Below are 56823 nucleotides of genomic sequence, written 5' to 3' on the forward strand. Positions count from 1 at the left end.
ATTAAAGATTTCATCAGAAAGTTATAAGAGATGTTTACGATTTCTTTCACTATTTTACGTTTTATGATAGAATAATTATAATAAAATGAGAAATAGTGAAAAGGGAGTAGGCAGAAGAGATGGAAGGTTTTTTGATCAAGCTTTTGGGGCGACCGGAGTACGCGCGAATCCTGATGGAAAGCAAACTTGCGTTGATGTTGATGCTAGCGCTGCTTTTTTTGAGTGGAGCACTTTTGGTGCGAGGTTTTAAGCGTCTGCATACTGATATTTTGGCTGGTACAGCTTGCCTTTCCGGTGGTCTCGTTCTAATTATTGTTTTGTTCTATGGGATGATCTTTATCTCAGTATTTGGAATCAATCTTCCTTAACAAATGAGAGCATTGACATCAAAATGATAAAAAACACGGTAGAAACTGGTTTGTATCCGTTTCTACCGTGTTTTTTTGTTTTTCCAAGCTAACTACGATGCATAGGTAATGACGACTTCCTCAGAAAGCTGAAAAAATTAGGTCGTTACCGCCGAAAAGATTAAGTCCGTACAAGAATAAAAGGATACCATTTAGAATAAAAGATAAAACGATGATTCCATAGCGAATGGTGAAGTAAGAGTAACCTTCTGGCTGAAAATTACTGTGTCGCGGTCCGCGATAGCGAAACATCAGCCACAATAAGCCAATGGTCAAGGCTGACTGGATAAGGATGCCAATCAGTTCCAAGCCCTTATTAGGAAAAAAATACAGCTGCACAAAATAACTTCCGGCGGCCAAGAGATCCAAAAGAAGCGCAACAAACGGCATAACTGCCACCTCATTTCTAGTTTGGGAAGATGATAGCACATCTGTGCCACAGCTGTAAAATAGCGGCTATCATCTAGGCTGCATTAATAAAAAAGCGACTACTTAGGAAATCCGAAATAGTCGCTTACATATTTTGAACTTATTTTTTATCGTCTTTGCCTTTGATATCGTCGATGAGTTCGTTGGCTTTAGCAGCAACATCATCAGCGGCATCTTTCGCTTTGTCTTTGAGTTTGCCGAATTCTTGTTGGATCTTACCCTTCAATTCTTCAGAGTCATCCCCGGTAACCTTGCCTTTGACTTCAGTTGTTTTGCCCTTGACTTCGTCTTTGTCCACCATGTGTGAAGACCTCCTTTGATTTGTGGTACTGGGCGGAATTTGAATTGCCCTAAATCCAGTCTATCATTCGAGATGTTTTGCGGCAATTAACTTGCTTTTGTCCGTGGCTGTGGTGGCGGGTTTTGCTTCTTAGAGAGGCTACTGTAAACGTGAGGGACAGGCTCGTATCGATACTAAAACAACCGGTAACCGCAAAAAATCGCAGTCGCCGGTTGTCTGGAGCCTTCTGAAGTTGTGTAGCCGTCAAATCTGTAAAAAAAGCTATCAGCCAAACTCAGAGTTTTCGTTCAAAAGGATCACTAGAGATACCTTGAGCGAGCACTTGTTTGGCATACTCCTGTGCGGAAAAGAGGGAGTGATCCCGATAGTTGCCGCATTCTTTAGCAGAAACTGCCGGAACAAAATCGGCAGCAACTACGTGATTTTCCAACACGGTTTTCAGGGCATCCCGGACTTCTGTGGTGGAATGTTCGCCCCATAAAATCAAATAGTAGCCGGTGCGACAGCCCATCGGCGACAAGTCAATGACGCCTTCTAGATGATCTCGTAGATTGACTGCCAACAAGTGTTCCAAAGTGTGCAGAGCTGCAGTTGGCAAAGCTGCTTCATTTGGTTGTAAAAAACGCAGGTCGTATTTTTCGATATGTGCACCGTTATGGTCTTCTGATCCCGCCAGTCGTACGTACGGGGCCTTCACCAGGTTGTGATCCAATTCAAAACTTTCTACTCGTGCCATCGAGATTCCTCCAAATCATGATTGATAATCCACTGCCCTAAGAGTAAGAGCTGTCGTCGATTCAAGTTGGGGCAATGATACCAGAGAATCCGTGGGGGGACAAGTAGATTTTTTATAGAAGAAAAAAGATACGGATAGGTTCTAAGACTAAAGACTGATTTTTCGTAAAGAGCTAAAAAAATCAGCTTATTTACTTCACCTGTCGTAGTAAACATGCTATGATTACTTTGACAGATGGAGTACTTTTGAAAAGCTCTAGTAATTACAGCAAAGACCGCAAGAGAGTTTGATACTGGCAGTCGACTGATTGAGGTGACTGCAAAAAGAGAAGACTCCATCCGAAAAGATACCAAGGGTTGACCTAAAAGGAGGCGAGGCGATGATTTCCAGTGATGGCATCCGGGGGTACAATGACGCAATTATCCTAACGCTTTTGGCAGAAGGCGATTCTTATGGCTATGAAATTTCCAGGGAAATCAAAAGCCGGACCGATGAAGGTTACGTAATTAAAGAAACCACTTTGTATTCGGCCTTTACACGACTGGGTAAGCAGGGCTTTATCGAGGCATATCCTGGTGAAGTGACTCACGGGAAAAAGCGCACCTATTACCGAATTACCAGCTCCGGTCGCGAGTTTTTACAGGGAAAAATTGAGGAGTGGCAGCTGACCAAGCAGGTGGTAGATCGTTTTTTATCGACAATCCCCCCAGAGAAAGCCGCTAACGCCAGAGCAAATACGGAAAAAATGACAGAAGCAGGACTCTTGCCGACAACCGACGAATTAGGTTGAAGCAGGATAGCTTGATAGAAAGGGTTGGCTGAAAATGGAAACTATCACAAATTATCTGGAGACATTGTTCTTGACGCTACCCAAGACCCCTCAGACCCAGCAGGCGAAGGCGGACCTCTTGGCGGCGATGGAAGACCATTACCATGCATTGATTGAAGAAGGAAAAAGCGAACATGAAGCGATTGGCGCCGTAATTTCGGAATTTGGTTCCATTGATGAATTGAAAGAAGAACTGGAGTTGGAGTCTAGTGAATCAGTGAACCTGCAACAGGACAAGGAAAGTGATACCTCTAGAAAGTCTGTAAGCGAGTCAGCTGCCTTCGATGATGACTTTGGGAGTAACGCCACCGCGGATGCTTGGCCTAAAGACAAGACTTTCAATGGAAATGAGCAGACAGACCATAGCCAGGACACTCATCATACTCAGAGTGCGCGTCACCATCACGACCATAGTCATCGACAAGATCGCACCAATCTTAGTAGCGGCGAGGCCTATACTCCGGCAGGACCAGCGATTGAGCTAGAGGAAGCTGAAACATTTTGGCAATTGATCCGCCGATTTGCCCTCAAAATCTCAGGCGGCGTCTTGATTGCAATTTTGGGAGTGGCCGCAGTTATCTTCTTTGGCAGTCGTGGGGCAGACTTTCTCGGTTTGTCGGGGATGTTCATTTTTGCGGCAATTGCAGTTGGTCTCTTTATTACCGGTGGCATGAGCTATAGCGACGCCGCCAAACGTCTCGATGATCGTCCAATTGCAAAAGAGGTCCACGATGCGGCTAACCATCACACTGCACAATATAGTAAAAGTTTCCGCTTTTCATTAGTGTTGGGGATCATGACCTGTATTTTTGCTTTTGTGCCGCTGTTTTATTTTGGTTCTTATGGCTACAATGAAGCCTTCGGTGTGGCGTTATTTCTGGGAATCGTGGGCCTGGGATCATTTTTGATTATCTATGGCAGCATTGTCTACTCCTACTATAAAAAATTTGCCGACCAAGTAATCTTTATCTCTGACGAAGATGCCCCTGGTCCCAATGCCCGCCGGCAACGTGGCGAAGAAATCAGTCCAGTATTTGAAGCAATTGAAAAGGTGTACTGGCCGTTGGTGATGGTATTTTACTTCTGGTGGTCCTTTCATACCGGCAACTGGGCGTGGAGCTGGGTGATTTTCATGATCGCCGGTCCCGTATTCGCGGCTATCAAAAGTCTCTTTCGAATTAAAGAGTGATCCGGAGATAAGCAAAAAATAGACAACCGCCAACAGCCGATGAAATAGACGACTGCTGGCGGTTGTTTTCGTAGTGTTTAGGCGCAATGAATTCTTTGTGATCAAACTAAAAAGTGGCGCCCCCTGGTAGAAGGGGCGCCACTTTATTCTAGCCCACGACTGCCAGTTGAAGTCAGGCAGTTAGCGCAGGCTCAATCTTAAATTGTTCGGCCACGTATCTTGCGTAGGTCTCGTGGCTTTGCACCAGCTGATCGTGTTTGCCGGAGCCTGTAATGTGGCCTTTTTCGATAAAGTAAATCTTGTCAGAATCAACAATTGTCGCCAAGCGGTGGGCAATAACCAAAGTAGTTCGGCCCTTCATCAAGTTGCTGAGGGCTTGTTGGACTTTGGCTTCGGACTCGGAATCAAGGCTGGCGGTAGCTTCGTCCAACATCAGCACTTTTGGATCTCGCAGAAAGGCCCGTGCAATCGCCAGTCGTTGTCGTTGACCGCCGGAGATTTTGGCGCCCCGTTCGCCAACTTCAGTATCGAGACCTTTAGGCATTGCTTCAACAAACTGCCGTGCATAAGCGAGGTCCAACACTTGCCAGAGTTCTTGATCCGTGTACTCTTTTTCCAAACCATAAGTCAAATTGTAGCGAATTGTGCCGGCCATGATTGCCGAATCCTGAGAGACATAGCCAATTTGACGACGATAATCCGCCAATTGAATTTGCTCCACTGGTGTTGCTCCAAAGGTGATTGTGCCGGCTGTGGGTTCGTAGAAACGTTCCAACAGGCTGAAAGTCGTGGATTTTCCACCACCAGAGGGTCCGGCAAAAGCAATGATTTCGTTGGGCTTCGCTTCAAAGGAGATATCCGTGAGAATAGGGTCTGTTGGTGCATCCTCGTAGGCAAAATCTACATGAGAAACCCGCAATGTCTGGTGAGCGAGATCGACTTTTTGGCCACTGACAAAGTCTTCTGGTTCTTCATTCAATAGTTCGCGAACCCGGCGAGTTGAGCCGGCTGCTTTGGCGATTTCAGAAAACAAAGTGGCAATGATTGGCATTGCGCCAATGAGATTGAAGAGGTACATAAGAAAACTCATCAACACGCCGATGGACATCGCGCCGATTGCAATCCGATGCATACCGTAGGCCAACAGTCCAAAAACCATACTCATGAAAACCATCATCATGATTGGCTGCATTGCAGCATCGAAGACCGCTTCTTTTTTACCTACTTGATACAAACGATCCACTTCATCAGCGGCCCGTACTTGTGCTTGTTTTTCAGCGCCGGAAGTTTTGACCAAGCGGATTTCAGACAGCGTTTCAGTGGCAATTCCGTTGAAATGGCTCATGGCATCTTGTCGGATATGGCTAACCTTGGAGCCAAATGCCATCACTGGAAACATCAATAGAATCACGACCGGAACAGCAATGACCATTGCCAATGACATCCGCCAATCCATTTTGATCATCATATAAACGGTGCCGGCTACAGTAATCATGCTGGCGACAGTTTGTGGGAAAGTGACTGCCAACAGTTGCTTAACCTGGGAGGTGTCATTGGTCAAGCGACTGGACATCTCACCAGCCTTGACGGAATCAAAGTAAGAAACTTTCAACGTGGTTAACTTGGTCCATAAACGTTTGCGCATGTTTTGGATTACGTTTTCGCCGAAGATTCCCAACACAGTACCACCAATGGCCGAAACGACTGCCGACAAGATAAACAGACCGACAACTCTGATTAACAAGCTGTAGTCGATTCCTTTTTGAAAGTCGTTGACTAAATCTGCCGCCAATTTGGGAACATAGACTTGAACCGCTGATGAGCCAGCCAACAAAACCATGCCGATACCTAGTAGGCTGTATTTTGGTTGGGTCTGTTTGATGAGACCCATGAATTCCTTGAATGAAAATTTTGTTCCGTCACTGCGCACATTATCTGCGCCGGGACGACCGCCTCCACCTTGTGCCATCAGTTGCGTCCTCCTTTGTTATCGTCAAATCCACGACGGCCATCATGACCGTCCGGGCCACCACCAAAACTATGATTGCGATCGAATCTACCGCCGTTACGTTCACCGTGACCGCCACCAAATCCTGGTCGGCCACCATCAAATCCCGGGCGTCCGCCGCCAAACCCACCAAACCCACCAAAGCCGTTGAAGCCGCTTCGATTGATCAACTGTTCTCGGGCACGTCCAAAGTGAGCACTCATAGTGTTGAAGCGATCCCAACGTTCGTCATCTCCAAAGACTTCAACCAATTTTTCTTGGAAGGCAGGGCTGTTAAGATTGTCGTTCATGCGTTTTAGATAAGTGTTCAATTCGGTCAGTTCGGTTTCGCTGAACTCGGCGAACAAGACGTCTCGCAAAGTAGTAGCGATGGCACCGTGTTCTTGCAGACTTTCGCGGCCTTTGTCGGTGATTTTTACCAATGTTACTCGCGAATCGGTAGGGGATTTTTCCCGGACAGCGGTACCGGCTTCCACCAGCTTTTTGATAATCTGGGTGACGCTGGAAGGTTTGATATCTAAAACCTCTGCCAAACGTCCGGCAGTGACATTTTCTTCAGTTGCTAAGATGTTCAAAGTTTCAAAGGCATTGTCGGTCTTTTCTTCCACATCATAGGCAAAGCGCAAAAATGGCTGTTGTGCAACTTGCAGTAAATTCTCCAAAATCGTGTTCTTATTCATGATAGCCCTCCTGTTGGATAAATAGTTAGTTTCGTTTGTTGTCAACGAAATAAATTATAATCCGTTTATTTTGTTTGTCAACAAATAAACTAACTATTTTTCGAAATAGCCTTGCAAAGTTAAAAAAATCGAAATAACGAGCAAAGGAAAACACCGACTGCAAAGGAGCAATCGGTGTTTTTCGGTTTAAGTAGTCAATCCGGGTCGTTTTCCTTGGGCTTTCCAGCGGCTAATTGCTGCTCCCGGTATTGGATTGGCGGGATGCCAATTTTCTTGCGAAACAGTCGGCTAAAATAATGAGGATCGTCGTAACCGACTTTACCGGCGATTTCAGCGATTGGATAATGCAGGTTTGTCTGGCTCAAAAGTTCCTTGGCTTTTTGCAAGCGGCAGCGAATCAAAAGCTCCGAAAAAGTTTGTTGGTAGTCTTTTTTCAGGAGCTTATTCAGCTGAGAGGTACTGATGAACAAGGCCTGGGCAGTCTGTTGTAAGGAGATCGAACGGTCGAAATAATTGTTTTCGATATAGTCGTAGGCCATCTGAGAAAGAGGCTGGACCGCGGCTATAGCTGGTTGCGCTGGGACAGGAGCGGTTTGCAGTTGTTGTTCCAATTCGGTCAGCAGGTTTTTCAGATCAGACAGTGGGATTGGTTTCAACAGGTAATCATGGACTTTCAGAGTCAGGGCCTTGCGCACAAATTCGAAGTCGTCGTAACCGCTGATAACCACCAAAAGTGTCTCAGGATAGCGCTTGTTCAAGAGTGCAATTAAATCCAGGCCGTTGAAATCTCCCAGATTGATATCAATAAGGGCAGCGGCGATGGGCTGGGTTTCAAAACAGGCCAATGCGGCGGTGCCACTTTTGGCAGTGAGTACTTGAGAAAAGAAGCTGGTGGTGCGGCGAATATAGCCGGCGAGCCCTTCTCGTAACGCTTTTTCGTCGTCAACGATTAGCAGGTTTGTCATAGATGTGGGCCTCCTCGTCAGAAATGAAGGGTACTTGGATGCAAAATTCCGTAGCTGTTTCAGAACTGGTGATGGTCAAAGAAGCCCTATCTCCATATATCAGCTGCAATCGACGCCGAATATTGTACAGGCCAAAGCCGGTCTTCTCATCTTGCAAGTCCGCTTGATTCAGCCGTCTCAGTTGTTGAAGAGGAATCGGTGTGCCATTGTTGCCTACGACTAGCGCCAGCCCGGTATCTGTTTGGGAAACGGTGATCCACAGGCGAGACGGACGCACTGTCATGGTACGGATGCCGTGGTCAATCGCATTTTCCACTAGCGGCTGCAATAGAAAATGCAAGAGCCATTCTTTAGCAAGTGCCGATGGTAAGGTAATGGCGACTTCCGACAGTGCTTCGTGGCGGACCTGTTGGATAGCCAAGTAACTACGGACGTGAGCAATCTCATCGGCAACGGTACTCAATTCCCCACCTTGATTGAGACCTTTGCGAAAGAACGTGCTGAGATTTTCCAACATGGTTACCGCACTGTCGGTGTCGCCGCCCAGCACTTGCCATTGAATCGTGTTCAACGTGTTGTATAGAAAATGTGGTTGAATCTGTTCTTGCAAGACGCGCAAGGTTGCGGCGCGGTACTTGCTCTCGTTTTCGTAAACTTTGTCTAATGTCTGATTGAAGGCAATCGCTAGTTGAGCAATCTCTGCCGGCCCGTGGGTGTCAGCGCGAACAGTTTTATTGCCGGCCTGCACCTGCTGCATTGTTGCATCCAGTGCGAGGATGGGCTGCAGAATCTTTTTGAACAAGAGCAACAAGGAAAGACCCAATAAGACCAACAGGACTACTAAAACCAGCTGCACCACATGCAGCAGTGTTTCCGTACTGCCGCCGAGGCTCTTTTTGTTAACGATGTAATTCACTTGCCAATCTGGCAAATAATCAATGTCAGCAGTCAGCAACAATTGCCGTTTGTGGTCGATCACGGGTTGCGGCGTGCCGGAACCCAAGAGAATCCCCGTGCCGTCATAAAGATTTAAATCTTTTGCCAAAGACATGACTTTTTCTAAGGGAATCGCTGCCGCTAAATAGGTGATGTCGTCTGTCAAGGGTTGTTTGAGGCGATACAAGATTACCACGGCTTCATGATGGTCTTCTTTTGAAATCAATTGATCACTGACAGTATAGGTCAATTGCGGATTGGCCGCCATTTCCTGATAGTAGGGGCGATTACGTACTGAAAATCCGGGAATGATGGGATCAGCAGAATAGGAGGTGCCGTTTTTTGAGACTAAACGAATAGAGAGGTAATTGTCCGGCTCCGTTTGCACCAAATTTTCTGTCTCGGCAAAAAAATGTTGTCGGTCATAGGTTCGCGTATTGGGCAGTGCAGCCAATAACCGCAGTTCCGCCAACCGTTCGCCAAACCAACTATTGATCTGGCTCGTCCGGTTGTTGACAAATTTTTGTGTGATGGAACGGTTCAAGGGAATTGTGTTGCGGGTCAATTCGTAGTGGAAGACCCCTGTCAAAGCAGCCGTCAATCCGAAGAAGGCCGCCAGAAAAATTAGAATCGTTGTCTTTTTGATGGATGTCACAGCTTGTCATTCTTTCTTGTGCTTATTTTCACAATTCGAGCAGAAAGTCCACCTGTATCGCAGATTGTCCAACTCTTTTTGGCACCCCTCCTATTATACTGGTCTTGCGAGAAAAAAATAGCCATGGAGGAAAAGAACCTATGAAAAAGATGTTTAGCAAAATCGGTCTTTGTCTGGCGACATTGGCCTTATTGACGGCTTGTGGCAGTGGGTCAGCTGATAGCAGCCAAGCCAAAACAGTGGAAGGTGTCGGCAGCGGCAAGCACGGCGATATCAAAGTCAGCGTGACCTTCAAAGACGATAAAATTCAAGACATCACTGTCAAAGAGCAAAAAGAAAACGAAGTGCTGGCAGAGCCGGTTTACACGGAATTAAAAGAAACTATTATGTCTCAAAATACAGCGGATGTGGATGTCGTCAGCGGCTCCACTGCCACCAGTGAAGGCTACTTGGCGGCGGTTAAAGATGCTATTGAAAAATCTGGTTTGACACTGGCTGCAGTCAAAGCTGCTCAAAAACAGACAGACAAACTGGCTGACCAACAAACTTATGACGTCGTAGTGGTAGGTTCTGGTGGGGCAGGCTTCAGTACTGCCATTGAAGCAGCGGAAGCAGGCAAGAAAGTAGTTCTGATTGAAAAGATGCCGGCAGTCGGTGGGAACACATTGATCTCTGGTGGTGAAATGAACGCACCAGGCAATTGGGTTCAAAAGAAGCTGGGAATTACCGGCGACTCAGTGGAAAGCTACTATGAAGATACCATGAAAGGCGGCGACAATCTCGGTGATCCTAAGATGGTGCGAATCATGGCGGAAAATGCCTTGGCTTCGGCAGAATGGCTGAAAGACGATGTGAAGGTTGAATTTCTTGACGATCAACTGTTCCAATTCGGCGGCCACAGCTACAAACGGGCCTTGATTCCAGTAGGACATACTGGTCAAGAAGTGATTACCAAACTGAAGAAAAAAGCAGAGACTCTCGGCGTGAAGATCCTCGTAGATACCAAAGCCGATGAACTGATCCAAGATAAAAGTGGCAAAGTTACCGGCGTTAAAGCGACTTATAAAGAAAAACAAGCTGTGACTTTCAATGCAGAAGATGCCGTAGTGCTCACCACTGGCGGTTTTGGTTCCAACATTGAAATGCGTAAAAAATATAATCCAGAATATGATGAACGCTACCTTTCCACCGATACCGAAGGAACTACTGGCGACGGGATTGTAATGGCACAAAAAGCTGGTGCCGCCCTCACCAACATGGAAAGTATCCAAACCTATCCAGTGGCCAATCCGAAAACCGGCGTCATTTCTTTGTTGGCAGATACTCGTTTTGACGGGGCAATTTTGATCAACCAAGAAGGCAATCGTTTCGTAGAAGAGTTGGAACGTCGGGACGTCATCTCAAAAGCGATTCTCTCTCAAACAGGTAGCTACACGTATCAACTTTGGAACGACGGCATCGACGCAATCTCCAAAACCAAAGAAGCCCATGAGGACGAATACAATGAACTCATCGAACAAAAATTGCTGGTGAAAGCCGATACCTTAGAAGAAGCGGCTGCTTTCTTTGACATCGACTACAACAACTTGAAAAAGACTGTGGAAAAAGTCAACGAATACGCCAAAACCGGTAAAGACAAAGACTTTAATCATCGAGGCGGTCTGGTTTCCCTGGCTAAAGGACCTTATTATATCGAAAAAGCAATCCCTTCAGTTCACCACACGATGGGCGGTCTGGTAATCAACGAAAAAACCGAAGTCTTGGACGAAAAAGGGCAACAAATTCCCGGCCTTTATGCGGCAGGTGAATTGACTGGTGTCATTCAAGGATCCAATCGACTGGGAGGCAATGCCATCACCGACATCATCACTTTTGGTCGAATCGCAGGTCAAACGGTAGGTAAATTATAAAACACAGCAGTCCGTAATTTTCCCGGATAGTATAGGGAATAGGACAATCGTTGAGTCACCCTCCTGTGAAGCGAACAATACCAAACGTGAGCCACAAGCAAAAGAGAAGTCACTTCCATTAAAAGTAGTGGAAGTGACTTCTCTTTTTATTGTTAAAAAGTTCAAAGGTTGACTTCTCTTGACACGTATGCAATGTTCCCTCTTCGGACTAAGACATCAAGAAGGTCACAAATCTTTTCCATCCCTATCCTTTTTATTAATTGGGGTTAAACATCCGTTGTTTAGCACTTGGAAATTACTTAGGTCACATTTTCTTTTCTTGCAAAAAAAGAGCCCCAGCAAAGGGACTCTGATTAGCTTCTATGTGCATTTTCTAGGAAAATAAGGTGCAAGCCAGAAATTATCATGGCGCAATATGTCAAAAGGTTTATTGAGGAGGCACTACTTCCCAGATTTTTTCTTCAAAAAAATCAAACATAGTTGTCAGCCCCTTTATTTGTTTTGTGCTTATAGTGTACAATCTCGAAAGGAAGATAAGACAAAAATGTACGCATTTTCGTCAGAAAAAAAGGGTGAATTGCATGGAACACCAATCGCTAATCAAAAAGCTTAGAACAGATAGAGGGATTTCTCAGGAGAAACTGGCTCAAGGAATCTCACGACGCAGTACTCTAGCTTCGTTTGAGAGACAGGCTACCAAAATCTCCTATGACATGCTCGTTCAATACTTGGATCGCATGAATATTACTTTGGAAGAGTACCAATTTTTGCTGGACGATGGCAATCTCAGCGAAAAACGTGGAATTTCTGTGCTTTTCTATCAAAAGTTAACCAAAGAATACGATGCTGCTTTTTCCGACATGCTTTTTCAGAAGTACAATGAAACCGGGGAAAGCTATTATCAGCTCTTGCGTTCGGAATACTTATTGGTCATGAAAAAGGATAATCGTGATCTAGTAATTGACGAAGCAAAAGAAAAGCAGGTCCTCTCAGTATATCTGGATGCCATTGAGGATTGGGGCCGGTTTGAGCTGGCAATTTTTATCAATACACTGTTTTGTTTTGACGATGACTATATCCTGATGCATTTCAAACGATCCGTGAAAAAGATGAAAGGTTATATCGATAATCTCTATTATAGTCGGGACATTTTGGCCTTTTTAATCAACGGTGTGGTTCTAGGCTTCGAACGTAAGTCAAAACAGCTGTTTGATGTATTCTTTCCCGAACTGCGCTTTTTTGCCGACGAGTTAAAAAGTATGGAAGCAGATATTACCTGGCGGGTCTTCCAGTTTTTATCCACCGACGACATCTACAGTAATAAAAAGAAGTACGAGTTGTTCTTTATTCTAGAGTATCTGGGAAAAGAGGAGTACATCTCTTACATTGAAAAAAATTTACCAACATCAGATTGAATAACACAAACAAACTTATGACGAAAAACCGTACAAAATTAACTGCCGGTGTATCCAGTTTCTATCATAGAGGCAGAAGCTCTCTGATTAAGTAATATCTAGTCGGTTTAGAACAGCTTCTGGGGACCATCTGGATTGATTGGATTAAATAGACAGGAGACACACATGAGAAAAATGAAATTGAATAGTAAATTGCTCCTGGTTGAGTTATTGGTGATTTTTGGCTTTATTGCCTGTCACCTGACTCCGGTGATTGCAGTAAGAACCTCTCTTGTATTCTCGGGATATTTTAAAAGCGGGCTTACCAGTGGTATCACTTTTGAAAAAAAGACAGATACCGGCCACTCGGTATACAAAGTTGAAGATGCGCCGATTGAAAAGGCAACTGGAGGTCGTCTAGATTATATGGAGGTGCGACGATATGCTGGTATCTTCTACTTTGCCGAATATTTAGGACAAGGATAACTTGGGGGTAAAAAATTGTTATGTAAAAAGAAGCTGCAGTGCACTTTGATCGTCAGTTGAGCTACTCTATGTAGAATCTAGACATTTTTGGGGGGAATTAAAATTATCTTACTCTATCTGGCAGTCTATCTGGTACTCTTGATTTTTCTAGTCATTTTATATTTTTTGAGTAAAACGGAAAAAACAAAAGCTAGTCTAAAAAAGTTTTTTCTCTTCTGTGCACTTGCCATTGGACTTTGGAGTGGCTATCTTTATTACGACAATTATGCGAAACAAACGCTTATCGCAGAAAGTGTGTCACCTACCAAAGAGACTACGCTTAAAGTGATTCAACTGGGTAGACCGACGTTATTAAAAGGAACAAGGCTGCGAGTAGTAAGCCCGCAAAATCAGGTCACACATAGTTTTTCCTATCAAAAAGAACCTTATTTTTCTAGCTGTGATATTGTCGTAACCTGGGAAAATGACGAAAAAGCGACGATTGATTTTTTTCAGGAAACCTCTCTTCAAAAAGATAAAACAGTGCCGTACCGGTCCCTTCACTATGTTAAAGGAAAAGGCGTGTCCTACTAATGCTGTTTTTCGGGAGAAGTCAGCTAAACTATGATGCGATATGAAGACAACCACCCAAGAAGTGATTTTGTACTTCTTGGGTGGTTTTTTGTCTAAGGGAATTCTATCAGTGGATTCTTAACTGGAACTGTCAGGTCATGGCAAGGAGATACCAACATGAAAAAATAACGGATCACAATTCAGCTGAAATCCAGGTTGTCAATAAAATAGTCTAAAACGCATACAGGTCCATATAGACGCAATACCGACGAAGGGTTACTATGAAGATAACAGATGGTTGGTTAAACAATTGAATTATTTACGATCCTCATCGGAGAGTGATTCCTTCTCTTTTTCCAATTGTTAGCTATCACGGATCCGTCATTAGAGAGTAAAAAGCTTCATTGGATTCTAACGTTATTTTTGAAAGTCCAAGCGGATGCTTTCTTTTGATAATTGATCATATTTGATTGGATGTAGTAATAGTATGTTTTCACAGGGAATATTGTTGATTGGATACACTGGAGCGATAGAAAGGAAGAAAATCATGTCATTCAAAAGTACGAAAGTCATAGTTTTAATGCTGAGTTTGGTGTTGGTTCTAGTAGGCTGCTCTTCAAAAGATGAACAACGAAACTTAACTAAAATTCCTGAGTCACAAAATTTACTAGTTACAGGAAATCGTCCGCTGGGCAAAGATCAGATTGGCAAAAAGCTTGGCGAAGTAAAAAAAGCAGTCAATCCAGATGCAGGTGCTGACCTGGCAGATTGGGATTCTACCAACTTACCAGTCGGCACAGAAATCTATCAGGTTCTCGGGGAGATAGACAATGCCAAAGGAGATTATTTTGCCTATAAAAAAGATGGGAAGTTTTACTTGTTTTATGAATTTTTCGAACGAAAATAAGAGCATCACAAGCTGCTTTTTGAAGAGTATTAAGTCGATAACAAAATTAATAGCTGTTAAAGACAACCGGTCCTATTGCTAGAGGAGCCGGTTTTTTTGTAGCTTATCAAACCGCTTCAGTGTGCTTTTTACTTATAAAGTTTTTGAAATAGACAGATTGCTACGGGTAAAGACCAGTTGTTACTTACTTTGCCTTGCGTTTTTTTCTACGGGTTATTCCCGCATTCGCCACTGACTAGGCGAGATGCCGTTTTTCTGGCGAAAGAGGGTGGAGAAGTAGTGCTCGTCAGCGAAGCCTAAGCGGTCGGCAATCTCTTGGATGCTCAGGAGTGTCTCTTTAAGGAGTAATTGCGCCAGCTCCAGTTTTTTGTCCAGATAATAATCATAAGGAGTCTGTTGCAAGTATTTTTTAAACTGGCGGGTCAACTGGGAGGAGGAGAGATTGACGGCAACAGCAGCCTGTGCCACAGTGATCCGGCTATCCTGTAGGTGGTTTTCTAAGAAAATTTTGGCCTGTAAAACAGCCTCTGGGATCAATCGTGGACGTGCCGGTTGTTGCGCCGCCAAGTCGAAAATCAGCTGATGAAACAGCAGTGAACTGCTGCGGCTGCGTTCAGCAGGAGAAAGCTCTTTTTCGCAAAGGGCTAGTAGCCTATCAAAATCGGTAAACAGGTCAGTAGCCGGAAAAAGGATACGATCTTGGAGTTGATAGCTCTGTAATAGGTGATCTACCAAGGTCCCAGTCACATTGACCCAGATTTTATGCAGTGGCTCTTCGGCAGCAGACCAGTAGTGATGATCGTGTCCTGCCGGCAAAAGATAACAGTCTCCGCCTTGAACAGAAAAGGCAGTGTCATCGATCACCAAGGTACCCTGTCCAGAGAGAACATACTCGAGACTCCAAATGGCCGAAGACCGACGCTCCACTCGATAACTTTCAAAAGGAAAGGTGATTCCAGCTAGCTCAATGCGAAAAATTTCGGGAGCAGCAAATTGTTCGGGTAAAAAGCTCAAAATATATTCTTTGATCATGCGTGGATTCCTCACTTCAATGGCGTTATCCCGGATGGAATTTCAATTCTATGGTTGTATACTATACCTGACAAGAAAAAACGTCAACGGAGGAAAGACTATGACATCACAAGCCAATCAACAAGCTAAAACTGTCGCAATACCACGACCAGAGCATCCTCAGCCGCAATTTCAGCGGGAAAACTGGCATAACTTAAACGGAACTTGGCGCTTTGCCTTTGACTTTGGTCGCAGCGGCCAAGATCGCAAATGGTATGCCGTTTCTGCGGCGCAAACTTTTTCACCAGCAGAAAAGCAAGCCCTCGAGGAGCCTATTTTTGAAAACTGGCAGACGGCTCCCAACAACGATCCTTTTGACAAAAAAATCCAAGTTCCTTTTTGTCCAGAATCTGTTCTCAGCGAAATCGGCTATAAGGATTTTATTCCTGCTTGTTGGTATCAACGAGAGATTACTATCAGTGAGGAGGAGTTAACAGGTGCACAAGGAACGGGGGACGTTGTCCGCTTACATTTTGGTGCGGTGGATTATTTCTGCGAAGTCTATGTAAACGGGATTTCTGTGGGCACGCATCGAGGCGGCTATGCCTCTTTTTATTTCGATATCCAAGAGCAGCTAATTGTAGGAACAAATACCATCACCGTTTACGTGGAAGATGAGCCTCGCAGTTTTCATCAGCCTGTTGGCAAACAGAGTCGCTTCTTTTATTCTCGTGGCTGTGACTACACACGAACCACCGGAATCTGGCAGACGGTCTGGCTGGAATTTCTACCTGTCGCGGCCTTACAGGAGGTACGCTACTTCCCTAATGTTGCCGATAGTCAAGTCACGATGTCCCTTAAAACCAGTGGAATTGGCGGTAGCTGTCAGATTACTGTCAGCTATGAAGGACGCTCGATGGGCAGTGCCACAGTCCAATTGACCGGTAACTTTGCGACGGTTACGATTCCTCTGCTAGAGACCCATTTATGGGAACTGGGAGCTGGTCGTTTGTATGACGTGACACTGCGCTATGAAAATGATTTGGTACACAGCTATTTCGGGTTACGGGAAGTTGCTTTGGATGGGTACCGTTTTTTGCTAAATGGTCGCTCTGTTTTTCAGCGGACGGTCTTAGATCAAGGGTTTTATCCTGACGGAATCTATACGGCACCCACTGATGCAGCCTTACAACAAGACATTCAATTGGCGCTGGATTGTGGTTTTAACGGCGCTCGTCTGCATGAAAAGGCCTTTGAACCACGCTTTTTGTACCATGCGGATCGGGCTGGATACTTGGTGTGGGGAGAGATGGCTAACTGGGGAATTGATCTGTCAGATTTTGCAGCAATCAGCGATTTTCTGCCAGAGTGGCAACAATTGTTGGCACGGGATTTCAACCATCCCGCTATCGTGACCTGGTGTCCCATGAATGAAACGTGGGATGTAGCACACCGTCCGCAGAAAGACGAGATTGTGGAGCTGATTTACCGCACCACCAAGCAATACGACCCTACGAGACCAGTCGTAGATACCAGTGGCAATTACCATGTAGTGAGCGACTTTTACGATTTACACGATTATTGTCAAGACCCGGTCCTCTTTAAAGAGCATTTTACCGGCGGGCTACAAAAAAATGGCGAATTTTGGGACGAGCACGATGCCCGCCAAACCTACACTTCGGGACAGGCTTTTTGTGTCAGTGAGTACGGTGGTATCAAATGGGACCCCACCAGCAATCCCGACAGTGCTTGGGGGTATGGGGATGCTCCTGAAAATGAGGAGGCCTTCATTCAGCGTTATCAGGGCTTGACAGATGTTTTATTGGATCATCCGAAAATTTTTGGCTTTTGTTACACTCAGCTTTACGATGTGGAACAAGAGAGAAACGGATTGTATTATTACAACCGTACACCGAAGTTTGATCCGGCTATTTTTAAAGCCATTAATCGTCGCAAAGCTGCGATTGAAGATTGAAAATCAAACACCTCACGAGAAGTGCCGTGGGGTGTTTTTGAGGTGTTGTTTCGACGACAGAAAGAAAAATGATACCGCTGATATTACGGTCTGACAGAGGGGGCGGGTTATTGCAGGCGAATTGTCGGCTGTAGTTATTTGTCTGTTATAATCAATTTAACAACACTCAAGGAGGAGATCTAAATGCATATCGAGCATTTGGCTGTGTGGGTCAATGACCTGGAAAACATGAAGGATTTTTACCATGATTTTTTTGAGACGGAGAGTTCAGAGCTCTATTACAATGAAAAAACCGGTTTTCGTTCGTATTTTTTGACTTTTAGCTCAGGGGCGCGTTTGGAGCTAACCAATAAACGCTTTTTGGCTGGGCGTAGCCACGAAGCATTTGGTTATGCCCATCTGGCTATCGCGGTAGGTAGCAAGGCGGATGTCAATCGTTTTGCGCAGCGCTTTGTTGCAGCAGGTTTGCCATTGCTAAACGGTCCGCGTACCACCGGCGACGGCTATTATGAAGCAGTGGTACAAGATCCTGAGGGCAATTTGATTGAGCTGACCACTGGCTGACAGCAGCCTACAAAAACGACCACAAGACTAAGTGTCAAGGCGTTGCTTGATAGCTGTGGAATCAGTCGGAGCCATAGCTTTGATGGCAAGGGGTAAATCAAAACGCTATCGACGGATTTTTATGCATTCATTCGGAGTTTTCTGACAATTTATGAAAAGCAGCTGTTTTTTTACAGTAAATGTGGTAAAATGGCACAAATATGAATAGGGGTGTTGTGAATGACTGGGTATAATGTAGCGGTCGTCGGAGCCACGGGCGCTGTCGGCACGAGAATGATTGAAATGTTGGAACAATCCACCTTGCCCTTGGCACAGGTGAAGTTATTAGCGTCAGCCCGTTCGGCCGGCCAAACCCGCAATTTCAAAGGCGATGAGCTGGTTATTGAAGAATTGGTGCCGGAATCCTTTGAAGGCGTGGATATTGCGTTATTTTCAGCTGGGGGCGGGATTTCTAAAAAATTTGCGCCGGAAGCTGTCAAACGTGGTGCGGTAGTGGTAGACAATACCAGCGCCTTTCGAATGGATAAGGACGTGCCACTAGTTGTGCCTGAAGTCAACGCCGATGCATTGAAAGACCATCAAGGCATCATCGCCAATCCTAACTGCTCCACCATTCAGATGATGGTCGCTTTGGAGCCTATCCGTCAGGCAGCTGGTTTGAAGCGAATCATCGTGTCCACTTACCAAGCGGTGTCAGGGGCTGGTGCCAAGGCTATGGAAGAATTGCGGCGGGAAAGTGCAGCTTATTTAGCGGGTACGCCAGTGGATGAATTGAATCCTGAAATCCTGCCGGCAGGTGGCGACAAGAAACATTACCCTATCGCTTTCAATGCGCTGCCTCAAATTGATGTGTTTGCCGAAGACGACTACACTTATGAAGAGTGGAAAATGATCAATGAAACGCGTAAAATCATGGCGGACGATACCATCAAAATCGCAGCAACTTGTGTGCGAATTCCGGTGTTTGCCGGTCATTCGGAATCTGTCTATATCGAAACTGAAGATGTTATTGATGTAGCTGCGGTCAAAGCACTGTTGGCAAAAGCACCAGGTGTCGTTTTAGAAGATGACCCTAGCCAACAAAGCTATCCCCAAGCACTGAACGCCGTCGGAAAGAAAGAAACCTTTGTCGGTCGCTTGCGTCGGGACTTGGATGTTGAAAACGGCCTGCACATGTGGGTAGTTTCTGACAACCTTTTGAAGGGCGCTGCGTGGAATTCAGTCCAAATCGCTGAAACGCTCCATGCAATGGATCTTGTCAGAGTAAACTAGTTGAAATAGAGAACTAGAGATGTGATCTTTCGGTAGAAAAATGGAGTGATGTTACTCCTTTACTTCTTAACAGCTAATAAAAATAAGAGACACCAAAAAACCGTAGGAAGCATTTTTCCTGCGGTTTTTTTCTATAAAAGTAGCAGCGAAGCAACAAAGGCCTTCGCAGCGTAAAAGCTAAATTTGTGGTGTACAGATTTTTTGAGGCTTCTTGTGGAAAAACTAGGGAAGCTTACTGGAAGCGGATATCTTTATCTAAAAAGGCTCACGATTTAGCTAAGATAAAAACGAACACTGCTCTCAGCTGCCGGTGTGAATTAGCGAAAAGCCGCAGATTTATAACCGGAAGCGAGAAAGCAGTGTTTTTTTGTTGGGTACGGAGAGCTACAGTTGCCATAGGTTCTGGCGCAGTTATTTTAGCTGCGCCAGAACCTTATCGGGAACTTTATTTTGTGCAACTTCATTTGGCCCTTCGATGACACGTTTTTGGCTGATTTCAGCTTTGACGATAGCTCCTGGCCGTAATGGTGTTGGATCAGAGTTAGACAATTCATAGTTCATTTGCTGGGTGCTGCCGTCAGCTTTAACGAAGGTCAGCTGGTATTTATAGCTGGACCAACCAGCAATTTTTTCGCCGCTATCATCAACGGTTTGAACCTTTTCAGGAACTGTTTCCGGCACCAACGCGTAGGCGGTCACCCCCTGATAGGTTTCTTGATAATACTGCCAGCCTTTGAAACCCACGACACCTAAGAGAACCACAACAACGAGGGCGATAATTTTTTTCATAAGATAAAAACTCCTTTGTGTAAAATCGCAGTCTTGCAATACAGCGATTATCAGCAATGACCTGCGGAATCTGTGCAACTTGCAACGATAGGGTATCACGGCTTTCGAAAATTTTCATGATAAAAGCCTTCGATTTCACGAACACTTTTGTCACTTGTTGTAAATTATTATTTTTCGACACTTTTTCTAGGACAAATCATTGATAGGACAGCTTTGTTTGGAAAAGATTAGGAATGATATCGGCATTTCTAGATGTTCAAAAAACTGACTTTTTTCGGAAATATAGGAGAAGTTGTTTTCGGAGATAATTGAGAGGAAATACGACTATCCAGACTATCAATAAGGACTCTTCAGTCATCATTTTTTGATAGAGCCCTTTGTGAAAGGCTTGTTTACCTGCTGGCAAAGCCAGTCGACACCAAAAAGGCGAATCCGCTAAATGACAGGTGGCTTTGGGAAGTCACGCTAGAGGCGGTCGCCTGATTATTGGGTCGCAGATTTTTTTAAGTTTAAAGAGATGGGTGTGGCGACGAAGAAAAGCTGGGAAAACCATCAAACAAAAAGGAGATACGCTAATCTATGAAAAATAGTTACAAAAAATAGTTACAAGTTAGCGTGCTTATTCTTATTAAACCACGGCTAAAGATAAAAAGCGTCGCCTGGAGTCAATCATGAAAGTACTTGTCTAAGGCAGCTAAAACGCCATTTTTGGCAATAACGCCTGAAAATGCGATGGTAATTGGCAGAATAGCTATTGCCGAAATATTGGTAAATCTCAGGACACCAAATATCAGCAAAAAATACAATGCAGTAAAAAGTAGTCGTTTCATCCAAATCATGACCGTCACTTCTTTCTTTTGAGGGAAATGCCCGATGCTATTTTTGTGGTGTTTGGCGCGTCTTTTGACAGCATATGCTTGTATCTATTATAGTAGAAACAAATGCGTTTTGATAGCGCTGTCAATAAAGAAAAAAGCGAACAAATTCGCTTAAAAACGCTCCTGCTTTTCATGTGGAAATAAGCAGCAGATTTTAGTGACATCTTTTAAGAAAATGATGATTTGCGTGATTGGCTAGCAAATCGGTATCAAATTGCTCATATTTCAACAATAATTTCCTTGAAAAATGGTCTGGAACAAAAGCTTCATGGCTGTGAAAGCTAAAATGAGGAGCGTCAGCAGAGGAAAGAGTGGCGCTGTTTTTTGCAAGACTACAAAATGAGGAGAAGTTTTTATGTGGTAGACTGGTGGTAGATAAGTTAGGAATTGCTGATGACCGGAGTACTTCATTTTTGAAAGAAATTGGAGGCATAAGATAATGATGAAGCAAAAAATCATGCTTGGAAGTGTCGTGGTACTCTTTTTGTTGTGGTATATCCTGCTGCAACGAGAAGTAATTTCTTGGCGCTTGTGGCTGTTGGGCAGTGGTAGCGGTTTGCTTGTTTTGGCAGCACTAATAGTCACAAGACAACAGTATTTTTGGGCGAGTCTTGTTGGAAGGCGTGATTCATACACTGAAGATGAAAAGCGGCTGGCGCATTTTTCCGGCTGGGTTACAGGATTTCTAGGACTTGTGTTGATAGTTTTGGGAGTGGTGGCAAAAAGCTAAAGGCAATAAGGAACGGTCAATCCGTTTTTCGCTTGAAGTTTGAGGAGGTTACGATGTCAGAAAATGATTATGTGAACAGTCAAAATGCGCTGTTTGAAGGAAATTTTGAAGAGTTGGGACGATTACTGACCGCCTGGCAAGCCCAGCCAGAAGATCCCCATTATTTTGACTACCTGAATTACAGTGGCTATTTGGCAACTCAAAAGCTCCAATGGCAAGAAGCAGAAGAGCTCTACGATGAATATCTACGACTAGCTCGGGCATTGCAGGACACGGAAAAAATGCATGTAGGTTTACATCAGCTTGCGATGGTCAAACGAGAACAGGGGCTGTTGCCAGAAGCACAACAGCTGATTCAACAAGAAGCGACTATTTTGGAAGTATTTTTTCCCGATGACAGCTATCGTAAAGCAGTCAACCGCTATGAAGCAGGCTATTTGGCACTGCTGTTGGGAAATTTCCCGGAGGCACACGAAATTCTTACCGAGTCATTGACTTTAGCTGAACAAAATGACGACCCCATTTTATTGGGGTGCAGCTGGCGAGGTTTAGGGGAATTACGCGTCGCTGAAGGGAAAAAAGCAGAAGCTAAAAAGGCACTCCAGACTGCATTACGCTTTTTCGAGGCGGGAGAAGATCAAGTAGGCGCTGCTGATATCCGCAAGAAGTTAGTAGCTATCAAGGTATTTGAAATTGACGAGCGTCAAATACTAGCCGAGGATATAAAAGAAGAGTCGTCAGGCCAAAAAACAGCTATTTCTACAACACTTGATACTAAGAAACAAGCGGTATCAAGTGATCCGCCCCAACCGCCTCCACCAGAAGATTTTCAAGAAGCGATGATTCAGATGGGGCTGCAAGGAGCAGGACCAGTAAAGCTAATCGTCAAAGGAAGTATGACCGAGGTTCCACGGAATGCTAAGGAAAAAGCTGAGATGGATGAAGTACCCTTGCCAAGGGCACATTCAGAAAAAATCGCGGTTATCTCCGTTGTTTTTGTGACAATGGATCCATCTGCAGCAGAAAAACAGTTGCGGTTCTTATTAGCAGCTGACCCAAATAGTTACTACATGGTGTACAGCTGTCCCTGGGATACCGATTTAGAGAAACTCTCTCACTACCCATCAGTAGCGATTACAGCAGAAGATTTCACCGCATAAATAAATGACAAAAGAAAAGAACCCGCCACGAAGGCTCCTTCAGTTTTTCATGATCCAAGCTACCAATAAAAAACTGACAGCAAGCGTCGTGACGGGGATTTTTAACTGGCTTTTGACCACTTTATTTTCTCTGAAAACAGTGAATTCAGCCAATCGTTAGTTATAAAACCCAGTACCTTATTTTATGGCTAGCTTCAGTATAACCAGTGTCATAGATGAGTTGGAAGGCCAGCTGATACGCTGTGGCAAAAAGCGGCAGCTTACTACTTGTCTGGAAGAGTTTTTGAGAGTTGGTACAGGCGCAATTTTCTGAACAGAAAATCAGCTATGCTATAATTTAAGTAAGTCTGATACTGAAGGAAGTGAGAAAAATCAAAACAGTCAATATGTTGAAAGAGGTGTTTGTTTCTTCGTTACCATTGGGGGTAATCATTCTGGTGGTATGTGGTTTTGTAGCACCGTTAAACAGCACAGAAGAATATAGTAAACTACTGGTAGCCTATCTCAGTGTTGTCGTGGGGCAAACGCTGTTTCTGGTGGGTTTGGATAGCAGTATTTTACCGATTGGCAAGATCGTTGGCCGGTCATTGATTAAGTTACGCAAAGTCTCTTTAATCGTTTTTTGTGGTTTTCTATTTGGACTTTTGGTAACGGTTGCAGAACCGGCGCTGGAAGTGTTGGCACGTCAGACTAACATGATTATGCCAGAGGTCAGCATCCGGATCTTTGTTTGGATAGCCAGTTTAGGAATTGGCTTATCGGTAGGTTTCGCACTGCTTCGAGTTATGAAAAATTGGCCGCTGAAAAAAGTTTTTGCCTGGCTATATGGGCTTATCTTTCTCCTTGTAATCTTTGTGCCGGGAGATTTTGTCGGCTTGGCTTTTGATGCTAGTGGCGCGACGACCGGGGATGTGTCGGTTCCTTTCATCTTGGCCTTGGGAATTGGTGTCTCAAAGACGATGTCCAAACATCGGACCAATGAGGATACTTTTGGAGTGATTGGCATTTCTTCAGTTGGTCCAATCCTTGCAGTATTTATTTACGGACTGATTTTGAAACACCATCCCTCCATCACCTTATCAGATGCCCAATTCTATGATCCCAGTGTTTCTCAAACCTTTCGTCAAATACTGATAGGTAATTTTAAAGATGTGGCCTTTGCTCTGGTTCCTATAGTCGTGGCCTTTATTCCCTTTCAATTTATGATAAAACTCTCCAAAAGCGAGCTGACTCGAATCTTGCTGGGTCTCGTCCCTGTGTATGTAGGACTGCTGATTTTTTTAACTGGTATCGATTATGGTTTTGCCTTTGCAGGAAAATACATTGGCGAGATTTTTCTTGAATCCGGTCGGTGGGGCTGGCTGCTAGTAGTGGGATTTGGTTTAGGAATCGCGATCACGCTGTCTGAACCAGCAGTGACAGTATTAGGTGATCAGTTGGAAGAGCTGACAAATGGTCATATAAAAAAGCAGACGATTCGGTTAACTTTAGCCTTGGGAATCGGGTTTGCGACGGTTCTTGCTATTTTGAAGATTATCACTCAAATCAATATTCTATGGTTCTTAGCGCCGCTTTACTTGGTGGCTTTGATTATGATGAGGTATACATCAAACCTGTTTGTAGGTTTAGCATTTGATTCTGGAGGAGTGACTGGTGGTGCATTGACTTCGGCATTTTTGACGCCGTTGACATTAGGTGTGGCTCAAGCTGTAGCTGATACTAGCTCGCAACCCCAATCGATTTTGATGAACGGCTTTGGTGTAATCGCTTTTATTTCTGTGACGCCGCTGATTGCTGTTCAGGTGTTGGGACTTCTTTATGAGCGGCGCGCTGCTCTAAGCAGAGCTTCTGATGAGCTGGAACTGGATAGTCTTGAAGGCCTGTTTGAAGAGGAGAGGGGGAAAGCAGATCATGAAGGATAGATGTGAGGAAGCCCTGCGTCAGCTAACTATCATTGTCGGTAGAAAAAAAGCCGAGCTACTGCTAAAAGCATTAGTGGCTAACGGTGCTCAACTGATTATGACCACCTATGGGGAAGGGACAATGGACCCTAACTATCTGCTGAAGGTATTGGGATTGACAGCGGAAAAAAAGAAAGCAGTGATTACCTGTTTGATTAGAAAAAGTGACCAGGAACAGATTATGGATCTACTGTTGAAGGATTTTCAGTTTGATCAACCGAATACCGGAATTGCCTACACAACACCGGTAGGGGAAGTCTCATTTTGAAAGGAGCTTATACGATGGAGCAATCTCTAGAGAAAGACATTCGAGCGCTACATATTATCACAAATGCAGGGTTTGCCGATGAAGTTGTCGCCATTGCCCGTGAGGCGGGAGCATCAGGGGCAACTATCATGTCTGGGCGAGGTGAAGGGCCACGTTATGAGGTGTTTATGGGTATCACGTTAGACTCTGAAAAAGACCTTGTTCTGTGTATCACAGAAAAAGCGGTCGCTCAAAAGGCGATGCAGGCAATCAACGAAAAGGCTGGAAGAAAAACACCAGCCCACAGCATCTGTTATACGACACCGATTGACCAAATGATTGGCGTCTCCTTTACCCCGAGATAGTAGTGTAGTGCCCATTTTGGATGATAGCGCTAAAAAAAGGTGATACAAAGCTGAGATTCTCAGCTTTGTATCACCTTTTTGGACTGGCTGTAAGTTTTGGGGTGCCTGATTATGATCGACAGCTAGGTAAACCAGACTAGCTGTAATACAAGCATTCACAAGAAGTTTTCCTCCGGCTGAGAGGTAATTTTTTTTGGTTTTTCGTTTTTAAGGAGAATTGCTGTGGCGTTAAAGATAGTGATACCAATACTATCATGATGAAAGAGCAACTACTTAATGAATGTGGAAAAACCAGTTTCCGGATTTTAGAGGTATCAGCTACTCGATTTTTGGGCAGCAGCTAAGCTATTTCTATTCGAAAAAAAGAAGTTTTATTTTTACAATAAAGTAAATAGCACTGAGTATAAAATAACAGAGTTGAACAGAGTTGTGGGCTGATTGTGCCATTTGTCAATGGTTATCGAGATGAAACAACGGTTTGACATGCTGCTAAAAATTAAAAATATAAGCTGTGTATTTATTTTAAAAAAGCTGTAGAAAATCGTCAGAATGACCGTACTTAGCTGTTATGAAAAATAGTTAAAGCGACATTGTTGAGTAGTCTCCGAAATTGATGAATTTTCGTTTAATTTGTATGAAAAAGCTACATAAAACAAATGGAAACGGATTTTTAAATCAAAATAATTGTATTTAATTGTGTAATATGAATAAAATTTTGCTGGTTTGAATTAGTTCCTATATAATCTGTCTATAGAAACATTTGTAATTCCAGTTATATTATTGTGCGGAAAAAGGCAGGGGAACTTTCGGCAGGAAAACTGCTTGATGAGAAAGTGGAAATGGAACTCACTTAAAGTTAAGCGGTCCCGTCAATTAAAGAATTACGAATGGAACAGGGGGATTTTTGGATGAAGAAACAGAGGCAGAATCGATTTTGGAAAAAGGGAGCATCTGTACTGGCTACTGTAACGTTGCTTTCTTTGTTGGGGGGAGCACAATCCAAATACGCGGCTGAAAATGCAGGACAAGTGACCACTGCTAATAAGACCTTTATCGTCAATAAGAAAGTCAACATGGCTAATATTCAATCAAGCAATAATTTATTTTCTACGACGATTGCCATCCCATCGCCGGGGACAAGTACGGTGGATGGGGACAAGTACACGGCAACTTATACGTTTACGAAAAAGGCTGATCCAAATTATCGGCTGCTGAAGGTCATTCCGTATATTGAAGCCCCTAACTTCACGATAACTAACTGGGGCGGACCGGTTGTTGCCAAGGGTAATTATATCTATGACGAGAGTATTCAGGCGTGGCGCATACCGGATCCAATGGTGGCTGTCGACGGTTCTGAAGTGCCGGCAACAACAGCTGTCAATGGGACGCAGGGAATCAAACTTTATCTTGCCGGTGAGAAGACTGGTATGGAAGCATTGAGTTACCTGACAAATGATGGTTCTAAAGTTGGAACGCGACCGGTTATTCTGTTAGGGGATGTCCGGACGATGCCGGCAAACGTGCCACAAGCGACTTCTTTCACCATTTTTCAAGAGCGGACATATGAAGGTGCAGAAGGGATGTGGCACGCCTTTTCCTATCGGCCATCCGCTTATGTCGAGTATGAGTTTGATGCAACAGTAACAGGAACAAATCCTGACGATCAGCTGAATTTGACTATTGGCGACAATGCACACTTTGATTCTGTAATCACCTTACAATCGCCTCAAAAAGTTACTGCCGATATTGTGTGGCAGGAAAGTACCAATGATGGGGCAACTTTTACTGATATTGAGGGAACCTCTTCAAACAGCAACGGTCAGCAAAGTATGACAAAGTCTTTGGATGTTACTGCTACAAAAGACAATGATGGCAATTTGTATCGTGTGAAAATCACCCCCAATGAAACAGATGAAGCACCAGTTTACACAGAACCTGCCCGGCTGACCTTGAAAAAAACTTCTGCAAGTATTGAAGCGGCTAAAGTTTTAGAAGGTGCTGATCTCGATGCCAATCAGTTTGAGTTTATTCTACGGGATGCTAATGGGGTAGAACTGGCCCGTGCAAAAAACACAGCAGCAGGCAGTATTCCATTCACTCCGCTTTGGTACACGGCACCGGGAGAATATACCTATACCATCGAGGAAGTCGATGACGGACAGAAAAATATCACTTATGACTCAACGGTGTTGGAGGCACACGTTCTGGTGAAAGCAACTGGCGAAGCGTTAACAAGTGAAGTCAGCTTTATTGAAGGAAGAAAGACGTTCACGAATACCTTTACACCTGCACAGACCAGTGATACCGACAGTAGCCAAACGACTGAGCCAAGCAGTGAAAATTCATCAGAGTCCAGCGAATCAAATTCCAGCTCAGCCAAATCCAGTGACTCTGAAGTGATTTCGGAAACTTCCAGTGAAGCTGCGGGAAATCCAAGCCCGAAAGCAACGACAAAATCAAGCCACTCACTAAAGGAGACAACACCGAACAGCAGCAATAAAGCCAAAGAAAATAAGAAGTTGCCTAAAGCTGGTGCTGAAAAGAATGGCTTTGCTTTTCTAGGTTTATTATTTTTAGCAATTAGTGTTTTATTGTTTATGAAGAAACAACATAAACAGTACCGATGATATAGGCACAGGCTGAATTATGAGCTGTAGTGAATCATAGAGCTTAGTCATTGACTGAGAGGTACTTGTTAGCTTTGATATTCTATCTGGTGAGTAAGTCAAATGCTACAGCAGAAGATTTCACCGCGTAAATAAATGACAAAAGAAAAGCCCCGCCACGAAGGCTCTTTCAGTTTTTCATGATCCAAGCGACCAATGAAAAACTGACACAAGCGTCGTGACGGGGAATTTTTTATTGCTTTTTGATCACTTTGGGTTCTTCTGGTAAATCAATAGCCATGCCGCTAATGGTGACAATCGTCGGTTCTGATGACTTTTGTTGCAACTCATCTTTTTTAAGAACCAGTGTGGTATCTTTGTCGGTGGTGAGTGGGGCATCTGGCAGCGGCGGTGGCGGGGTCAGCCAATCGTTAGTCATGAAACTCAGCTCCTTGTCTTATCATTGCCTTCAGTATAGCACTTTAATCACCCGAACAATCCAGAGAAAGAAAGTTCGTTGCGCGAAATAACAGGGTATATAACCACAAAGCAATCGAAGCAATGATTACGATCAGCCATATTGCTTTTACCAGTGGCGTATCAGGATTGACAGAAACTCCAATTCCAGAAAGTTTTGGGACCCAAACGGCAGAAGCGTCATTTTTAGAGTGACTGTAGTTAGATCTATATAAAAAATAACTGACCACCTCTAAAACAATACAAAGTGACAAAAGGCCTAAGCCAAGCTATTTGCTGTTTATCTGGTTTAATAAAAGACCGGAGATAAGCAGTGCAAGTAAAAGAACAATTGCAACAAAAAATAGGAGAGCGCCTATTTTTTTGATTTTTTTGCTGTCCTTTAGTCTCCTCAGAATTGTTAGGCAATTGTAACAGTTTTACCAACTCCTTCAGCTAGCTTTTTAAAAAGTTTACCGCGAAATTCTTAAATTGTCAGAAATAATACTTCGCTACTCCTTTGAGCAACTATCGGCAAGTTTTGCAGGCAGGGGAGTATACTTAATCTGAAAGTAGCAGGCAGTTAGCTTGGAAATTGCGACAAAAATCGTGTCAAGGATGGTAAGAAAAGAGGTCTCCCTATGAAAAATTATCCAATTCATGAACGGCTGCTGGTGGGTTCTTTATTGGCGATGGCAGCGGGTGGGCTGGACGCATACACGTATCTGGAACATGGAGAGGTTTTTGCGGGGCTGCAGACGGGGAACTTCATCCTTTTGGGAATTCACCTGACTAAAGATGACCTTAGTCGCAGTCTTCATTATTTGGTGCCTATCGCAGCATTTGCATTAGGTACGATTTTGATTCGGATTTTACAACAGCGTTTTGAGAAAAATGAGTCCCTGAAAAATCGACAATTGTTTGTTTTGGGGTGGGAAATTCTCTTGATTTGGTTAACGGCGTTAGTTGCGCCGGTGGTTCCAGACATGTTGGCCAGTGCCATGGTTTCATTGGCTGCTGCGGCCCAACTGCAAGAATTTCGTAAACTAAAAGGTGGTCCCTTCACCTCTTTGATGATGACTGGCAACCTGCGGACGTTGGCGGAGAGTTACTGGAATGCTCTGTCTGGCGGAAATCGAGGGGCTTTGAAAAAGGGCAATGATACGTTAGCCATCGTGGTCGCTTTTGTTTTTGGGGCTGCTTTAACCGGTAATCTGGCGGAGCGCTTTGGGGAACGAACAGTGCTTGTCAGCTCAGTGTTTTTGCTGATAGCAGCAGTGATTATTTTTCAAGACCAGCGCAAGCAAATTATCACAAAATGAAGTACCAAAAACAGCCGGCGAAACCGGAGAAGTCATTGAAGGGCTTCCGATTTTGTCGGCTGTTTTTTGAACTCATGTACAAGAAACGTGTGACTTTGTCAAAGCTGAGATACGTGGTCTTTCCCGGCTTCCCACAACTCTTTTGAAGTCAGGCTCTTTTTGCCGTTGATCGTTACGGTACCGTCTTCGGCGATAGCAATCTCGGTGCCAATCCACATGTTAGCGCCAATACCTAGAAGGCTGACGCGCTTTCCTTCGCCAGCTTTTCCCGGTGTAAGCGCAGCTAGCATGTCTTGGACCCATTCAGCCTTGAGGAATTTCACAGCGCCATTGTCAAACTCAATTCGAAAAATATTAGCCAAATTTTCCATTTTGGTGACTTTTGGAGTCGTTTCAGTCATTTTTTTCATCCTTTCTTTTTTTTGCGTAGTTGTAACAATCAAAACATGCCTCCGATTCCATACAGTCCCCAGCTGGTAACGATGCGAATCTCTGTTTCGGGAATCTGCAGCATCTCTTGAATTGCCGCTTTGATGTCGTCTTCACTCATCAGGCTTTTCAGCTGATAAATGTAGGTGGTAGTACCGTCTTTTTTCTGCTGATTAATCAGTCGCCAAGTACCGATATAAGTCAGTTTCTCCATCAACGGTACTTGTCTTTGAGAGTGTAAAGTGACGGTCAACGTCGGCAGCCAGGAGGATTGGTAATCACTGTTCTGACTTTTCAGTTGCCGTAAACGGCGTCTAGCAGAAGTGGTAGCGATAAATGGTGCGAGCCAGACCAGCGGAATCAGTAATAACGGCGCGAGTAAAAAGAAAACAGCCAATGTTTCGGAGAGGCCTGGAATAAGGGACAGCCCCCAGCAACAGGCCAATAAAAAAGCGAAACCGGTCTGGACAAAGCGCCGTTTGTCCACTTGCCGCTGACGATAGGCTCTTTCAATGGCAAAATCGCCACTGATATCAGAAAAGCCGTCGTCATTATTCGCCTTAGCCTTTTCATCAGATAGCGCTAGTGGGTAAGAGTAAACGAGATAATAGGCTTGGCCGGGTCCTGGCAGGCGTCGTTGCGTGATTGCTACTAATCCTAATTCAATGAGGGCTGTTTTGTTTTCTTGATCAATAGGCTGGTCAGAAAATTCACGTATCAACTGGTACTGTTGCGGAACAGAAATGACTTTGAACTGGTAAAATCCGCGGCTCGTACTTTCCAGTACATAACCTTCGCTCAACATTTTAGTCAGATAGCGGCCTTCTCTGCGGGAACCGGCCACCTGCCATTTGATTTTTCTCATCAGATTTCCCCCCGTCGTTCATCAGCAATTTTATTGAGGAGCCGCAAAAACTTTCGCTGCTCTTCCAAAAGCGACCGCCCTTTTTCGGTGATGACATATTCTTTTTTTGTCCCCTCAGTGGGCAATTGAAAAATCAGTCCTTGAGCGATGAAATCAGCAATGCTGCGATACATAGTCGCCGGCCCAATAGTGACCATGCCGTCGCTGCGCTCCTCTACATATTTCATGATTTCATAGCCGTGGGAAGGCTGTTGCAGGCACAAGAGGATCAGCGTCGCAGTATTCGATAGGGGAATCGTCAAGCCGCCGTCACTTTTTTTCATGGAATTCCTTCTTTCTTTATACTTTTATCTTATATCCATTTTGGATATATGTCAAATGGATATATATTCGATTTGGATATAAGCAGCAGATGATTTTCGGAAAATGGCAAGCTAGATTGACAGCTTTGTTAAAAGTGCTATGATAAATGTGGAATCGCTTTCTTTTTTGCGAGGGTCATTGAAATTCTGTTTGCAGTACCAGGCTGCAATTTGTAGACGATTCGATGACTGACAAATCAATAGGAGATGAAGCCATGCGTTTTTCAGAGAAAATGACTCAATTGGTAGATACAGTCTATCGTCGAGGGTACCGAATTGATTTTACAGACCCACAGCAGCTGTCTGATTACCCCAACTTAGCGCCTGTCGGAATTTGGACGGTAAAAAATGGTTACAATTGGACGATAATAGTAGAAAATGATTCTCCTTATTTTCATCAGGAGAATTTCGAGCATCTGTTGGCAGAAGAGCTACCAGCAAATTGTTCGTATGAGATTACGGTCCTTTCAGCACCTTTTGGACCGTTGAGCTCTGATTGAATAGGACCATTTTTTTGCCTAAGCACTTTGACGGTAAAAAGTAGGAGAGGTGAAAAAAGTTGTCTGGAGGTATCAGAATAGGCACCGATTTATGTTTAGCTCCATATAAAGACCTGCGACCAGAAGCCTTAGAATGGTACAAAGATCCCCAACTACAACGACTGGTGAATGGGACGCAAGAACCTTACAGCCTAACTCAGATCAAGAAAATGTACGACTATCAGCAGCAGCACGGGGAGTTATACTACATTTTGATTAGTACAAAAAAAACTGAAGGGAATGCTGTTGTCACTTGGAAGACGATTGGGGATGTTTGGCTGGCAGCTGATGATTTTGCAATTTTATTGGATCCGACCTATCAAAAACAAGGTATCGCCACCTGCATTCTTCGCTATTTTTTACAGCGATTGAAAGACGAGGGGACTAAGACATTTCAAGTTCGAGAAGTCTATGACTACAATCAAGGTTCACAGCGCCTGTTTGAGAGTCTCGGTTTTCAAAGACAGGAGCGGGATGGAAAAACTGGTTATTGCTATTTTTTTGAAGAGAGTGGTTGAATCGAGGGAGTATATGGAAAAGAAGTCTTTAGGGGCGTTGCTGCTTTCAGTGGCAGCAGTAGTCATTTGGTGGTTTTTTGGTTTGCCCGTGGGAAATCTGTTCTCGGTGTTCTGCATTTTCTGTTGGATGGTGCTTTACTTGCAAGATTTGTCGGGACGTCTGGCGGAATTGAGTCGCTGGGAAAAAATTGCTTCTGGTTCATTGGTTTTAGTGATGATTACGGGCATGATTTCCATCGCCACTGGATTATTCCACTGAGAACAATAAGCCGTAAATAGCTGATACTGAAAAACGGTTTTTTTGCCGATTTTCAGTTTTTTTTCGTATTACAACTGGCGGTGGAAGTTTCTATGATATTTAGTATCTGTCATAAAGCCACTTTTTTATAGGATGTTTCAAACTCTGGAATAGTGACCAAAAAAGTCTTAGGAGCTAAGAGTGCAACGAAGCTGATTTTCATTATCAGTTAAGACTTTTCGGTAGGCCAAAATATGCGGTCGCAGTATCCTTGTGATGAAGAGGTGGTTTTCATGACAAATTTCAAAAAGTTTTTACTAGTAATACTGGTGGGAGCCGCAGCCCTTATCGCCGAGTTCGGCTTAGGGCAACCGACTGTGGCTTTCTGGCTGATCGTGATTGTTGGTGGTTTGACAACGATTTCTATGTTTATCGGAATGATTGAAACCTTGCGTTCCGGTAAATATGGGGTCGATATTTTAGCGATTACCGCGATCATTGCGACTTTGGCAGTGGGAGAATATTGGGCAAGTCTGATGGTATTGGTGATGCTGACTGGCGGGGATAGCCTGGAAGATTACGCTGGTAAACAGGCTGGGCGGGAATTGAGTGCGTTATTGGACAATTCACCTCAGATTGCTCATGTGCTGGAAGGCGAAACTATCCAAGATCTGCCGGTGGATGATGTGGCAGTAGGGGCTTTGATATTGGTGAAGCCCGGGGAAGTGGTGCCGGTGGATGGTCGTGTCAGTGCTGGAACTTCTTTTGTCGATGAAGCGTCATTAACAGGGGAATCAAAACCCGTTGACAAACAAGTTGGAGATGAGCTGATGTCCGGTTCAGTGAACGGGGATGCTCCGCTCCGCTTCACTGTAACCAAAAAAGCCGCTGACAGTCAGTATCAAACGTTGGTAAAACTGGTTAAAGAATCCCAAACGAAGCCGGCTCGCTTCGTACGACTGGCTGACCGTTATGCGGTACCTTTCACGGCAATTGCTTATCTGATTGGCGGTGTTGCCTGGTTTATCTCAAAAGACCCGGTTCGCTTTGCCGAAGTTTTAGTAGTCGCATCACCATGTCCATTGATCTTAGCTGCGCCGATTGCGCTGGTTGCCGGCATGAGCCGTTCCAGTCGTAATGGGATTGTAGTTAAGACGGGGACAACCATTGAAAAGCTGGCAGATGCCAAAAGTATTGCCTTTGACAAGACGGGAACGATTACTGCGGGCAGTCTTTCGGTAAATGAAGTCTACAGCTTGACTACACATTTTTCAGAAGAGCAACTGTTACAGCTGAGCGCTAGTGCCGAACAAGAATCCAACCACATCTTGGCACGTTCTTTGACGAACGAAGCAAAAAGAAGAGCAATTGCGCTTTTACCTGTCACAGGATTGGAAGAAATCACAGGTCAAGGAATCACTGCAACAGTAGCCAATCATCAACTGAAGATTGGCAAAGCAGCATTTGCCGGCTGCTCAGAAAGTCACCAAAAGGATCAAACCGCAGTCTATATTGCTGTCGATGGTGTAGCCAGTGGTCGGATTACTTTTGATGATGTTTTGCGTCCAGAAGCACCGGCGACAGTAGATACCTTGCGTCAGGCGGGAGTTCAACATATCAGGATGCTGACCGGCGATCATCGGAGTATCGCAGAAGAGATCGCGCAAAAAGTCGGAATTACTGAAGTTCATGCAGAGTGTCTTCCTGCTGACAAAATCCGGATTGTACAAGAGACTCCGCCAGACCAACGACCGTTAATCATGGTAGGAGATGGAGTCAACGACGCGCCGGCGCTAGCTGTGGCAGATGTCGGGATCGCTATGGGGGCGCACGGATCTACCGCTGCCAGCGAAAGTGCCGATGCAGTCATCTTAAAAGATGATCTCTCCCGGGTTGCTGCAGCCGTTACTGTTGCGCAAGATACCATGAAGATTGCCCGCCAGTCAGTTCTGATTGGCATTTTTATCTGCGTCTTGCTGATGCTAATCGCAGCTACCGGTGTCATTCCGGCATTGTTGGGTGCAGCTTTGCAAGAAGTCGTGGACACAGTTTCCATTCTTTCGGCATTACGGGCCAAAAATGACCGAGCTGGCACCGAGAAATTTCTAGCTTGATTTTTTTAACATTTTCTGAAAATATCGAAGAGCCAACTGTTAAAAGGTGGAGATACCTTGTCACAGTTGGCTTTTTTGTATCCAAAGAAATAATGACGTGGCAAGTTTAGCGCAACTTCAAAAAAAGCGATTGTGCAATAGTGAACATTTATAGAGAGAAATCAAGAGAGTATCCGGAATAAATTGAGTGTTTTTTTATTTCGTAAAAAAGAGAGGTGAACTCAAAGTGGTTCGGTGAGGCAGACTACTAAATCGGTTATTTTTATTATTATCGGTAACGAAAAACAGACCAAGTATGCTTTTAGAGCTAGTCAGTGATAAGAAATTGTATCTGAGGGAGGCAAGAAAAGCGGTCTAGCCCCGTGCTTGCTATCAAAAGAAGATTACAAATGTTCGATATAAAAAAGTTATCTAATAGTTTTAGCTTATATTGGTTAAATAGATTAAAGTTGAAAAAAAGATTGTGAAAAAATAATTTTCGAACGACCTGAAAATTCTTTTATAAGAAAATATTGGGAGAGCAGATAGATTGGTTCTTGGTGTGTTACTGTCGTATGATTACCTTGAAAGCAATGATTCTTTCGTTAAAAATATCTAAAAAAGAGTAAAAAAATGCGGGATTAGATGATTTTTTATAGGACTCCAATAAAACTAAAAAAGGATGTTTATTGTGAAGAAAAGGAAAATTGTTATTGCTGTCATTGCTGCTACTGTTTTTTTAATTACCGGAGGAGTTTTTTACAGCCAATACACGTCAGCCGATGAACGTCAAAAAACAGCCCAGATTGCCGAAGAACATAAAGAAGCAGATCAGCTGTTTGTTGAGAAACTGAACTTGAAGACCTCCAAACGTCAACAGGTAACCGACGAGGACTTGATTACACTGACTCGCAGTGATCGAATCGGGAAAGTAACGAAGGTGACACTATCAGATCAAGGGTTACGTCAAGTCACTCCCGGACGCTACCAAGTTCAGCTGACAATCCAATTTCCTTCCAGGATTACGATTACCAAGACTGCTGAGGTAACTGTCTCTGACGATGTGGCCCCTGTAATCACTGTACCGAGAGAACTCTCGACAACAGTTGGCGCTGATTTTCCTATTGATCAAATCAAGGTGAAAGATGGGGTTGATGGAACACTGGCCCCAGACAAGATCGCAATCACCGGTTTTGATAAAAATAAAGCTGGGCAACAACAAGTTACAATATCAGTACAAGACAAGGCTGGCAATAAGGCTACTAAAAAAGTAACGATTACTTTAAATGCTAAAACGCCTGTCCCTCAGGAAGAGGCTATCACTGATAAAACAACTAGTGAAACTTCTGCTGAAAGTGATAGTATCACTGAAAATAATGAAGCAATTGAAAATGATACAGAGCAAAGCAACCCGGTAGCAGCTGTTGAGAGTACCACAGTGACCGAGGAAGCAACCAACGCATCTGAGTATTCAAGCGATGGCGGTGCGGTGGCAGCTACGGAAGCAACTTCTCAAACGGATTATGAAGAAACTACCCCCGCACAGGCATCAGTTACTCGCACTGCAGCGCCGGCAGTTCAAACCGCCACTTTATCCTTCAATGGAAGCACAATTCCTTTCATTCAATATAACGGTGCGGCAGCAGCACCAGGATCCGGTGCTGGAACTTGGATGGGGAACGGTAGCACAACGGACGGTGCATCGACACACTTTATCGGACATAATCCTGGTGATTTCTCCGGTGTTATGGGGCTAGGGGTTGGTTCGGCAATTACCGTCGTGGATGACAGTGGCAATTCTCGAACATACACGGTTTACGAAGTTGTGGATGTCACCGACGATGGCTATAACAATAATAACCCTGCAGATGATGTCCTGCCGCGGATGCTTTATGCCGGTGGAGAACGCATTAGTTTGCAGACGTGTATCACTGACACAGTAAACCGCTGTGTCCTAGCTCAATAAATCTTGTTTAAAAATAGGTTGTGACAATCGTCTTATCACTACCCTCAGAAGCGAGCATGACCAAACGTAAGACATAAGCAAAAAAGAAGCAACTTCAGTTCTTTAACCGAAGTTGCTTCTTTTTTCATTTTTATCTATAGAACTAATTCAGTGATCTGTTGATGCTGTCTTTCAGAAAAAGTCAGTCCATGAGTTGTGGCAATTGCTGAGGCTGCCTCGGCGATACAATTTACTGACCATTGTAGAAAATCAGGAATCCTAGCTGCTGCTAACGGTGTAAAGAGTGTAAGTGCCGCTATTTGCTCTGGAGTTAACCGGCTACGGGGACCTTCATATTTACTCCAGTCGCCTAGATTGTTGGGTAGTTGACCAGCTTTCAAATACCATAGCGATACTAGACAATGCTTTATCATTAAAGCATCTTGATGTAGATAATTGCTTTCGCCGCGCTGCCATCGACGGTAAAAATCATGGAGATTGGCGTAATATTTCATGAGATAGCCATCCAGTAAAGACTGATCTATCGGTAAGGGCAGCTTTTTTGCTATTGCTTTAATTTTTGCTAAATAGTTCTGAGAATCATCATTGAGGATGTTGATAGATGCTAACCAAGGAGAAGGTAACAATGTCGACTTGGAATAGACAAAAAGGTCCACCTTTACGAATTCAGGAAAATGCAAAACAGCATAATTTGTCGCGTAAGTTTCGATAAATAGGATTCGACCTTCACTTTCAAGTCGATTAACTATTTCCGACAAGAGAGTTGTCACCTGCTGGGTATTGCCTGCTGTAACTAAGCGCAGATCAATATCTGACCAATCATCGGCGTTTCCTGCTGCCAGAGAACCATCCAAAAAAATGCCGCTAACTAGTGGATTTGCGATTGCTATTTTTTTAAGTTCCAAGAGCAGAGCATCTCGAGCATACGGTAAGTGAATACGATCCATTGTAAAACCTCTTTTCCTAAAAACTTTTTCAATTATAGCATGGTTTTGGCAGCTTTCTGTTATCATAAACGCAAATGCTCTGGTTAGCTTTGCTCAGAGAAAACGAGGTGGAAATAGATGAAGAAGTCGTTAGCAGGTGTTACGATCCGAACAGTGGATGCAGCGGATTTACGAGAAATGTGGGAAGTCAGCTATGGGCCCGCGGCGGACCGTAGGTGGATGGCGTATAATGGCCCTTATTTCAACGATCCTATCCAAAGCTGGGAAAGTTACCGTGATGGGTGGGGGCAAAGCTCGATGGACAACCCGATGAGAGGCGTGATTGAAGTCGAGGGTCAGCTAGTAGGAGAAGTAACGGCCTACTGGTCAGATGGTACATTGCAGCAGTGGTTGGAGATAGGTATCGTAATCTTTAAGCAAAGTTCGTGGGGGCGGGGTATTGGTGTTTGCGCTTTGCAGGTGTGGCTGGACTATCTTTTCGAATCCTTTGATTATCTACCCCATATCGGATTTACCACTTGGTCAGGCAATCCCCGTATGCAACGTCTGGGAGAAAAACTGGGGATGAAAAAAGAAGGGGTTATTCGCAGTGTCCGCTGTTGGCGGGGAGAATATCATGATTCGGTGAAGTACGGCATTTTGCGTGAGGAATGGTCGGCTGAAAAGGATAGACTTGCCCTTCAAGACGCAGAGGATTCAAAACCGATGCAACAGTCGCAAAAGTCGTTGCTGACACAAGTGGTGGCGGTGGCAGGTGTTACCGCCGGCGGCAAGTCTACGTTGATTGCTGCACTGAAAGAAGGGCATCCAGAAGCTATTGTCTTGTCCTTCGATGATTATGACATTGACCAGCTGCCAGATGCGCCACCGCTGGGAACACCACTCCGAGAGGCGGTATCTCGCTATGATGTTTCAGCTTTGAAGCAGGACCTCGAAAAGGCGTTGGCTCTAAAACCGGCACTGATTTTGTTGGATTTTCCTTTTGGCCGTAAACATCCGGCACTAAAAGAGCTGATCAGTCTGTCAGTCTATGTAAAAACGCCACTGGATATTGCATTGGCGCGCATGATTTTGCGAGATCAGCCCCAGGATGATGGTGGGGCAATTCGCAGTCAGTTGACCAATTATTTGGAATTTTCCCGTTCACTTTTCAAAGCCCACGATGACTATATCGCTGAAGGAGCGGATCTTTTGTTGGATGGTGAGCGGACATTGGCAGAAAAAGTGGCAGCTGTAGAGGCGTTTTTACAATTGTAAGAAGGAGTTGCTATTTTCATAAGAATCATCAGCTATAGCCTGTTCAAAGATTTTTTTCTGCCATTTGATGCTTCTTGTCAGTCCTGTTCAAATATGCCACAATAATGACCAGAACTAAATTATTAAAAAAGTTTTCACGAGAAAAAGGAGTACATTATGATTTTTTTGTTCATTTGTTTAATTTTATTGGGTGCTGCGGCATTGTATTTTTCCGGGCAACCGAAGTCGGGTTTTGGTTATAAAGGATTGGCTTACCGAACATTTGGAAAAAAGACGTGGCAGCTGTCCAATCGTTTGGCAGGAGTGATTCTGTTGGTTTTGGGAGTGACAGGTGGAGCTTTGTATTTTGCGCTGGGCCAGCCCACGGATCGTCGCTTCTTCTGGGGGATGTTGTTAGCAGTGCTTGCAGGTTTTTTGATCAGTGATTTGATTACTATCCAGCGGCTAAAAAAATAGAACGAATCCAGCTGAAAATGAACGGCGGCTGGTCACTGGTATAAATTCCGGTGACCACCTGCTGTTTTTTTGTGATGGATTACGGATTGTTGCGCTTTTCCTGAATCACAGGCTGATGATCTCTAAGTTTTCCTTGACTGCTATGGTGCAAGGCTCAACTTATCACTGGTTTTAGTGTATAATATTCACTGGATGCTTAGGCATGTGATTTTCAGGAATACTTGCACGGTGCGGTCTAACTCATAGCAGCGACGAGCCCAAATGCAAGAAACCAGAAGAATAACTGAGGAAATCTGAATAGACCAACATCAGCCAATTGAATTTTTTGGCCGAAAGATTCACAGTAAAGCCCCACTATAATAAGCTGTCAATAAGCTGTCGGTGGCCTGTAATTCTGTGTTTTCGGTAAAAGTATCAAGGCTTGATTTTGTGGTATGTTCAGGGATTCTCTGATCCAACTCAACGCAGTCCCAACTGGTCTGCTGTCCCTTGCTTTTTTGAACCTTAATCCAGCAGGTCTGTAAAACTGTTGAAGACCGATTGTTTAGCTGTTTATTGCGAATCGTTACAAGCTGCACACAATCAGCAGTACTTATGGTTTGTTTTTTTGAAACAACTGTACAATTACTTTTCTTCAGCAATTATCTGCTGCTACTGCTTTTGGTTATAAGGAAGCTTCGCACAGCATCATGTTGCCAACTGCTTTGGGAACTTTATAGAAAGAACAGGTGATTTTTTTGAGCGACATCAAAATTATTCCGTTAGCTGGCGTGCGGGAAAACGGGAAAAACATGTATTTGACAGAAGTGGACGGGGATATTTTTATTTTTGACTGTGGTCTGAAATACCCGGACAATGAATTGTTAGGGATCGATACAGTGATCCCAGACTTTACGTATTTGGAAGAAAATGCTGAGCGGGTGGTGGGGGTTTTCTTGACTCACGGGCACGCAGATGCCATTGGCGCACTGCCTTATCTGTTGGAGCGAGTGGAGGTCCCCGTTTTCGGGACCAAGCTGACCATCGAATTGGCTAAAATCAATGTCCACAAAAATGAAGGTACGAAGAAATTTAAAGATTTCCATGTGATCGATGAACATACGGAAATCGACTTTGGCAGTGGCGTGGTGAGCTTTTTCCGCACCACTCACTCAATCCCGGATTCAGTGGGAATCAGTTTGAAAACAACCGAAGGCAATATTGTCTACACCGGTGATTTCAAGTTTGACCAAGCGGCTGTACCTATGTATCAAACGGATTTTTCTCGCTTGGGAGAAATCGGCAAAGAAGGCGTACTGGCATTATTATCGACTTCTTCCAACGCTGAAAATCCAACACCGGTGGCTTCGGAACGCACCATTGCTGACGAAGTTTCCGACACCATCCAATATTGGGAAGGTCGTATCATTGTGGCAATGGTCGCTTCCAATCTGCAACGGGTGCAACAAGTGTTGAATGCTGCCCATAAAGCTGGCCGCAAAGTCGTTTTGACTGGTCAGGATTTTGGTCGAATCATTCGCACAGCCATGAAGTTAGGAAAATTGGAAGTTCCAGATGAAGACATGTTCATCACCCAAAAAGAAATGAAACAATACCCGGCTGAGCGCCTGATTATTATGGAAACTGGCCGTATGGGTGAACCAATTAAAGCCCTGCAACGAATGGCTAACGGGACTCATCGTACTTTGCGAATCCAAGAAGGTGATCTGGTCTACATCGCTACAACGCCGACGACTGCAATGGAAACTATCGTTGCCAAGACAGAAGATATCGTTTTTCGTGCCGGTGGGACAGTCAAGCAGATTTCTGATAATCTGCGGGTTTCCGGTCATGCCAACCCAGACAATCTACAGTTGATGCTGAACATGATGCGTCCTAAGTACTTCGTGCCAGTGCAAGGAGAATATCGCCAACTGGCTGCCCATGCCCAATTGGCCGAACAGATTGGTATTCCGCTCAGCCACATTTTCATCACTGCTCGCGGCGATGTGCTGGAGTACAAAAAAGGGAAGATGATCCAAGGCGGTTCAGTACCGGCTGAAAACGTCTTAATCGATGGCATCGGTGTTGGGGACATCGGCAATATCGTGCTGCGGGACCGTAAGATTCTTTCAGAAGACGGTATCTTCATTGCTGTCTGTACCATCAATCGACGGGAGAAAAAGATTGTTTCCCACCCTCAGATTACTTCCCGAGGTTTCGTCTATGTCAAAGCTAGTCGCGACTTGATTAGAGAAAGTGCGGATATGGTTACTGAAATCGTAGAAAAACACTTGCAAGACGAGGACTTTGAATGGGCAAAGCTCAAACAAGATATCCGTGACCGCATCGGCCGTTATCTCTTTGAGCAGACCAAGCGCCGTCCAGTAGTCCTGCCAGTCATCATGGAAGCAACCCAACGAAACAAACGCCGCTAATCACAAAACAACGAACGGCCTTGCCTTCATTTTGAAGTCGGGGCTTTTTTTGTTGCAAAAGAGTGGAGTCTATGTTGTCGCATTGTGTAGGAACTGCAAACTCGCTATTGCAGATATGTTAAATCGGATGAAGAAAAGGTATAAAAAGTTCGGAATTTTTCATAGCTAAATTAAAAATATTTAGACTTCTACTTGGGATAAGTCTTCGTAACACGTTGTAATACTATAACTATAGCCAATTTTTCGTTAGTCCTGTGTAAGCTCTGCTGACAGTTTTGAAAGATGAATGTTAGGGCAATCCATTTGTCGATAGGGGAGAAAGTATTAGACTGTTAAACGAAAAGAGACCAAATGATTGGTTTTTAATTTATATAACGAGGAGCGATTACGATGAAAAAACTTGCAATTGTATTAGGAGTGCTTGCAGTTCTCCTTTTTGGCGGCATGGCAGTGGCCCAAAAGGTGATCATGGGTGGCGAAAGCTATTACGTACAGGTTACCAATGAAGGACAACGGGAAGAGACCAAAGATGACAATGGCAGCACGATGGTGGAATACAAATATACTCTGCCAGGTTATGACGAAGATGGTAAGCAAAAAGACCTTGAATTTTCAGCATTTAAGGATCGACCATTGCGTACGGAAGCCTATTTGAAAATCACTTGGAACGAGAAAAAGGGCGTGACCAGTTGGGAAGAAGTCAAAAAGACTGACGTACCCAAAAAAGCGATGAAGCAGTTGGAAAAAGGAGCATAACTAGATGGAACCTATCATTGAAGTATCACAAGTAACGAAAGTTTATGGCAGTGAAAAAGACGAGCAGACCCATGCGCTGAGAGGTATCGACTTTACGATTCAACGAGGAGAATTTGTGGGAATTATGGGAGCTTCTGGTTCCGGTAAGTCCACCTTATTGAATATTTTATCAACTCTGGATAAGCCCAGTACCGGCGAAGTGATTATCAATCATAACGATGTTACTAAGCTTGCGGGCAACGCTTTGGCAGATTTTCGGGGCAAAGAGATTGGTTTTATCTTCCAAGATTTCAATCTGTTGGAAAATCTGACAGCGGCGGAGAATATTGCGATTCCACTGTCTCTGCAAGGAGTGAAACCGCGAATCATCCGCCAAAAAATCAAAGAAGTGGCAGCTCGTCTGTCGATTACTGAAATCTTGAACAAATATCCGGCTGCGATTTCCGGTGGTCAAAAACAGCGAGTGGCTTCAGCTAGAGCATTAATCACTCAACCAACAATTCTATTCGGTGACGAACCCACTGGCGCGCTGGATTCTAAAAGTGCCCGGGATTTGTTGGATATGATGGCTGACCTCAACCAAAACGACCAGGTTTCCATTATGCTGGTGACTCACGATCCGTTGTCTGCGAGCTATTGTAAAAGGATTCTTTTCATCAAAGACGGAGTCATCCATGAAGAGATTCAAAGAGGAGACCAGACCCAAGATGATTTTCATCGACGGATTTTAGGTATCCTTGGAAATCTGGAACAATAGGGGGAATTTGATATGCTGTGGAAACTGTCTCTTTCCGGAATCAAAAGTCGATTGCGGGATTATATTGTCTTATTTTCGGGACTGGTGATCTCGTCATCCATTTTCTATATGTTTCAGTCGATGGCAACAAACAAAACCTTTTTGGAATCAAACTCGACTATTTCATCGATTGTTTTCATCTTCTATTTTGGTGCGGTCCTGCTGGGAATCATCACCTTTGTTTATGTCATCTATGCCAATTCATTTCTGATGAGCATGCGGCAAAAAGATTATGGCATGTTTATGATGTTAGGAGCAAAAGTTCGTAAAATCGCCCAAATGATCTTTCTGGAAACCTTTGTGGTAGGTCTGATATCTACACTTGTGGGAACAATTTTAGGAGTGGGGCTAACCACAATTATTAACAACTTGTTGGTGGCACAACTGGATCTGCAAGTCCAACATTTTTCCCCTTTTAACCTCACTGCCTTGCTTGTGACACTGGCTTTCTTTATCCTGCTCTTCCTTTTGACGTCAGTGATGAATGCCGGTAAGGTTGCCAGAAGAAGTCTGCTGAGTTTGTTGAAAGACAGCACAACACCGACACCAAAAAGTAAAAAAATTGTCGGTCTCCTTGTACAAGCTATCGGCGGAATTGCTTTACTGGCGTTAGGTTATTATGTGATGGGGGATTTGCCGAAGTTTCAACTGATGGGAATCGCCGTTGCATTGGTGACGATTGTATTAGGCACCTTCTTTATCTTCAACAGTCTGCTGGTTCTTTTGATTGCACTTTTGAAACGTAACGATGGTATCGCATTGCGGGGAATCAATTCCTTCACACTGGCACAAGTCGATTTTCGTATTAAAGACTATACCCGGCTCTTGGCGATGGTTGCGATGCTTTTTGCCTTGGCATTGGGGGCGCTGACTGTCGGATTGGAATTCAAGAATGAAATTCCCAAGATGGCTAAAGCAATTACTGCTTATGATCTCGTGTTGAATCAAGCGCAGGACATTTCTGATGGGGAGGTGACTGCTTTGTCACCGACATTGGATGTTACCTATTCCCAAAAAGAAGACGGCCAGACAATCTATTATGACAAGGATCAGTTCGATGAAGCACCTTTGTTTGCTCCCGATAACGCTGGTCAGACAAGGCAAACAGCGGGCTATACGGGTGAAAAACTAGCCAAAGATGTGACGGCTCAAGACAATCTTCGAAATATTGAGTTGCCAAGCCAAAAAGAAAAACAACATCTTTTTCTCAGTAAGTCGGAGTACCAACAATTGGCGTTGCCGGAATCTGAATTGCGTGTGATTCGCGTCAATGACTTCCAACAAGCGTTAGTACCTCTAAAAAAACTGGTATCGGCGAATCAGAAAAACAATCCGGAGGTACAAAATCAAACCAGTTTCACCCAGCGAGTGGAAGTATATGATGTGTTTAACGGGATGTTTTCCGGCTTTGAATTTATGGGCTTTTTCTTAGGCATCGCCTTTTTGACAATGCTGGCCTCTTGTTTGATGTTCAAAATACTATCCAGCGCCAACAGTGACCGCCACCGTTTTACTATGTTGGAACGGATTGGCACCCGCCGTGGACTGCTTAAAGCTTCCATTCGTAGGGAAATCGGCATCTTGTTTGTAGCTCCAGGCATCTTGGGGATGATCCACGTTTTGTTTGGTCTGAAGATGTTTACTACTCTTTTGGCAGATCCCTATGAACAAATCTGGCTGCCTTTTGCACTGTTTCTCGGGATGTATGGGTTGTATTATGTCTTGACCACATTTTTGTACACGACTATTGTTTTACAAAAGAAAAATTAAGCTACCTTTAGTTTCAATCAACTCTGAAAGGAAACGTGACATGAAAAAAACTATCTTGCTTTGCTTGGCGAGCCTAGCACTGGTGACTATGTCTGGCTGCTCCGGCAAAATTGATATCAACTCCACTGTGGATTCTGTTGCAGCGACGATGGCAAATACCGTAAATCAAGAGTTTTTCGGTTCAGATGGATTATTTACTAACGAAAAAATCAGCTACTTCCTTGATAAGGAAGAAAATGCCATCTATGTAAAACGGGAGAATACAGAAGGTACCACCTACTATTCACAAAATAGCAAAAAGGAAAATGATTCAGAAACATTCCTCAAAGTAACTGACAATCGTGTGATTGATAAGATCGAAGCGCTGGAGTCTGTATTTGCTGTGGATAGTCGATCAGAGGATGTCAAAATATCAGGCAATCCCCAAAAGATCATGGAGCTGTTGGATTAGTGGTCATTGATCGCTTTGATCCGAGCTGGATTTGGCAGATCAGCAGGGTTTCGTGATGACGAAATCACCAAGCCATACCAACGAATATTTTTGGCTAGCTGTCAGAGGAGCTTCATCTTTGGCGCGAGCGGAGCTGATCAGCGCCATCTGTGGGGAAAGGGCGATTCAGCACTGGCTTGCCCGCGGATCAGGAGTAAATGCATGAAGTGATATTAAATTGAAAGACCGGATCAGGTGATACCAACCTGCGCCGGTCTTTTTATGGTTTGAAATTCTAAAAATGGAGCTGGTCGTCTATTTGCTGAGATTTAGCTTGTGACTTGAAGTTTTTTTCTTGCTGCATGAAAAAATGTTAGCAGTTGATAGCAGACTAAATTAGAAAAAACTATTCTGATTGGAGGAGAATCTGAGCTGTAGATCAAGCTTTTTCGCCTGATACCTGACAGCGGCATGGTTTTTTCCAGGTAGATTGTCAATTGTCCTATTGAAATCGGTTGTCCCTTAGGTTATGCTTTAATTGATAATGAGAATCGTTATCAATTAGGGGGAGAGGAATGAAAAAAGCAGCAGTGGCAGCAACGGTGATACTGGCGGTAATTTCCGTTTTTGTTGGTGCCGGAAACTTGGACTTGTCAGGGCTTTCAGCGGGGGATCCGCAGCACTGGCTATTACTATATGAAACTCGGTTGCCCCGGACGATTAGCCTAATTTTGGCAGGGGGCATGTTGAGTGTGTGTGGCCTGGTGTTACAAAAAATCATGCAAAATCCTTTTGTCTCCACCAATGCTATTGGCATGGTGGATGCCAGTCGATTAGGTATTTTGTTGGTTATGCTCTTTTTACCAAATGCGTCCCTTGCGTTGCGCAGCATTGTCGCATTCGTTTTTTCATATTTAGGAGTGCTGTTGTTTCTGGTACTCAGTAGATTATTGCCAAAAGGAGATGTTTTCATTCTGCCATTGACGGGAATGATGTTTGGTAATGTAGTGGGGGCCATTGCGAGCTTTTTCGGTTACCAATTTCGCCTCGTTCAAAATATGTCTTCTTGGCTGCAGGGAAATTTTGCCACCGTGATGAAGGCCGATCATCAGTTGATTTATTTGACGATTCCAGTCTTTGTATTGCTATTTTTTTTACTGCATAAAATTATGGTCTTGAGTCTGGGGGAAGAGTTGGCGCAAAACTTCGGGCTGAATGTCAAAAGACTGCAGTTTTTGCTGCTGGCATTGGTTGCATTAGGGAGCACCGCCGTTTTAATCATGGTGGGAAGCGTTCCGTTTCTCGGAATTGTCGTTCCGAATCTAGTCGCATTGAAATTCGGTGATCATTTAAAGAACACTCTCTTTATGACAGGTGTTGTCGGAAGCGGTTTGTTATTATTATGCGATATTATCGCGCGACTCGTAATCCGTCCATATGAAGTTCCAGTTAGTGTGGTGATGGGTATCTTGGGCGGCCTCTTATTCTTAGTGTTATTGATGAGGAGGCGGACAGCATAAAAAAAGAAAGAATTTTTCAACGTCAGCTGCTCATTTTGGCCGGACTAATCCTGCTCTTTAGCGGTCTTTATTTGACCTATGGCACTTATGGCAATTGGGAGTTCGCCCTTTCGCTGCGAGGAAAGAAACTGGCGGCCTTTGTATTGGTGGCTGCTGCCAGCAGCAGTTCAACTATTGCGTTTCAAACCTTGACTCAAAATCGTTTTTTGACTCCCGGTATTCTTGGAATCGATCAGTTGTATGTCACTTTGCAAACAATCTTGTTTTTTGTGATTGGCGGTTCAGCGGGGCTGGGTTTGCCGGCAGTACCGCAGTTTTTGATTAATGTTCTTTTACTAGGTGGGCTGAGTGTGGTCTTTATCCGTTTCTTTCTAGGGAAAACCGGCAATGACTTCTTTCGACTGCTGATGGTGGGGATGGTGTCTTCCAGTCTGTTTTCCAGCATCAGTACTTTTTTGCAGGTGCTGATGGATCCAAACGAGTACGATTTGCTGCAGGGGCGACTGTACGCTAGCTTCAGTAATGTGTCGGTGGACCTGCTATTGATCAGCGGTTGTCTGTTAGCCGTGATTTGTAGCTTACTGTGGTATTTCGGACCAGAACTAGATGTTTTGTTATTGGGATTTGATCACGGACTTAACTTGGGGCTGTCAGTCAGATCTTTACAGCAGCTGCTTTTGTTTCTCATCGCAGCTGCCACGGGGATAGCTACGGCATTGGTGGGCCCCACTGTATTTTTAGGCTTTGTCGTTGCGACGGTCAGCTATCAAATCTTTCCGGTATATCGCCACAGACAGCTATTTATAGGAAGTACATTATTGGGGATTCTGTTTTTGATTGGTGGTCAATTTGTTATTGAACAGCTCCTGGGCTTAAAGGCTACTATCAGTACTGTCATCCAGTTTGCTGGAGGTGCTTTTTTCATCGGCAAACTGACTGTGGGTCCGCTGCGAAATCGTTGGCAATTTGGCAAGCAGTCTGACTGACTAAAAATTACAGTAACGACCATTAACTATCATCTGCGAGGATAGTGGCTGCTAATTTTTCAAGTTAGGACAGGTATTTTTCGCAGCAGTGTTTACGAGGAGGAGTGTAATGATCGAGGCAAAAGAAATCGGTAAACAGTATCTTGATAAACAAGTGCTGCAAGCAATTGATTTGTCACTGCCGAAAGGAGAGCTAATCGCATTTATCGGTCCAAATGGTGCCGGGAAAAGCACCTTACTTTCCATCATGAGCCGCCTGCAGGGCACGTTTTCCGGGCAGTTGTATATCGATGACGGTGAGATTCGTGCTTGGGATTCCAAAGAGCTGGCCCAGCGGTTGGCAATCTTGAAGCAGAGCAACCAGGTACAGGCTCGCATCACTGTGGCTGAATTGGTAGCGTTTGGACGCTTCCCCTACAGCCGCGGACGTCTAACCACAGCCGATCAGCAGCTGATTGCTGACGCGCTTGCGGAGATGAGTCTAACGGAACTAGCAGAAGAAGAAATTCAGACCTTGTCTGGAGGCCAGTTACAGCGAGCCTATATCGCTATGATTTTGGCTCAGGATACGGAATATATTTTACTAGATGAACCATTAAATAACTTAGATATGAATCATGCCAATCAAATGATGCACTTGCTGCGACGCTTGGTGGCTAAGCTCGGAAAAACGGTTTTGTTGGTGATCCATGATATCAACTTTGCAGCCGGTTTTGCTGATAAAATCGTGGCGTTGAAGGGCGGACGTCTGTTTAAAATAGGTACACCGACTGAAGTCATCACTCCGGCAGTACTTGGTGAGTTATACGAGATGAAGGTCAATGTGATAGATTACAACGGACGCCCTTTTTGCATGTATTTTGATTGACAGGATTAATAAAAAACAATGAAGGAGAAAAGATAGATGAAAAAAATGATGTTGAGTATGGGATTATTGGTGGTTTTATTTGCCGCAGGAGCTTGTGGTCAGGCAACCGGCGAGGATCGAACAAATGAAAGTCAGACTGCTGCCACATCCGCTTCCAGTACAACGAAGGATAGTCAGTCGGCTCTACCGGCTGAAGTAAGTATCATGGATGGTGATAAAAAACAGGTGACTGTGGCAACGAATCCTCAGAAAGTGGTAGTTTTTGATAATAGTGCGTTGGATACGATGAACCGGTTGGGTGTTGGCGAACGAGTGATTGGAGCTGCCACAGATAATCTGCCAACTTTCTTGAGTGACTATAAAAAGGTTGCCTCTGCTGGTGGAATCAAGGAACCTGACTTGGAAAAAATTAATGCGCTACAACCAGATTTAATCCTCATCTCGGGGCGTCAAAAAGACTTCCAAGACCAGCTGGCTCAGATTGCACCGACACTGTATTTGTCCACTGACAACACGGATACCTGGCCTTCCATTCAAAATCAGATTAAAAGTATCGGTGCGATTTTCGGCAAAGAAGAGGAGGCCACAGCAGCCATTGCTTCGTTGCAGTCTAAAATCGATGACTTGAAAGGCAAAGCCGTGGCTTCCAAGGAGAAAGCCCTTGTCCTGCTGGTGAATGAAGGGAGTCTGTCAGCATACGGTGCTGGTTCTCGTTTCGGAATAGTTCACGATACCTTTGGCTTCTCTCAGGCAGATGATCAGATTGAGGCCTCCACTCACGGACAGAGTGTTTCTTATGAATATGTGTTGGAAAAAAATCCTGATGTCATTTTTGTAGTGGATCGTACCCAGGCAATCGGAGGCGATGATTCACAAAATAACGTTGCTGCTAATGAGCTGATTAAACAGACCACGGCAGGCAAAAACAATAAGGTCATCTCACTAGATCCGGATGTCTGGTATTTAGCCGGCGCCGGAATTGAATCAGTGGATATCATGGCAGATAATGTAGCCAAAGCGTTTGCTGATAATAAGTAAGGATACCGATACCGCCACGGAGTAAAAACTCCGGGCGGTTTTTTTTGAGATGTGTAGTAAGCGATAATTGAAGAGTATTATCTATAATAAAAAAGTTACTGTCTATCCTATACTAATAGTCTGGTCTTTTTAAAAGGCAAAAGAGTGCAACCTTTCACAGAAAAAATACAGTTCACTTCTGAAAATGGCTAAACAAAAAGAGTGTCCCCGTACAACCTTTTGTAAGGCTGTTGCTGAGACACTTTTTTACAGGGCAATAGGTTGTCAGGGCTGGAAGTACTCTTTTCTAGATGTTGGCAGTCCTTGAAGCAAAGCCAGCTTCCAGTGGTAAAGCGGTCAACTTCAATCCTTGACTGCGTTGATGACTTCGCGGATTTTACCGATGGATAGTTGCGAACGGTCGTGGTTGCGGAACATCAAGATGGTGAAAATAGCGTCTAATAGACTGAGCTGGGCAATGCGGGAAGCTAAAGCCTCGGAGCGAAAAGCAGTCTCAGCAGAAATGGAGATGAAAGTGACATCTGCCAGTTTCGCAAGAGGGGATTGCATTTGGCTGGTGACGACGATTACTGCAGCGCCACTGTTTTTAACGACTTCTGCTAGATGGATTGTCTCCCGGGAGCGACCCGTATGACTAATTAAGATTGCACAGTCGTTGGCAGTCATCATGGAAGCTTCCATCAATTGAATGTGATAGTCGGCGCTGTGGACTACGGTTAAGGGACTGCGCAGAAACTTGTGGTAGGCATCGGCAGCGACGATTTCCGACCCGCCGACCCCAAAGAAGAAGAGGCGCTGAGAATTATCGATGAGATCGACAGCGGTTTTGAGTTTTTGTCTATCGAGTAGATTTTTTGTATCTGTCAATGTGGAGATGTTGGAGTCAAAGATCTTTTGAGCCATCTGTAATTCATCGTCATCTTGAGTGATGCTTTCATGAATCGTAGTGACTGTACTGGAATCGAAATCATTGGTCAACAGCGCCATTTTAAATTCTTTGAAGCCGGAAAAACCGATCTTCTTGGTAAATTGAAAGAAAGTCGAGTCGGCGATATCCAGATCCTTAGCGATATCACTGATGGAGCTGCGGCTCACTTTTTGGGGATCGTTCAAAATATAGTCGGCAATCGCTTGTTCTTTTGGAGTGAAGTCTTTGTACATAGATTTAATGGTCAAACGAATCGATGGGGACATCGGATAAGCCTCCTTTAATGCGGCGTTTTTTGAAGTGCTGAGTTGTTGTGATCAAGTTGTTGCAGGTCCTCTCTGCAGCGCTTTCTTATTTATTATTAGAATAAAGGGGAACGTCAAAAAAAGCAAACAAAATATTTTTTCGTTATTTCCCTTTACAAAAAAATATTTTTTTGTATAATAACAGTATAGATTGAATGCGCTAACAAAAATCAAAAAAGGGTAAAGTCATTAAGCCGAGTGAAAAAATGGAGGATGAACATGACAGACTACAAGATCGGAATCGTGAATTCAAGCAGCTTTGGGAAGGTCTTTCCTCAGCATTTGGAGCGTTTGGAAAAAATCGGAGAAGTCGTGCATATTACGGTTGATTCAGAGATTGGCGGTAAAGAGTTAGCGGAAGCTCTGGCAGGAATCAATATCGTTATTGCCAGCGTGACCCCGTTTTTCACAGAGGAATTCTTTCAATACAAAGATGAATTGCTTTTGATCGCCCGTCACGGCATTGGTTTTAACAACGTGGACCTCGCAGCAGCCAAAGCTCATGATACGGTGGTAACCATCATTCCAGCCCTGGTGGAGCGGGATGCTGTCGCCGAAAACAATGTGACCAACTTGCTAGCTTTAATGAGAAAAACGGTGCAAGCGCATAATCGAGTTGTCGCTGATCGCTGGGAAGACCGGGCAAGTTTTGTTGGCAATACACTGTACAACAAAACTGTTGGTGTCATCGGCGTAGGTAATACCGGCAGCGGTGTCGTCGAGACGATTCGTAATGGCTTCCGCTGTGAAGTACTAGCTTACGATCCATATAAGTCGGCGATGCACATCGAAAGTTACGGTGCCAAAAAAGTCGAGTTCGATGAATTATTAGCCAGAGCTGACGTCATTTGTCTATGTGCCAGCCTAAATGAAGGCAACTATCATATGATTGATGATGCTGCTATCGCCAAAATGAAAGACCGGGTCTACTTGTCAAACAGTGCCCGGGGAGCATTAATCGATGAAGATGCTGCGGTGGCGGGTCTGAAAAGCGGTAAATTAGCCGGGCTGGCGACGGATGTTTTGGAAGAAGAGCCTGGTCGCAAAGATCATCCCTACCTGCAATTTGACAATGTTGTCATGACGCCCCATACCTCTGCTTACACGATGGAATGTTTAGAAGAGATGGGTGAGAAATGTGTTCGTGACGTGGAAGCTATCATCGAAGGCCGATTGCCGGAAAGAGCCGTGCAGCCGGAGAGTAAATTTATTACGGTATCCATCTAGGTCATTATAGAAATTGTCGATGCCGGTTGCTGGAGTGCTTAGCAAAAGCGTAGTGGTGAGGACGTAATTTTTAAAGAATCACGTGGAGGCCACCTCTCGTTAAAAAAGCACCCATAAGCAGCTGGTGTCGCCACTTTCAAAAAATGCCCCGGATCTTAGGATCGCGCAACTATCAACGTTTCAAGAGGAGGACATATGGAAACATTAAGTGTAGTACAAAGTTTGTTGATCGCACTGTGGGTGGCAGCGGTCATGTCACGCTGGCTCGGTGGTGGCGCTACCTTGACCTTGCGCTTTTCCCCGCTGATGACTGGTTTGGTAGTAGGGATTGTGATGGGAGATGTCAAGCAGGCAATGATCGTCACAGCAGCCTTGCAAATGATCTATATGGGGGTCTTTTCTCCCGGTGGTTCGATGCCGGCAGAGCCTTCCATTGCTGCAGCCATTGCCGTATCTGTCGCATTATTGGGAAATCTGAAACCGGAAGCAGCCATCGCAGTTGCTGTACCGGTAGGACTTTTAGGCAGTTATTTGTATCAATTCCGTTTCTTCATTAATACATTCTTAGGGAAGTATACCGATAAAGCGGTAGACGAACTCAACGACGGTGCCATCAAGCGGTCCATCATCTGGTATCCGACCATTGCTTCTTTCTTGTTGTTTGTGCCATTGGTATTTATTGCTTTGTACTTTGGTGCACCTGTGATTGCTGATGTAATTACGGCATTGGAAGGGACAGTGGTAATCCACATTCTGGAAGTTGTCGGTGGTGGTTTGGCGGCAATCGGGATTGCAACGACGGTTTATGTTATCGGACGGAAAGACTATCTGGTCTTCTTCTTTTTGGCTTACTTCTTGAGTGTTGTCTTCAAATCACTGGAGATCACGATGGTAACTTACGCAGTCTTCGGTGTGCTGATTGCATTGATCTTCGTGCAGTCACAAAAAGGCAAAGGAACTCCCCCACAAGCACAAGCAGCTGGTGGCGGCAGTGTCAGTGACGACGATGATGACGATGACTATGACGACGGGTTTTGATCACAAGGAGGAAAAACAATGGCTGAAATGATAAAAAATACCGCTGCACCAGAAGAAATCACTAAAAAAGACGTGACCAAAGCCTATCTCCGCTGGCACTTTGCCAACGAGATTCCGCATTCTTTCGAGCGTTACTTGGCGCCGTCTCTCTTGTATGGGATGATGCCCATCTTGCGCAAGCTCTACAAGGATCCGGATCAATTAAAGGCGGCTTATAAACGGCAGTTGCTGTTCTTCAACACTCAGTTAAGCTGGGGTGGGGGTGTCATCACTGGGCTGATGTCTTCAATGGAACAACAGCGGGCAGAAGAAGAGTATGAAAACAAAGAAGTCATGATGCAAGACGACTTGATGTATAACACCAAAGCCGGTTTAATGGGAGCTTTGGCAGGAATTGGGGATGCCATTGACTCTGGAACGGTGCAATACATCTTTATCGCAATCGCTGTTCCGTGGGCACAAGAAGGTAGTCCGCTGGGAGCAATTTTCCCATTCATCTGCTTTGCCTTGTACCAAGTGATTCTGGGGGTATTCTTTGCCCGCCAAGCTTTCACTATGGGGCGTAATGCTTCTGGATTGATGCAAAGTACCGGTGTTCAGACTGCAATTGAAACACTGTCAGTTTTAGGGCTGTTCATGATGGGGATTTTGGCAGGAAATTATGTTAAGGTCACTTCCGCATTGAAGTTTGGTATTTCAGGACGTGAGTTTGTCATCCAAGACATCTTAGACCAGATTGTGCCGGGTATCTTGCCATTGGCGGTTGTCATGGGTGTCTACTTGTTCTATACGAAAAAAGGATTGAAAGTCACGCAAGCTTTACTGTGGCTGACGGCAATCTTGATTGTTTTAGCAGGAATTGGGATCTTATAACAACTGCATAATTAAAAGGAGGATTCTCTAATGGGTAAAGTAAATTTAGCACGGGTGGACGAACGATTGATCCATGGACAAGTCATGGTGACCTTATCACAAAAAAGTGGTGTTAACTCGATTTTTGTAGTCGATGAAGTCGTTGCTAAGGACAAGTTCATGCGCGATCTCTACAAGAATGCAGGTAGTCGTACTGGGCAAAAAACGATCGTCATCACACCGGAAAAAGCAAAATTCTATTGGGATGAATACGAATTCAAAGATTACAACTGCATTTTGATTACGAAAACAGTTAGTGTAATCTATGATCTGGTCAAACATGGATTGCCAATGGAAGAGCTCAACATCGGCGGAATCGCGCAAAAGGATCCAGAAAAAGACCTGTTGGTAACCAAATCCGTTTACCTAAACAAAGAGGATGCCTTGAAACTCAAAGAATTGAATGAAAACTACGGTGTAAAAGACATCTATTTCCAAGCAACACCGTCTGCACCAAAATCTAGTCTAAAAGATGTATTGAAACAATTTGGTTTATAAGAAAACCAGCACTTGGGGCTGTCGTCAAGACGACGGCGACCGGCAGTAGCGGCAAAAGCCGAGAAAACAGGAGGGCTTACCATGGCACAAACGGAAAATTTCAAAGATTGGCTGTTTCGTTACCAATACTTGTATGGAATCCGTCGCAGCGACAAAAGCAAAAAACGTTTCATCGGTGCCTTGGTAGCTGACCTGGCTGCAATGGGAGCTGCGCCGCAAGTAATCGAATACGATCAACAGAAAAAAAGTGCCTCGCGTAATGTTTACGTGGGGGATTTGAAACGAGCTAAAAAAGTCATTTGCACCTACTATGATACGCCGCCGATTTCTATAGGAGATTACGTTTTCTTTGATCGCAAGCGACAGTCGCGACAGACCGTTCTGGCGATTTTAATGGGTTCGTTGGCGCTTCTCTTACTAGGTGGTCTGGGCTTAGCTTGGTTGATGAGCAACAGCTGGTTTTCTTTAGACTTTACGCGCCCGCTGACCTATGTGAGCATAGTAGCACTGTTGGTCTTTTTCCTACTCTTGGGACGAGTGACGAAGGGCTTGGCCAACCGCCGCAACTTGGTGAGAAATACCGGTTCAGTTTTGTTGCTGCTGTCAATGATTGAAGCCAATCGGAATCCTTTTGTAGCCTATGCCTTCATTGACGAGGGCACTTTCGGTGAACGGGGGTTGGAGGTACTGCAATCCTCATTGCCAAAAGGAACACCGGTTTACTTTCTCGAGGCTGTCGCAGCCAAAGCACCGCTGTACATCAAAGATCGTGAAACTACGCTCTTTTCCAAAGAGGCAGTCGCAGCAAAGACGAAGGATCAAGTACGCTATATTTTCAGTGGCGAGCCGGGCACAGAGGGTTTTACACTTTCCAAAAAACTTTTGAGAAGCAAAGAAATGAACATGGAAAATATTGAGCAATTGATCACAGCACTTTCATAGAAGCAAACTAAAAACTGGAGGTTTTGCAATGTTAGGGATCGTAATCGCGACACACGGAACATTGAGTGACGGATTGAAAGACGCGGCGGAAGTCATCATCGGCTCTTCTGATAACATCGCCACCGTCAATTTGAATCATGGAGAAGATATCCAAAAGCTGGGAGCTAAAATTCACACAGCTGTCCAAGAGGTGGATCAAGGAGACGGTATTTTGATTTTGACAGATGTCGTGAGTGCCAGTCCTTATAATCAATCACTGATGGTGGCTAGTGCTTTGGACCCTGAATTGCGAGAAAATACGTACGTCATTGGTGGTGTTAACCTGCCGATGCTTCTGGAAACCATCAATCATCAGATTTTGTCAACACCGGCAGCTGAGGCAGCGCAGGCTGTTTTGGCACAAGGAGCCGACAGTCTTGGCTTGTGGCATGTTTCGCTGGTAGCTGATGAAGAAGACGAAGAAGACGAATTTTAAAGAGAGAGGAAGAATGCTATGAAGTGGGCTTTTCGATGGTATGGCGTTGAGGGAGACCCGATTCCAATTCAGCATGTGAAACAGATTCCCGGTATCACCGGTGTCGTAGGGACACTGTTGAACAAAATGCCCGGAGATGTCTGGGAAATTGATGAAATCAAAGAATTGAAAAAAGAAGTCACAGCTAGCGATTTGGAACTATTAGGGATTGAAAGTGTGGCAATTCATGATGCCATCAAAGCGGGGACTGCTGAGCGGGATAAATATATCGACAATTATATTCAAACGATCCGCAATTTGGCGGCCTGCGATGTACGCTTGATCTGTTACAGCTTCAAGCCAATCTTCGGCTGGTTCAAAACGGATATGAACTACCAGTTACCAGACGGCAGTACGACATTGCAATTTGATCAGTCAGTGATTGATGAATTGCAACCGCAGGATTTATACAAGCGTATTGCCAGCCAGTCCAAAGGGTTTCAAATTTCCGGCTGGGAAGAAGAACGCCTTGCAAAATTCAATAGTCT

56 protein-coding genes and 3 pseudogenes (1 of these 59 only partly in view) are annotated in these 56823 nt (G+C 44.3%); 42 read left to right on the forward strand and 17 right to left on the reverse strand.

The features are described 5' to 3' along the window. Positions 1-119: 119 nt before the first annotated feature. A complete protein-coding gene (locus ACOMA8_RS03385; protein ID WP_161900019.1) occupies positions 120-368 on the forward strand; it encodes a hypothetical protein in 249 nt (82 codons plus the stop codon). 120 nt (positions 369-488) lie between these two features. Here ACOMA8_RS03385 and ACOMA8_RS03390 read toward each other — a convergent pair whose 3' ends face one another. From ACOMA8_RS03390 to ACOMA8_RS03400, 3 genes are all read right to left on the reverse strand, one after another. Further along, positions 489-797 (reverse strand): hypothetical protein, encoded by a 309-nt coding sequence (locus ACOMA8_RS03390; protein ID WP_421368528.1) that lies wholly within the window; start codon positions 795-797, stop codon positions 489-491. Between the two features lie 139 nt (positions 798-936). Beyond that, positions 937-1137: a CsbD family protein gene (locus tag ACOMA8_RS03395; protein ID WP_421368530.1), complete on the reverse strand. Its 201-nt coding sequence runs from the start codon at positions 1135-1137 to the stop codon at positions 937-939. A gap of 274 nt (positions 1138-1411) precedes the next feature. Beyond that, positions 1412-1873: an S-ribosylhomocysteine lyase gene (locus tag ACOMA8_RS03400; RefSeq protein WP_161900016.1), complete on the reverse strand. Its 462-nt coding sequence runs from the start codon at positions 1871-1873 to the stop codon at positions 1412-1414. Positions 1874-2252: 379 nt separating this feature from the next. Here ACOMA8_RS03400 and ACOMA8_RS03405 point away from each other — a divergent pair. Next, a pseudogene (locus ACOMA8_RS03405) lies at positions 2253-2567 on the forward strand (PadR family transcriptional regulator); the annotation flags it as partial. A gap of 130 nt (positions 2568-2697) precedes the next feature. Further along, positions 2698-2893 (forward strand): annotated as a pseudogene (locus ACOMA8_RS03410) (permease prefix domain 1-containing protein); the annotation flags it as partial. A gap of 1170 nt (positions 2894-4063) precedes the next feature. Here the strand turns inward: ACOMA8_RS03410 and ACOMA8_RS03415 are convergent. The 4 genes from ACOMA8_RS03415 to ACOMA8_RS03430 all read right to left on the reverse strand — a co-directional run bounded on the left by ACOMA8_RS03415 (position 4064) and on the right by ACOMA8_RS03430 (position 9135). Further along, positions 4064-5860 (reverse strand): ABC transporter ATP-binding protein, encoded by a 1797-nt coding sequence (locus ACOMA8_RS03415; protein WP_421368532.1) that lies wholly within the window; start codon positions 5858-5860, stop codon positions 4064-4066. Then, entirely contained in the window at positions 5860-6579 is a 720-nt protein-coding gene (locus ACOMA8_RS03420) for a MarR family winged helix-turn-helix transcriptional regulator (RefSeq protein ID WP_421368534.1), read from the reverse strand. Before ACOMA8_RS03420 ends, ACOMA8_RS03415 begins: the two co-directional genes overlap by 1 nt. A gap of 194 nt (positions 6580-6773) precedes the next feature. Beyond that, positions 6774-7544 carry a response regulator transcription factor gene (locus tag ACOMA8_RS03425; RefSeq protein ID WP_421368536.1) on the reverse strand — a complete coding sequence of 257 codons (771 nt, stop codon included), beginning with the start codon at positions 7542-7544 and terminating at the stop codon, positions 6774-6776. Beyond that, positions 7522-9135 (reverse strand): cache domain-containing sensor histidine kinase, encoded by a 1614-nt coding sequence (locus ACOMA8_RS03430; RefSeq protein ID WP_421368538.1) that lies wholly within the window; start codon positions 9133-9135, stop codon positions 7522-7524. The genes ACOMA8_RS03425 and ACOMA8_RS03430 overlap by 23 nt, the downstream gene beginning before the upstream one ends. 140 nt (positions 9136-9275) lie before the next feature. Here ACOMA8_RS03430 and ACOMA8_RS03435 point away from each other — a divergent pair, with 140 nt between their 5' ends. The 5 genes from ACOMA8_RS03435 (at position 9276) to ACOMA8_RS03455 (ending at position 14384) form a co-directional block, all read left to right on the forward strand. After that, positions 9276-11045, forward strand: coding sequence for a flavocytochrome c (locus tag ACOMA8_RS03435; RefSeq protein WP_421368541.1), 1770 nt, complete (start codon positions 9276-9278; stop codon positions 11043-11045). 581 nt (positions 11046-11626) lie between these two features. Continuing rightward, entirely contained in the window at positions 11627-12460 is an 834-nt protein-coding gene (locus ACOMA8_RS03440) for a helix-turn-helix domain-containing protein (RefSeq protein WP_421368543.1), read from the forward strand. 165 nt (positions 12461-12625) lie between these two features. Further along, on the forward strand, positions 12626-12925 hold the full coding sequence (locus ACOMA8_RS03445) for a hypothetical protein (protein ID WP_421368545.1): 300 nt from the start codon (positions 12626-12628) through the stop codon (positions 12923-12925). A gap of 165 nt (positions 12926-13090) precedes the next feature. After that, entirely contained in the window at positions 13091-13498 is a 408-nt protein-coding gene (locus ACOMA8_RS03450) for a hypothetical protein (protein ID WP_421368547.1), read from the forward strand. Positions 13499-14024: 526 nt separating this feature from the next. Then, positions 14025-14384: a hypothetical protein gene (locus tag ACOMA8_RS03455; protein ID WP_421368549.1), complete on the forward strand. Its 360-nt coding sequence runs from the start codon at positions 14025-14027 to the stop codon at positions 14382-14384. 213 nt (positions 14385-14597) lie between these two features. On the opposite strand, the gene ACOMA8_RS03460 is transcribed toward ACOMA8_RS03455, so the two are convergent. Further along, a complete protein-coding gene (locus ACOMA8_RS03460; protein ID WP_421368551.1) occupies positions 14598-15416 on the reverse strand; it encodes a helix-turn-helix domain-containing protein in 819 nt (272 codons plus the stop codon). Positions 15417-15516: 100 nt separating this feature from the next. On the opposite strand from ACOMA8_RS03460, the gene ACOMA8_RS03465 reads away from it, so the two are divergent. The 3 genes from ACOMA8_RS03465 (at position 15517) to ACOMA8_RS03475 (ending at position 19206) form a co-directional block, all read left to right on the forward strand. Beyond that, positions 15517-17370 carry a glycoside hydrolase family 2 protein gene (locus tag ACOMA8_RS03465; RefSeq protein WP_421368553.1) on the forward strand — a complete coding sequence of 618 codons (1854 nt, stop codon included), beginning with the start codon at positions 15517-15519 and terminating at the stop codon, positions 17368-17370. Positions 17371-17553: 183 nt separating this feature from the next. After that, entirely contained in the window at positions 17554-17934 is a 381-nt protein-coding gene (locus ACOMA8_RS03470; protein ID WP_161900003.1) for a VOC family protein, read from the forward strand. A gap of 219 nt (positions 17935-18153) precedes the next feature. Further along, positions 18154-19206, forward strand: a complete 1053-nt coding sequence (locus ACOMA8_RS03475; protein ID WP_421368556.1) for an aspartate-semialdehyde dehydrogenase — start codon at positions 18154-18156, stop codon at positions 19204-19206. Between the two features lie 411 nt (positions 19207-19617). On the opposite strand, the gene ACOMA8_RS03480 is transcribed toward ACOMA8_RS03475, so the two are convergent. Together ACOMA8_RS03480 and ACOMA8_RS03485 are read right to left on the reverse strand one after the other, a co-directional pair. Next, positions 19618-19995, reverse strand: coding sequence for a YxeA family protein (locus ACOMA8_RS03480; protein ID WP_161900001.1), 378 nt, complete (start codon positions 19993-19995; stop codon positions 19618-19620). A 665-nt stretch (positions 19996-20660) separates the two neighbouring features. Further along, entirely contained in the window at positions 20661-20834 is a 174-nt protein-coding gene (locus ACOMA8_RS03485; protein ID WP_161900000.1) for a hypothetical protein, read from the reverse strand. Positions 20835-21312: 478 nt separating this feature from the next. On the opposite strand from ACOMA8_RS03485, the gene ACOMA8_RS03490 reads away from it, so the two are divergent. The 6 genes from ACOMA8_RS03490 to ACOMA8_RS03515 all read left to right on the forward strand — a co-directional run bounded on the left by ACOMA8_RS03490 (position 21313) and on the right by ACOMA8_RS03515 (position 27963). Beyond that, complete coding sequence (locus ACOMA8_RS03490) at positions 21313-21603, forward strand: hypothetical protein (RefSeq protein ID WP_421368559.1); 291 nt, start codon at positions 21313-21315, stop codon at positions 21601-21603. Between the two features lie 53 nt (positions 21604-21656). Continuing rightward, complete coding sequence (locus ACOMA8_RS03495) at positions 21657-22763, forward strand: tetratricopeptide repeat protein (RefSeq protein WP_421368562.1); 1107 nt, start codon at positions 21657-21659, stop codon at positions 22761-22763. A gap of 362 nt (positions 22764-23125) precedes the next feature. Continuing rightward, a complete protein-coding gene (locus ACOMA8_RS03500; protein ID WP_421368564.1) occupies positions 23126-24685 on the forward strand; it encodes a DUF1538 domain-containing protein in 1560 nt (519 codons plus the stop codon). After that, positions 24675-24992, forward strand: coding sequence for a hypothetical protein (locus ACOMA8_RS03505; protein ID WP_421368566.1), 318 nt, complete (start codon positions 24675-24677; stop codon positions 24990-24992). Before ACOMA8_RS03500 ends, ACOMA8_RS03505 begins: the two co-directional genes overlap by 11 nt. A gap of 14 nt (positions 24993-25006) precedes the next feature. Beyond that, positions 25007-25336: a P-II family nitrogen regulator gene (locus ACOMA8_RS03510; RefSeq protein WP_161899996.1), complete on the forward strand. Its 330-nt coding sequence runs from the start codon at positions 25007-25009 to the stop codon at positions 25334-25336. Positions 25337-26244: 908 nt separating this feature from the next. After that, positions 26245-27963: a Spy0128 family protein gene (locus tag ACOMA8_RS03515; RefSeq protein WP_421368568.1), complete on the forward strand. Its 1719-nt coding sequence runs from the start codon at positions 26245-26247 to the stop codon at positions 27961-27963. A gap of 232 nt (positions 27964-28195) precedes the next feature. Here ACOMA8_RS03515 and ACOMA8_RS03520 read toward each other — a convergent pair whose 3' ends face one another. Beyond that, positions 28196-28381, reverse strand: a complete 186-nt coding sequence (locus tag ACOMA8_RS03520) for a hypothetical protein (protein WP_161899994.1) — start codon at positions 28379-28381, stop codon at positions 28196-28198. 658 nt (positions 28382-29039) lie between these two features. Between ACOMA8_RS03520 and ACOMA8_RS03525 the strand changes: the two genes are divergently transcribed. After that, entirely contained in the window at positions 29040-29720 is a 681-nt protein-coding gene (locus tag ACOMA8_RS03525) for a YoaK family protein (RefSeq protein ID WP_421368570.1), read from the forward strand. 98 nt (positions 29721-29818) lie between these two features. On the opposite strand, the gene ACOMA8_RS03530 is transcribed toward ACOMA8_RS03525, so the two are convergent. Genes ACOMA8_RS03530 through ACOMA8_RS03540 form a run of 3 tightly spaced genes read right to left on the reverse strand, consistent with a single transcriptional unit; the run spans position 29819 to position 31337 of the window. Continuing rightward, positions 29819-30121: a hypothetical protein gene (locus ACOMA8_RS03530; protein WP_421368573.1), complete on the reverse strand. Its 303-nt coding sequence runs from the start codon at positions 30119-30121 to the stop codon at positions 29819-29821. A gap of 38 nt (positions 30122-30159) precedes the next feature. Further along, complete coding sequence (locus tag ACOMA8_RS03535) at positions 30160-31014, reverse strand: hypothetical protein (protein ID WP_421368575.1); 855 nt, start codon at positions 31012-31014, stop codon at positions 30160-30162. Further along, positions 31014-31337: a PadR family transcriptional regulator gene (locus tag ACOMA8_RS03540; RefSeq protein WP_161899990.1), complete on the reverse strand. Its 324-nt coding sequence runs from the start codon at positions 31335-31337 to the stop codon at positions 31014-31016. Before ACOMA8_RS03540 ends, ACOMA8_RS03535 begins: the two co-directional genes overlap by 1 nt. A 254-nt stretch (positions 31338-31591) precedes the next feature. Between ACOMA8_RS03540 and ACOMA8_RS03545 the strand changes: the two genes are divergently transcribed. The 5 genes from ACOMA8_RS03545 to ACOMA8_RS03565 all read left to right on the forward strand — a co-directional run bounded on the left by ACOMA8_RS03545 (position 31592) and on the right by ACOMA8_RS03565 (position 36730). Beyond that, positions 31592-31876, forward strand: a complete 285-nt coding sequence (locus ACOMA8_RS03545) for a hypothetical protein (protein WP_421368577.1) — start codon at positions 31592-31594, stop codon at positions 31874-31876. A gap of 59 nt (positions 31877-31935) precedes the next feature. Then, a complete protein-coding gene (locus ACOMA8_RS03550; protein WP_421368579.1) occupies positions 31936-32433 on the forward strand; it encodes a GNAT family N-acetyltransferase in 498 nt (165 codons plus the stop codon). 13 nt (positions 32434-32446) lie between these two features. Beyond that, the gene (locus tag ACOMA8_RS03555; RefSeq protein WP_161899988.1) at positions 32447-32692 is read left to right on the forward strand and encodes a hypothetical protein; all 246 of its coding nucleotides are present in this window, start codon (positions 32447-32449) and stop codon (positions 32690-32692) included. Positions 32693-32964: 272 nt separating this feature from the next. Continuing rightward, entirely contained in the window at positions 32965-34785 is a 1821-nt protein-coding gene (locus tag ACOMA8_RS03560; protein ID WP_421368581.1) for a heavy metal translocating P-type ATPase, read from the forward strand. A 670-nt stretch (positions 34786-35455) separates the two neighbouring features. After that, positions 35456-36730 (forward strand): bacterial Ig-like domain-containing protein, encoded by a 1275-nt coding sequence (locus ACOMA8_RS03565; RefSeq protein WP_421368583.1) that lies wholly within the window; start codon positions 35456-35458, stop codon positions 36728-36730. A 134-nt stretch (positions 36731-36864) separates the two neighbouring features. Here the strand turns inward: ACOMA8_RS03565 and ACOMA8_RS03570 are convergent, their stop codons facing one another. After that, complete coding sequence (locus tag ACOMA8_RS03570; protein WP_421368585.1) at positions 36865-37677, reverse strand: nucleotidyltransferase domain-containing protein; 813 nt, start codon at positions 37675-37677, stop codon at positions 36865-36867. 117 nt (positions 37678-37794) lie between these two features. Between ACOMA8_RS03570 and ACOMA8_RS03575 the strand changes: the two are divergent. Continuing rightward, positions 37795-38343 (forward strand): annotated as a pseudogene (locus ACOMA8_RS03575) (GNAT family N-acetyltransferase); the annotation flags it as partial. Positions 38344-39090: 747 nt separating this feature from the next. Further along, the gene (locus tag ACOMA8_RS03580) at positions 39091-39390 is read left to right on the forward strand and encodes a hypothetical protein (protein WP_421368587.1); all 300 of its coding nucleotides are present in this window, start codon (positions 39091-39093) and stop codon (positions 39388-39390) included. 338 nt (positions 39391-39728) lie between these two features. Here ACOMA8_RS03580 and ACOMA8_RS03585 read toward each other — a convergent pair whose 3' ends face one another. Next, positions 39729-40031, reverse strand: a complete 303-nt coding sequence (locus ACOMA8_RS03585) for a hypothetical protein (RefSeq protein WP_421368589.1) — start codon at positions 40029-40031, stop codon at positions 39729-39731. Positions 40032-40127: 96 nt separating this feature from the next. Between ACOMA8_RS03585 and ACOMA8_RS03590 the strand changes: the two genes are divergently transcribed. The 10 genes from ACOMA8_RS03590 (at position 40128) to ACOMA8_RS03635 (ending at position 49971) form a co-directional block, all read left to right on the forward strand. Further along, positions 40128-41807, forward strand: coding sequence for a ribonuclease J (locus ACOMA8_RS03590; RefSeq protein WP_161899982.1), 1680 nt, complete (start codon positions 40128-40130; stop codon positions 41805-41807). Between the two features lie 390 nt (positions 41808-42197). Continuing rightward, entirely contained in the window at positions 42198-42563 is a 366-nt protein-coding gene (locus tag ACOMA8_RS03595; protein ID WP_161899980.1) for a YxeA family protein, read from the forward strand. A 4-nt stretch (positions 42564-42567) separates the two neighbouring features. Then, entirely contained in the window at positions 42568-43320 is a 753-nt protein-coding gene (locus tag ACOMA8_RS03600) for an ABC transporter ATP-binding protein (RefSeq protein ID WP_161899979.1), read from the forward strand. A gap of 12 nt (positions 43321-43332) precedes the next feature. Continuing rightward, positions 43333-45129, forward strand: a complete 1797-nt coding sequence (locus ACOMA8_RS03605) for an FtsX-like permease family protein (protein WP_421368591.1) — start codon at positions 43333-43335, stop codon at positions 45127-45129. Between the two features lie 40 nt (positions 45130-45169). Continuing rightward, positions 45170-45580: a hypothetical protein gene (locus ACOMA8_RS03610; RefSeq protein ID WP_421368593.1), complete on the forward strand. Its 411-nt coding sequence runs from the start codon at positions 45170-45172 to the stop codon at positions 45578-45580. 55 nt (positions 45581-45635) lie between these two features. After that, a complete protein-coding gene (locus tag ACOMA8_RS03615; protein ID WP_421368595.1) occupies positions 45636-45785 on the forward strand; it encodes a hypothetical protein in 150 nt (49 codons plus the stop codon). Positions 45786-46134: 349 nt separating this feature from the next. Continuing rightward, the gene (locus ACOMA8_RS03620) at positions 46135-47079 is read left to right on the forward strand and encodes an iron chelate uptake ABC transporter family permease subunit (RefSeq protein ID WP_421368597.1); all 945 of its coding nucleotides are present in this window, start codon (positions 46135-46137) and stop codon (positions 47077-47079) included. A 26-nt stretch (positions 47080-47105) separates the two neighbouring features. After that, on the forward strand, positions 47106-48065 hold the full coding sequence (locus ACOMA8_RS03625) for an iron chelate uptake ABC transporter family permease subunit (RefSeq protein ID WP_237580450.1): 960 nt from the start codon (positions 47106-47108) through the stop codon (positions 48063-48065). 109 nt (positions 48066-48174) lie between these two features. Next, positions 48175-48933 carry an iron ABC transporter ATP-binding protein gene (locus tag ACOMA8_RS03630; RefSeq protein WP_421368599.1) on the forward strand — a complete coding sequence of 253 codons (759 nt, stop codon included), beginning with the start codon at positions 48175-48177 and terminating at the stop codon, positions 48931-48933. 36 nt (positions 48934-48969) lie between these two features. Next, a complete protein-coding gene (locus ACOMA8_RS03635; protein ID WP_421368601.1) occupies positions 48970-49971 on the forward strand; it encodes a siderophore ABC transporter substrate-binding protein in 1002 nt (333 codons plus the stop codon). A gap of 342 nt (positions 49972-50313) precedes the next feature. Here the strand turns inward: ACOMA8_RS03635 and ACOMA8_RS03640 are convergent, their stop codons facing one another. Next, the gene (locus ACOMA8_RS03640; RefSeq protein ID WP_161899971.1) at positions 50314-51165 is read right to left on the reverse strand and encodes a MurR/RpiR family transcriptional regulator; all 852 of its coding nucleotides are present in this window, start codon (positions 51163-51165) and stop codon (positions 50314-50316) included. Between the two features lie 258 nt (positions 51166-51423). On the opposite strand from ACOMA8_RS03640, the gene ACOMA8_RS03645 reads away from it, so the two are divergent. From ACOMA8_RS03645 to uxuA, 7 genes are all read left to right on the forward strand, one after another. Further along, positions 51424-52431, forward strand: a complete 1008-nt coding sequence (locus ACOMA8_RS03645; protein ID WP_421368603.1) for a D-isomer specific 2-hydroxyacid dehydrogenase family protein — start codon at positions 51424-51426, stop codon at positions 52429-52431. Between the two features lie 195 nt (positions 52432-52626). Next, the gene (locus ACOMA8_RS03650) at positions 52627-53469 is read left to right on the forward strand and encodes a PTS mannose/fructose/sorbose/N-acetylgalactosamine transporter subunit IIC (RefSeq protein WP_161899969.1); all 843 of its coding nucleotides are present in this window, start codon (positions 52627-52629) and stop codon (positions 53467-53469) included. 18 nt (positions 53470-53487) lie between these two features. Then, complete coding sequence (locus ACOMA8_RS03655; protein WP_161899968.1) at positions 53488-54342, forward strand: PTS system mannose/fructose/sorbose family transporter subunit IID; 855 nt, start codon at positions 53488-53490, stop codon at positions 54340-54342. Positions 54343-54372: 30 nt separating this feature from the next. Further along, complete coding sequence (locus ACOMA8_RS03660; RefSeq protein WP_161899967.1) at positions 54373-54879, forward strand: PTS sugar transporter subunit IIB; 507 nt, start codon at positions 54373-54375, stop codon at positions 54877-54879. Between the two features lie 81 nt (positions 54880-54960). Continuing rightward, positions 54961-55821 carry a hypothetical protein gene (locus ACOMA8_RS03665; RefSeq protein WP_421368606.1) on the forward strand — a complete coding sequence of 287 codons (861 nt, stop codon included), beginning with the start codon at positions 54961-54963 and terminating at the stop codon, positions 55819-55821. A 28-nt stretch (positions 55822-55849) separates the two neighbouring features. Further along, a complete protein-coding gene (locus ACOMA8_RS03670) occupies positions 55850-56296 on the forward strand; it encodes a PTS sugar transporter subunit IIA (RefSeq protein WP_161899965.1) in 447 nt (148 codons plus the stop codon). Between the two features lie 18 nt (positions 56297-56314). Further along, on the forward strand, positions 56315-56823 hold the beginning of the coding sequence (uxuA, locus tag ACOMA8_RS03675) for a mannonate dehydratase (RefSeq protein WP_421368608.1). Its footprint extends 565 nt past the window's final position; only the first 509 of its 1074 coding nucleotides appear in the window; it begins with the start codon at positions 56315-56317; its stop codon lies off the right edge, out of view.

It is taken from the genome of Enterococcus infantis (assembly GCF_049166715.1).
GTDB classification, from domain to species: Bacteria; Bacillota; Bacilli; order Lactobacillales; family Enterococcaceae; genus Enterococcus_C; species Enterococcus_C leclercqii.

Excerpts from the sequence above, each read along its gene's own strand:
- ACOMA8_RS03385 (WP_161900019.1), top strand. The coding sequence starts at position 120 with ATGGAAGGTTTTTTGATCAAGCTTTTGGGGCGACCGGAGTACGCGCGA.
- ACOMA8_RS03390 (WP_421368528.1), bottom strand. The coding sequence starts at position 797 with ATGCCGTTTGTTGCGCTTCTTTTGGATCTCTTGGCCGCCGGAAGTTAT.
- ACOMA8_RS03395 (WP_421368530.1), bottom strand. The coding sequence starts at position 1,137 with ATGGTGGACAAAGACGAAGTCAAGGGCAAAACAACTGAAGTCAAAGGC.
- ACOMA8_RS03400 (WP_161900016.1), bottom strand. The coding sequence starts at position 1,873 with ATGGCACGAGTAGAAAGTTTTGAATTGGATCACAACCTGGTGAAGGCC.
- ACOMA8_RS03415 (WP_421368532.1), bottom strand. The coding sequence starts at position 5,860 with ATGGCACAAGGTGGAGGCGGTCGTCCCGGCGCAGATAATGTGCGCAGT.
- ACOMA8_RS03420 (WP_421368534.1), bottom strand. The coding sequence starts at position 6,579 with ATGAATAAGAACACGATTTTGGAGAATTTACTGCAAGTTGCACAACAG.
- ACOMA8_RS03425 (WP_421368536.1), bottom strand. The coding sequence starts at position 7,544 with ATGACAAACCTGCTAATCGTTGACGACGAAAAAGCGTTACGAGAAGGG.
- ACOMA8_RS03435 (WP_421368541.1), top strand. The coding sequence starts at position 9,276 with ATGAAAAAGATGTTTAGCAAAATCGGTCTTTGTCTGGCGACATTGGCC.
- ACOMA8_RS03440 (WP_421368543.1), top strand. The coding sequence starts at position 11,627 with ATGGAACACCAATCGCTAATCAAAAAGCTTAGAACAGATAGAGGGATT.
- ACOMA8_RS03445 (WP_421368545.1), top strand. The coding sequence starts at position 12,626 with ATGAGAAAAATGAAATTGAATAGTAAATTGCTCCTGGTTGAGTTATTG.
- ACOMA8_RS03455 (WP_421368549.1), top strand. The coding sequence starts at position 14,025 with ATGTCATTCAAAAGTACGAAAGTCATAGTTTTAATGCTGAGTTTGGTG.
- ACOMA8_RS03460 (WP_421368551.1), bottom strand. The coding sequence starts at position 15,416 with ATGATCAAAGAATATATTTTGAGCTTTTTACCCGAACAATTTGCTGCT.
- ACOMA8_RS03465 (WP_421368553.1), top strand. The coding sequence starts at position 15,517 with ATGACATCACAAGCCAATCAACAAGCTAAAACTGTCGCAATACCACGA.
- ACOMA8_RS03470 (WP_161900003.1), top strand. The coding sequence starts at position 17,554 with ATGCATATCGAGCATTTGGCTGTGTGGGTCAATGACCTGGAAAACATG.
- ACOMA8_RS03475 (WP_421368556.1), top strand. The coding sequence starts at position 18,154 with ATGACTGGGTATAATGTAGCGGTCGTCGGAGCCACGGGCGCTGTCGGC.
- ACOMA8_RS03480 (WP_161900001.1), bottom strand. The coding sequence starts at position 19,995 with ATGAAAAAAATTATCGCCCTCGTTGTTGTGGTTCTCTTAGGTGTCGTG.
- ACOMA8_RS03485 (WP_161900000.1), bottom strand. The coding sequence starts at position 20,834 with ATGATTTGGATGAAACGACTACTTTTTACTGCATTGTATTTTTTGCTG.
- ACOMA8_RS03490 (WP_421368559.1), top strand. The coding sequence starts at position 21,313 with ATGATGAAGCAAAAAATCATGCTTGGAAGTGTCGTGGTACTCTTTTTG.
- ACOMA8_RS03495 (WP_421368562.1), top strand. The coding sequence starts at position 21,657 with ATGTCAGAAAATGATTATGTGAACAGTCAAAATGCGCTGTTTGAAGGA.
- ACOMA8_RS03505 (WP_421368566.1), top strand. The coding sequence starts at position 24,675 with ATGAAGGATAGATGTGAGGAAGCCCTGCGTCAGCTAACTATCATTGTC.
- ACOMA8_RS03510 (WP_161899996.1), top strand. The coding sequence starts at position 25,007 with ATGGAGCAATCTCTAGAGAAAGACATTCGAGCGCTACATATTATCACA.
- ACOMA8_RS03515 (WP_421368568.1), top strand. The coding sequence starts at position 26,245 with ATGAAGAAACAGAGGCAGAATCGATTTTGGAAAAAGGGAGCATCTGTA.
- ACOMA8_RS03520 (WP_161899994.1), bottom strand. The coding sequence starts at position 28,381 with ATGACTAACGATTGGCTGACCCCGCCACCGCCGCTGCCAGATGCCCCA.
- ACOMA8_RS03525 (WP_421368570.1), top strand. The coding sequence starts at position 29,040 with ATGAAAAATTATCCAATTCATGAACGGCTGCTGGTGGGTTCTTTATTG.
- ACOMA8_RS03530 (WP_421368573.1), bottom strand. The coding sequence starts at position 30,121 with ATGACTGAAACGACTCCAAAAGTCACCAAAATGGAAAATTTGGCTAAT.
- ACOMA8_RS03535 (WP_421368575.1), bottom strand. The coding sequence starts at position 31,014 with ATGAGAAAAATCAAATGGCAGGTGGCCGGTTCCCGCAGAGAAGGCCGC.
- ACOMA8_RS03540 (WP_161899990.1), bottom strand. The coding sequence starts at position 31,337 with ATGAAAAAAAGTGACGGCGGCTTGACGATTCCCCTATCGAATACTGCG.
- ACOMA8_RS03545 (WP_421368577.1), top strand. The coding sequence starts at position 31,592 with ATGCGTTTTTCAGAGAAAATGACTCAATTGGTAGATACAGTCTATCGT.
- ACOMA8_RS03555 (WP_161899988.1), top strand. The coding sequence starts at position 32,447 with ATGGAAAAGAAGTCTTTAGGGGCGTTGCTGCTTTCAGTGGCAGCAGTA.
- ACOMA8_RS03560 (WP_421368581.1), top strand. The coding sequence starts at position 32,965 with ATGACAAATTTCAAAAAGTTTTTACTAGTAATACTGGTGGGAGCCGCA.
- ACOMA8_RS03570 (WP_421368585.1), bottom strand. The coding sequence starts at position 37,677 with ATGGATCGTATTCACTTACCGTATGCTCGAGATGCTCTGCTCTTGGAA.
- ACOMA8_RS03580 (WP_421368587.1), top strand. The coding sequence starts at position 39,091 with ATGATTTTTTTGTTCATTTGTTTAATTTTATTGGGTGCTGCGGCATTG.
- ACOMA8_RS03595 (WP_161899980.1), top strand. The coding sequence starts at position 42,198 with ATGAAAAAACTTGCAATTGTATTAGGAGTGCTTGCAGTTCTCCTTTTT.
- ACOMA8_RS03600 (WP_161899979.1), top strand. The coding sequence starts at position 42,568 with ATGGAACCTATCATTGAAGTATCACAAGTAACGAAAGTTTATGGCAGT.
- ACOMA8_RS03605 (WP_421368591.1), top strand. The coding sequence starts at position 43,333 with ATGCTGTGGAAACTGTCTCTTTCCGGAATCAAAAGTCGATTGCGGGAT.
- ACOMA8_RS03610 (WP_421368593.1), top strand. The coding sequence starts at position 45,170 with ATGAAAAAAACTATCTTGCTTTGCTTGGCGAGCCTAGCACTGGTGACT.
- ACOMA8_RS03615 (WP_421368595.1), top strand. The coding sequence starts at position 45,636 with ATGACGAAATCACCAAGCCATACCAACGAATATTTTTGGCTAGCTGTC.
- ACOMA8_RS03620 (WP_421368597.1), top strand. The coding sequence starts at position 46,135 with ATGAAAAAAGCAGCAGTGGCAGCAACGGTGATACTGGCGGTAATTTCC.
- ACOMA8_RS03630 (WP_421368599.1), top strand. The coding sequence starts at position 48,175 with ATGATCGAGGCAAAAGAAATCGGTAAACAGTATCTTGATAAACAAGTG.
- ACOMA8_RS03635 (WP_421368601.1), top strand. The coding sequence starts at position 48,970 with ATGAAAAAAATGATGTTGAGTATGGGATTATTGGTGGTTTTATTTGCC.
- ACOMA8_RS03640 (WP_161899971.1), bottom strand. The coding sequence starts at position 51,165 with ATGTCCCCATCGATTCGTTTGACCATTAAATCTATGTACAAAGACTTC.
- ACOMA8_RS03645 (WP_421368603.1), top strand. The coding sequence starts at position 51,424 with ATGACAGACTACAAGATCGGAATCGTGAATTCAAGCAGCTTTGGGAAG.
- ACOMA8_RS03650 (WP_161899969.1), top strand. The coding sequence starts at position 52,627 with ATGGAAACATTAAGTGTAGTACAAAGTTTGTTGATCGCACTGTGGGTG.
- ACOMA8_RS03655 (WP_161899968.1), top strand. The coding sequence starts at position 53,488 with ATGGCTGAAATGATAAAAAATACCGCTGCACCAGAAGAAATCACTAAA.
- ACOMA8_RS03660 (WP_161899967.1), top strand. The coding sequence starts at position 54,373 with ATGGGTAAAGTAAATTTAGCACGGGTGGACGAACGATTGATCCATGGA.
- ACOMA8_RS03665 (WP_421368606.1), top strand. The coding sequence starts at position 54,961 with ATGGCACAAACGGAAAATTTCAAAGATTGGCTGTTTCGTTACCAATAC.
- ACOMA8_RS03670 (WP_161899965.1), top strand. The coding sequence starts at position 55,850 with ATGTTAGGGATCGTAATCGCGACACACGGAACATTGAGTGACGGATTG.